At 64.3% G+C, this 56,726-nt stretch carries 53 protein-coding genes, 1 tRNA gene and 1 pseudogene (2 of these 55 running past the window's edge); 36 read left to right on the top strand and 19 right to left on the bottom strand.

Going from position 1 to position 56,726, the window contains the following annotated elements:
• Positions 1–33, top strand: partial view of an iron donor protein CyaY gene (gene cyaY / locus IFU00_20845; protein ID MBD8544730.1) — the 3' portion only. The gene continues 297 nt to the left of window position 1, outside the view; the window shows 33 of its 330 coding nt (coding positions 298–330); its start codon lies off the left edge, out of view; the stop codon is at positions 31–33.
• A 63-nt stretch (positions 34–96) separates the two neighbouring features.
• Here cyaY and IFU00_20840 read toward each other — a convergent pair whose 3' ends face one another.
• A complete protein-coding gene (locus IFU00_20840) occupies positions 97–2,430 on the bottom strand; it encodes a penicillin-binding protein 1A (protein MBD8544729.1) in 2,334 nt (777 codons plus the stop codon).
• Positions 2,431–2,749: 319 nt separating this feature from the next.
• Between IFU00_20840 and IFU00_20835 the strand changes: the two genes are divergently transcribed.
• The 8 genes from IFU00_20835 (at position 2,750) to IFU00_20800 (ending at position 12,679) form a co-directional block, all read left to right on the top strand.
• Positions 2,750–3,814, top strand: a complete 1,065-nt coding sequence (locus tag IFU00_20835; protein ID MBD8544728.1) for a pilus assembly protein PilM — start codon at positions 2,750–2,752, stop codon at positions 3,812–3,814.
• Positions 3,814–4,431, top strand: coding sequence for a PilN domain-containing protein (locus IFU00_20830; protein MBD8544727.1), 618 nt, complete (start codon positions 3,814–3,816; stop codon positions 4,429–4,431). The genes IFU00_20835 and IFU00_20830 overlap by 1 nt, the downstream gene beginning before the upstream one ends.
• Positions 4,428–5,117: a type 4a pilus biogenesis protein PilO gene (pilO, locus tag IFU00_20825; protein ID MBD8544726.1), complete on the top strand. Its 690-nt coding sequence runs from the start codon at positions 4,428–4,430 to the stop codon at positions 5,115–5,117. The genes IFU00_20830 and pilO overlap by 4 nt, the downstream gene beginning before the upstream one ends.
• Positions 5,117–5,659, top strand: coding sequence for a pilus assembly protein PilP (locus IFU00_20820; protein MBD8544725.1), 543 nt, complete (start codon positions 5,117–5,119; stop codon positions 5,657–5,659). The genes pilO and IFU00_20820 overlap by 1 nt, the downstream gene beginning before the upstream one ends.
• Positions 5,656–7,866: a type IV pilus secretin PilQ gene (gene pilQ, locus IFU00_20815; protein MBD8544724.1), complete on the top strand. Its 2,211-nt coding sequence runs from the start codon at positions 5,656–5,658 to the stop codon at positions 7,864–7,866. The genes IFU00_20820 and pilQ overlap by 4 nt, the downstream gene beginning before the upstream one ends.
• A gap of 40 nt (positions 7,867–7,906) precedes the next feature.
• Positions 7,907–9,817: an Ig-like domain-containing protein gene (locus IFU00_20810; protein MBD8544723.1), complete on the top strand. Its 1,911-nt coding sequence runs from the start codon at positions 7,907–7,909 to the stop codon at positions 9,815–9,817.
• Between the two features lie 64 nt (positions 9,818–9,881).
• Entirely contained in the window at positions 9,882–11,534 is a 1,653-nt protein-coding gene (gene aroB / locus IFU00_20805; GenBank protein ID MBD8544722.1) for a 3-dehydroquinate synthase, read from the top strand.
• Positions 11,535–11,542: 8 nt separating this feature from the next.
• Positions 11,543–12,679 (top strand): deoxyguanosinetriphosphate triphosphohydrolase, encoded by a 1,137-nt coding sequence (locus tag IFU00_20800; GenBank protein MBD8544721.1) that lies wholly within the window; start codon positions 11,543–11,545, stop codon positions 12,677–12,679.
• A 19-nt stretch (positions 12,680–12,698) separates the two neighbouring features.
• Here IFU00_20800 and mutY read toward each other — a convergent pair whose 3' ends face one another.
• The 3 genes from mutY to mutM are packed head-to-tail and all read right to left on the bottom strand — an operon-like array spanning position 12,699 to position 16,615.
• Positions 12,699–13,811 carry an A/G-specific adenine glycosylase gene (gene mutY / locus IFU00_20795; GenBank protein MBD8544720.1) on the bottom strand — a complete coding sequence of 371 codons (1,113 nt, stop codon included), beginning with the start codon at positions 13,809–13,811 and terminating at the stop codon, positions 12,699–12,701.
• Positions 13,808–15,760 carry a dynamin family protein gene (locus tag IFU00_20790; protein ID MBD8544719.1) on the bottom strand — a complete coding sequence of 651 codons (1,953 nt, stop codon included), beginning with the start codon at positions 15,758–15,760 and terminating at the stop codon, positions 13,808–13,810. The genes mutY and IFU00_20790 overlap by 4 nt, the downstream gene beginning before the upstream one ends.
• Positions 15,761–15,781: 21 nt before the next feature.
• On the bottom strand, positions 15,782–16,615 hold the full coding sequence (gene mutM, locus IFU00_20785; protein MBD8544718.1) for a bifunctional DNA-formamidopyrimidine glycosylase/DNA-(apurinic or apyrimidinic site) lyase: 834 nt from the start codon (positions 16,613–16,615) through the stop codon (positions 15,782–15,784).
• 60 nt (positions 16,616–16,675) lie between these two features.
• Here mutM and IFU00_20780 point away from each other — a divergent pair, with 60 nt between their 5' ends.
• The 7 genes from IFU00_20780 (at position 16,676) to pth (ending at position 22,856) form a co-directional block, all read left to right on the top strand.
• The gene (locus IFU00_20780; GenBank protein ID MBD8544717.1) at positions 16,676–18,517 is read left to right on the top strand and encodes a tetratricopeptide repeat protein; all 1,842 of its coding nucleotides are present in this window, start codon (positions 16,676–16,678) and stop codon (positions 18,515–18,517) included.
• A 51-nt stretch (positions 18,518–18,568) separates the two neighbouring features.
• On the top strand, positions 18,569–19,195 hold the full coding sequence (lolB, locus tag IFU00_20775; GenBank protein ID MBD8544716.1) for an outer membrane lipoprotein LolB: 627 nt from the start codon (positions 18,569–18,571) through the stop codon (positions 19,193–19,195).
• Between the two features lie 4 nt (positions 19,196–19,199).
• Positions 19,200–20,093: a 4-(cytidine 5'-diphospho)-2-C-methyl-D-erythritol kinase gene (gene ispE / locus IFU00_20770; protein MBD8544715.1), complete on the top strand. Its 894-nt coding sequence runs from the start codon at positions 19,200–19,202 to the stop codon at positions 20,091–20,093.
• An 83-nt stretch (positions 20,094–20,176) separates the two neighbouring features.
• Positions 20,177–20,253 (top strand) — tRNA-Gln (locus tag IFU00_20765).
• Between the two features lie 145 nt (positions 20,254–20,398).
• Positions 20,399–21,349: a ribose-phosphate pyrophosphokinase gene (locus tag IFU00_20760; protein MBD8544714.1), complete on the top strand. Its 951-nt coding sequence runs from the start codon at positions 20,399–20,401 to the stop codon at positions 21,347–21,349.
• 203 nt (positions 21,350–21,552) lie between these two features.
• Positions 21,553–22,146: a 50S ribosomal protein L25/general stress protein Ctc gene (locus IFU00_20755; GenBank protein ID MBD8544713.1), complete on the top strand. Its 594-nt coding sequence runs from the start codon at positions 21,553–21,555 to the stop codon at positions 22,144–22,146.
• Between the two features lie 125 nt (positions 22,147–22,271).
• On the top strand, positions 22,272–22,856 hold the full coding sequence (gene pth / locus IFU00_20750) for an aminoacyl-tRNA hydrolase (GenBank protein MBD8544712.1): 585 nt from the start codon (positions 22,272–22,274) through the stop codon (positions 22,854–22,856).
• 20 nt (positions 22,857–22,876) lie between these two features.
• On the opposite strand, the gene IFU00_20745 is transcribed toward pth, so the two are convergent.
• Positions 22,877–24,625, bottom strand: a complete 1,749-nt coding sequence (locus IFU00_20745) for a DUF3857 domain-containing transglutaminase family protein (protein MBD8544711.1) — start codon at positions 24,623–24,625, stop codon at positions 22,877–22,879.
• Between the two features lie 106 nt (positions 24,626–24,731).
• Here IFU00_20745 and IFU00_20740 point away from each other — a divergent pair, with 106 nt between their 5' ends.
• The 4 genes from IFU00_20740 (at position 24,732) to IFU00_20725 (ending at position 29,202) form a co-directional block, all read left to right on the top strand.
• Positions 24,732–25,829 carry a patatin-like phospholipase family protein gene (locus IFU00_20740; protein MBD8544710.1) on the top strand — a complete coding sequence of 366 codons (1,098 nt, stop codon included), beginning with the start codon at positions 24,732–24,734 and terminating at the stop codon, positions 25,827–25,829.
• Positions 25,830–25,970: 141 nt separating this feature from the next.
• Positions 25,971–27,062 carry a redox-regulated ATPase YchF gene (gene ychF / locus IFU00_20735; GenBank protein MBD8544709.1) on the top strand — a complete coding sequence of 364 codons (1,092 nt, stop codon included), beginning with the start codon at positions 25,971–25,973 and terminating at the stop codon, positions 27,060–27,062.
• A 60-nt stretch (positions 27,063–27,122) separates the two neighbouring features.
• Complete coding sequence (locus tag IFU00_20730; protein ID MBD8544708.1) at positions 27,123–27,968, top strand: MOSC N-terminal beta barrel domain-containing protein; 846 nt, start codon at positions 27,123–27,125, stop codon at positions 27,966–27,968.
• 115 nt (positions 27,969–28,083) lie between these two features.
• Positions 28,084–29,202 carry a sensor domain-containing diguanylate cyclase gene (locus IFU00_20725; protein MBD8544707.1) on the top strand — a complete coding sequence of 373 codons (1,119 nt, stop codon included), beginning with the start codon at positions 28,084–28,086 and terminating at the stop codon, positions 29,200–29,202.
• Positions 29,203–29,205: 3 nt separating this feature from the next.
• Here IFU00_20725 and IFU00_20720 read toward each other — a convergent pair whose 3' ends face one another.
• Complete coding sequence (locus IFU00_20720; GenBank protein MBD8544706.1) at positions 29,206–31,185, bottom strand: cation:proton antiporter; 1,980 nt, start codon at positions 31,183–31,185, stop codon at positions 29,206–29,208.
• A gap of 109 nt (positions 31,186–31,294) precedes the next feature.
• Between IFU00_20720 and IFU00_20715 the strand changes: the two genes are divergently transcribed.
• The 10 genes from IFU00_20715 (at position 31,295) to IFU00_20670 (ending at position 39,631) form a co-directional block, all read left to right on the top strand.
• Entirely contained in the window at positions 31,295–32,317 is a 1,023-nt protein-coding gene (locus IFU00_20715) for a KpsF/GutQ family sugar-phosphate isomerase (GenBank protein ID MBD8544705.1), read from the top strand.
• Positions 32,317–32,853: an HAD family hydrolase gene (locus IFU00_20710; GenBank protein MBD8544704.1), complete on the top strand. Its 537-nt coding sequence runs from the start codon at positions 32,317–32,319 to the stop codon at positions 32,851–32,853. Before IFU00_20715 ends, IFU00_20710 begins: the two co-directional genes overlap by 1 nt.
• A 5-nt stretch (positions 32,854–32,858) precedes the next feature.
• Positions 32,859–33,464: an LPS export ABC transporter periplasmic protein LptC gene (gene lptC / locus IFU00_20705; protein MBD8544703.1), complete on the top strand. Its 606-nt coding sequence runs from the start codon at positions 32,859–32,861 to the stop codon at positions 33,462–33,464.
• A 45-nt stretch (positions 33,465–33,509) separates the two neighbouring features.
• Entirely contained in the window at positions 33,510–34,058 is a 549-nt protein-coding gene (gene lptA, locus IFU00_20700; GenBank protein ID MBD8544702.1) for a lipopolysaccharide transport periplasmic protein LptA, read from the top strand.
• Positions 34,055–34,810, top strand: coding sequence for an LPS export ABC transporter ATP-binding protein (gene lptB / locus IFU00_20695; protein ID MBD8544701.1), 756 nt, complete (start codon positions 34,055–34,057; stop codon positions 34,808–34,810). The genes lptA and lptB overlap by 4 nt, the downstream gene beginning before the upstream one ends.
• A 14-nt stretch (positions 34,811–34,824) precedes the next feature.
• A complete protein-coding gene (locus IFU00_20690; protein ID MBD8544700.1) occupies positions 34,825–36,309 on the top strand; it encodes an RNA polymerase factor sigma-54 in 1,485 nt (494 codons plus the stop codon).
• Positions 36,310–36,383: 74 nt separating this feature from the next.
• Positions 36,384–36,740 carry a ribosome-associated translation inhibitor RaiA gene (gene raiA, locus IFU00_20685; GenBank protein ID MBD8544699.1) on the top strand — a complete coding sequence of 119 codons (357 nt, stop codon included), beginning with the start codon at positions 36,384–36,386 and terminating at the stop codon, positions 36,738–36,740.
• A 98-nt stretch (positions 36,741–36,838) separates the two neighbouring features.
• Complete coding sequence (locus IFU00_20680; GenBank protein MBD8544698.1) at positions 36,839–37,915, top strand: enoyl-CoA hydratase/isomerase family protein; 1,077 nt, start codon at positions 36,839–36,841, stop codon at positions 37,913–37,915.
• An 85-nt stretch (positions 37,916–38,000) separates the two neighbouring features.
• The gene (locus tag IFU00_20675) at positions 38,001–39,071 is read left to right on the top strand and encodes a hypothetical protein (GenBank protein MBD8544697.1); all 1,071 of its coding nucleotides are present in this window, start codon (positions 38,001–38,003) and stop codon (positions 39,069–39,071) included.
• Positions 39,072–39,157: 86 nt separating this feature from the next.
• A complete protein-coding gene (locus tag IFU00_20670; protein ID MBD8544696.1) occupies positions 39,158–39,631 on the top strand; it encodes a DUF1579 domain-containing protein in 474 nt (157 codons plus the stop codon).
• Positions 39,632–39,656: 25 nt separating this feature from the next.
• Here IFU00_20670 and rapZ read toward each other — a convergent pair whose 3' ends face one another.
• The 6 genes from rapZ to ilvA form a co-directional block, all read right to left on the bottom strand.
• Positions 39,657–40,535, bottom strand: coding sequence for an RNase adapter RapZ (gene rapZ, locus IFU00_20665; protein MBD8544695.1), 879 nt, complete (start codon positions 40,533–40,535; stop codon positions 39,657–39,659).
• Between the two features lie 57 nt (positions 40,536–40,592).
• Positions 40,593–41,528 (bottom strand): HPr kinase/phosphorylase, encoded by a 936-nt coding sequence (locus IFU00_20660; GenBank protein MBD8544694.1) that lies wholly within the window; start codon positions 41,526–41,528, stop codon positions 40,593–40,595.
• 67 nt (positions 41,529–41,595) lie between these two features.
• Entirely contained in the window at positions 41,596–42,078 is a 483-nt protein-coding gene (locus IFU00_20655; protein ID MBD8544693.1) for a PTS sugar transporter subunit IIA, read from the bottom strand.
• Between the two features lie 99 nt (positions 42,079–42,177).
• Positions 42,178–42,435, bottom strand: a complete 258-nt coding sequence (locus IFU00_20650) for a hypothetical protein (GenBank protein MBD8544692.1) — start codon at positions 42,433–42,435, stop codon at positions 42,178–42,180.
• A 19-nt stretch (positions 42,436–42,454) separates the two neighbouring features.
• Entirely contained in the window at positions 42,455–43,291 is an 837-nt protein-coding gene (gene queF, locus IFU00_20645) for an NADPH-dependent 7-cyano-7-deazaguanine reductase QueF (protein MBD8544691.1), read from the bottom strand.
• 12 nt (positions 43,292–43,303) lie between these two features.
• Positions 43,304–44,842, bottom strand: a complete 1,539-nt coding sequence (gene ilvA, locus IFU00_20640; protein MBD8544690.1) for a threonine ammonia-lyase, biosynthetic — start codon at positions 44,840–44,842, stop codon at positions 43,304–43,306.
• Positions 44,843–45,025: 183 nt separating this feature from the next.
• Here ilvA and IFU00_20635 point away from each other — a divergent pair, with 183 nt between their 5' ends.
• From IFU00_20635 to IFU00_20610, 6 genes are all read left to right on the top strand, one after another.
• Positions 45,026–45,529 carry a DedA family protein gene (locus IFU00_20635; GenBank protein ID MBD8544689.1) on the top strand — a complete coding sequence of 168 codons (504 nt, stop codon included), beginning with the start codon at positions 45,026–45,028 and terminating at the stop codon, positions 45,527–45,529.
• A gap of 17 nt (positions 45,530–45,546) precedes the next feature.
• Positions 45,547–45,855, top strand: coding sequence for a DUF1272 domain-containing protein (locus IFU00_20630; GenBank protein MBD8544688.1), 309 nt, complete (start codon positions 45,547–45,549; stop codon positions 45,853–45,855).
• A gap of 31 nt (positions 45,856–45,886) precedes the next feature.
• Entirely contained in the window at positions 45,887–46,459 is a 573-nt protein-coding gene (locus IFU00_20625; protein MBD8544687.1) for a flavin reductase family protein, read from the top strand.
• A gap of 219 nt (positions 46,460–46,678) precedes the next feature.
• The gene (locus IFU00_20620) at positions 46,679–50,692 is read left to right on the top strand and encodes a DUF3683 domain-containing protein (GenBank protein ID MBD8544686.1); all 4,014 of its coding nucleotides are present in this window, start codon (positions 46,679–46,681) and stop codon (positions 50,690–50,692) included.
• The gene (locus tag IFU00_20615) at positions 50,689–51,120 is read left to right on the top strand and encodes an HIT family protein (GenBank protein ID MBD8544685.1); all 432 of its coding nucleotides are present in this window, start codon (positions 50,689–50,691) and stop codon (positions 51,118–51,120) included. The genes IFU00_20620 and IFU00_20615 overlap by 4 nt, the downstream gene beginning before the upstream one ends.
• A gap of 13 nt (positions 51,121–51,133) precedes the next feature.
• A complete protein-coding gene (locus IFU00_20610) occupies positions 51,134–51,574 on the top strand; it encodes a DUF971 domain-containing protein (GenBank protein ID MBD8544684.1) in 441 nt (146 codons plus the stop codon).
• Between the two features lie 14 nt (positions 51,575–51,588).
• Here the strand turns inward: IFU00_20610 and IFU00_20605 are convergent, their stop codons facing one another.
• From IFU00_20605 to IFU00_20575, 7 genes and pseudogenes are all read right to left on the bottom strand, one after another.
• On the bottom strand, positions 51,589–51,696 hold the full coding sequence (locus IFU00_20605; protein MBD8544683.1) for a PAAR domain-containing protein: 108 nt from the start codon (positions 51,694–51,696) through the stop codon (positions 51,589–51,591).
• Between the two features lie 331 nt (positions 51,697–52,027).
• Positions 52,028–52,234, bottom strand: coding sequence for a cold-shock protein (locus IFU00_20600; GenBank protein ID MBD8544682.1), 207 nt, complete (start codon positions 52,232–52,234; stop codon positions 52,028–52,030).
• 193 nt (positions 52,235–52,427) lie between these two features.
• Positions 52,428–53,831: a hypothetical protein gene (locus IFU00_20595; protein MBD8544681.1), complete on the bottom strand. Its 1,404-nt coding sequence runs from the start codon at positions 53,829–53,831 to the stop codon at positions 52,428–52,430.
• 38 nt (positions 53,832–53,869) lie between these two features.
• Positions 53,870–54,274: pseudogene (locus IFU00_20590) on the bottom strand (hypothetical protein).
• 135 nt (positions 54,275–54,409) lie between these two features.
• Positions 54,410–55,072: a C39 family peptidase gene (locus tag IFU00_20585; protein MBD8544680.1), complete on the bottom strand. Its 663-nt coding sequence runs from the start codon at positions 55,070–55,072 to the stop codon at positions 54,410–54,412.
• Positions 55,073–55,095: 23 nt separating this feature from the next.
• Entirely contained in the window at positions 55,096–55,497 is a 402-nt protein-coding gene (locus IFU00_20580) for a hypothetical protein (protein MBD8544679.1), read from the bottom strand.
• Positions 55,498–55,597: 100 nt separating this feature from the next.
• On the bottom strand, positions 55,598–56,726 hold the 3' portion of the coding sequence (locus IFU00_20575; protein MBD8544678.1) for a hypothetical protein. It continues 1,121 nt past the right edge of the window; only the last 1,129 of its 2,250 coding nucleotides appear in the window; the start codon falls outside the window, past its right edge — the gene reads right to left on this strand; it ends in the stop codon at positions 55,598–55,600.

Genomic DNA, 56,726 nt, shown 5'->3' with positions numbered 1-56,726 from the left:
GAGCAGGGCGGGGCGCCGGTCAACCTGGTGTAACGCGATCTCGCACTAAAAACAAAGGCGGCCTTTGGCCGCCTTTGTCGTTTCATGCCCGGGTGATCAGAACAACTCGTTCCTCACCGCGTCACGTTCCTGCTGTTGCTGCGCCGGCGGCGGCTGGCCGACGTCGAGCGCTTCGACACCGCTGCCCGGCGGCGTCTCGGCGTAGTAGTACTCGGACCCGTACTGCACCAGGCCCGCGGGCACCTCGCGTTCGACCATCGGCTGGTCTTTCAGCGCCTTTTGCATGTAGCCGATCCAGATCGGCAGGGCCAGGCCGCCGCCGGTCTCGCGCGCACCCAGGTTGCGCGGCTTGTCGTAGCCCATCCAGGCAATGCCCACCAGCTTTGGCTGGTAGCCGGCAAACCAGGCGTCGATCGAGTCGTTGGTGGTACCGGTCTTGCCGGCCAGGTCGGTGCGCTTCAGGGCCATCGCCTTGTTCGCGGTGCCGTGGCGGACCACGTCCTTGAGCATGCTGTCCATCAGGAAGGCGTTGCGCGCATCGATCACGCGGTTCGCTTCATCGCCCGCACGCGCCGGCCGCGCTTCGGACAGCACCTTGCCATCGCTGTCGGTGACCTTAGAGATCAGGTACGGGCTGACGCGGTAGCCGCCGTTGGCAAACACCGCGTAGGCGCCGGCCATCTGCAGCGGATTGGTCGCGCCGGCGCCCAGTGCCAGCGTCAGGTAGGCCGGATTGCGCTCTGGCTCGAAGCCAAAGCGGGCCGCGTATTCCTGGCCGTAGCGCGCGCCGATCTTGTTCAGGATGCGGATCGAGATCATGTTCTTCGACTGCTGCAGACCGCGGCGCATCGTCATCGGGCCATCGTACTTGCTGTCGTAGTTCTTCGGTTCCCACGCCTGGCCCCCCGTCTGGCCGGCATCGAAACTGATCGGCGCATCGTTGATGATGGTGGCTGGCGACAGCCCGCGCTCGAGCGAGGCCGAATAGATGAACGGCTTGAACGACGAGCCGGGCTGGCGCCACGCTTGCGTCACGTGGTTGAACTTGTTGCGGTTGAAGTCGAAGCCGCCCACCAGCGCGCGGATTGCACCGTCTTCGGTATTGGCCGCCACAAAGGCCGATTCCACTTCGGGCATCTGCGTGATCAGCCACTTCGATTCGTCATCCTGCATCACGCGGATCACGGCGCCGCGGCGCACGCGCCGGTTCGGCGCAGCTTTGTCGGACAGCCAGGCTTTCGCGAACGCCAGACCCGAACCCGACAGCGTGATCGTCTCGCCCGAGGCGATCGCTGCCTGGACCTGCGTGCTCGACGCTTGCAGCACGACGGCCGCGATGATGTTGTCGCTGTCCGGATGCTCGGCCAGCTCGGCTTCGATCGCTTCGTCGGCCGCCGCTTTACCCGATGGCAGGTCGATGAACGATTCCGGGCCACGATAGGCACGGCGGCGTTCATAGTCCATCACGCCGCGGCGCAGCGCCAGGTAGGCAGCGTCCTGGTCAGCCTTGGTAATGGTGGTAAATACGTTCAGGCCGCGCGTGTAGGTGTCTTCCTTGAACTGTTCATAGACCAGCTGGCGCGCCATTTCAGCCACGTACTCGGCGTGCACGCCGAAGGCGGCGCTGTCGGTCTTGATCTTGAGTGGCTCGACCTTGGCCTGGGCAAACTGCGCGTCGCTGATATAGCCCAGCTGGTGCATGCGCACCAGGATGTACTGCTGGCGCGTCTTGGCGCGGGTCGGATTGACCACGGGGTTATAGGCCGACGGCGCTTTCGGCAGGCCGGCCAGCATGGCCGCTTCGGCCACGGTGATGTCGCGCAGGTCCTTGCCGAAGTAGATCTGGGCCGCCGACTGGAAGCCGAAGGCGCGCTGGCCCAGGTAGATCTGGTTCATGTACAGCTCGAGGATCTGGTCCTTGGACAGGTTCTTCTCGATCTTCCAGGCCAGCATCGCTTCATACGCCTTGCGCTTGAAGGTCTGTTCCGACGACAGGAAGAAGTTGCGCGCTACCTGCTGGGTGATGGTCGATGCGCCCTGGCGCGCGCCGCCGGTGGCGTTGCGGAAGGCCGCGCGCATGATGCCCAGGTAATCGATGCCGCTGTGTTCATAGAAGCGGTCGTCTTCGATCGACAGCACGGCCTTCTTCATGACATCGGGGATGTCCTTGAAATGAACCAGCGTGCGGCGCTCTTCGCCGAATTCGCCGATCAGGACGTTATCGGCCGTAAAGATCCGCAGTGGCATCTTGGGCCGGTAATCGGTGATCGTGTCCAGCGCCGGCAGGTTCGGGTACGCCATGGCCAGAGCGAACACGAGCACGAGTACGCCAATCGCACCCAGACCGAACAGGCTGGCGAATGCGATGAGGATCAGGCGCTTGGGGCTGAACTTCGAGGAGGAAGAAGGTGCTGCCTGTTTCTCTTTCATGCTGACTTTCGCTTTGTTGATCCGCCTCATTATAAGACAGCAGTTTGGCACCCGATACTGGCCCGAGCTTAATCGAACCACAGAGCAATATTTAGCTGGCAACGAATCGGCAAAGTGTGGTGCGCATGCCCCGCATTCTGATGTTCCCGAGTAGAAATATCTTGTCCCGCATCATCCTTTATTGCTACGATCCGAGACGGTGCTTTCACGTAAGTATCGGATTTTTATAAGAAAATAACAGGTGTTTGGTTAACGACAACGACCCTTGCAAGGGCGTCTACAGCCAGATTCTGCCCCAATCGGTGTCAAGGAGTGTTTGGTGATCAATCTGGGTTCCTTGTTTGGAAAGTCGAGTCCGCCAATGATCGGGCTCGATATCAGCACGTCCGGCGTTCGTCTGGTCGAGCTGGCCGACGCCGGCAAGGGACTCGTGCGTCTCGAGCGCTATGCGACCGAATCGCTGCCGCGCGGTGCCGTGGTCGATGGCAATATCGAAAACATGGACCAGGTGGCCGACGCCGTGCGCCGGGTCTGGAAAAAGAGCGGCACGCGCGCCAAACACGTCGCGCTGGGCATGCCGCCGGCCGCCGTGATCACCAAGAAAATCATCCTGCCGGCCGGTTTGTCGGAAGACCAGCTCGAAGTGCAGGTCGAATCCGAAGCCAGCCAGTACATCCCGTTCGCCCTCGATGAAGTCAGCCTCGACTTCGACGTGATCGGCCCGGCGCTCAACTCGGCGGACGACATGGAAGTGATGCTGGCTGCCGCGCGCCGCGAAAAAGTCGAGGACCGCATCGCCATCGCCGAAGGTGCCGGCCTGCTGGCCACCGTGATGGACATCGAATCGTACGCCGCGCGCAGTGCGCTGGAAAACGCCGCCGGCCTGATGCGCGACCAGATCGTCGCGCTGTTCCAGATCGGCGCCCAGGCCACCCACGTGTCGGTGCTGTTCAATGGCGAAGCAGTCTACGAGCGCGAGCAGCCGTTCGGCGGCAACACGCTCACGCAGGACATCGTGCGCGCCTACGGCATGGCGTTCGAAGAAGCCGAAACGCGCAAGAAGGCAGGCGACCTGCCGGAAAACTACCGCGCCGACCTGCTCGCGCCGTTTCTGGAAAACGCGGCGCTGGAAGTCACGCGCGCGATCCAGTTCTTCTACACGTCGACGCCGTACACCCGGATCGACCGCATCTACCTGGCCGGCGGCTGCGCGCTGCTGCCGGGCATCATGGACATCGTGACCGGCCGCACCCGCATCGCCACCAGCCTGGCTTCGCCGTTCGACAATATGGCGTTCGGCCCCGGCGTGCGTGAGCACCAGCTGCGCCAGGAAGCGCCGGCCTACCTGGTCGCGTGTGGCCTGGCGCTGCGGAGGTTTGGCTGATGATCCGCATTAACCTGTTGCCTCACCGCGAGGCAAAACGCAAGCAGAAGCAATCGGCGTTCGTGGCGCTGATGGCGCTTGGCGGCCTGGTCGGCGCCGGCATCGTGCTGCTGGTGGGCGGCTACAACGCCAGCCAGATTTCGGTCCAGAACGAGCGCAACGAGGTGCTCAAGCAGGCCAGCGCCGAGCTCGACAAGAAAATCGGCGAGATCACGACGCTCAAGGAAGAAATCGCCGCCCTGCAGGCACGCCAGCAGGCGGTCGAAGATCTGCAGGGCGACCGCAACCAGCCGGTCTACCTGCTCGACGAACTGGTGCGCCAGACGCCCGACGGCGTGCACCTCAAGACCGTCAAGCAGGATGGCCAGCGCGTGATCCTGACCGGCGCCGCCCAGTCGCAGGAGCGCGTCGCCGAATTGCTGCGCAACCTGTCGAGCCAGTCGGCATGGCTGGAAAAACCCGACCTGACCGAAGTGCGCGCCGCGACCATCACCCAGAGCAAGAGCGCGCGCAAGGTGGTCGAATTCACGCTGGCCGTGTCGATCAAGCGCGCCCGCAACAGCGATGCGCTTGACGACGGCGCCGCGACCAAGCCTGGCGCGCCGGGGAAATCATGAACATCGATATCAAGGCGCTGTTCGCCCAGTTCGCGGCGCAATTCGAAGACCTTCAAGGCCGTCAGCCTGGCCAGTGGCCGCTCGCGCCGCGTCTGTTGTGCGCGGCAGGCGTGGTGGCGCTGGTGGTCGGCCTGGGTTACTACTTCTACTGGAGCGACCAGTTCGCCCAGCAGGAAACGCTCGCGCAGGAAGAAGTGCGGCTGCGCGGCGAGTACGAAACCAAGATGGCGCAGGCGATCAACCTCGAGGCGCTCAAGGCGCAGAAGGCGCAGGTCGACCAGTACGTGGTGCGCCTGGAGAAGCAGTTGCCGAGCAAGTCGGAAATGGCCGCGCTGCTGTCGGACATCAACCAGGCCGGCGTGGGCCGCGGCCTGCAGTTCGAGCTGTTCAAGCCGGGCCAGGAAGTGGTGCGCGACTACTACGCCGAGCTGCCGATCAGCATCAAGGTGAGCGGGCAATACCACGACATGGGCGCGTTTGCCGCCGACATGGCGAACCTGCCCCGCATCGTCACGCTCAACAACCTGTCGCTGGCGAGCGTCAAGGAAGGCAACCTCGAGATGGAGGCGATCGCCAAGACCTTCCGCTATCTCGACCAGGAAGAATTGATCGCCCAGCGCGCCGCGCGCGCGGCCGAGAAGAAAGCTGCCAAAGGCAAAGGCAAGGGTAAAGGCAAAGGCAAGTGATGATACGAGCTCACGTGATTGCGCTGCTCGCCACGGCAGCCTTGCTGGCCGGTTGCGGCGATGGCGGCGTCGGTGAAACCCGCGCCTGGATGAAACAGGTCGAGGGCCGCACCGTCTCGAAGGTCAAGCCGCTGCCGGAGCCAAAGACGTTCCAGCCGCATGGCTACGTGCCGGGCGAAGCGCTCGACCCGTTCGATCAGACCAAGCTGCTGGGTGAACTGGCGCGCATGGCGCAGTCCAGCCCCAACGCCAACCAGCCTGACCTGAACCGCCCGAAAGAGCCGCTCGAGCACTTCCCGCTCGACACGATGCGTATGGTCGGCACGATGAAAAAAGGCGGCGTGAGCTACGCGCTGGTGCAGATCGACCGGGCGCTGTACCGCGTCCGGCCCGGCCAGCGGATGGGACAGAACTATGGCCGCGTCACCCGCGTGAGTGACGAGGCGATCGAAATCAGGGAATCGGTGCAGGACGCCACCGGCGATTGGGTGGAACGACTAGCCAACATCGAGCTGCAGCACAACCAGGAGAGCAGTAAATGACCCCCAATGTCCAGATTCGCTTCGCCATGCCGGCCTGGCTGGCGCGCGCTGCTACCGCACTCGTGCTGTTGACGTGCGCCGGCGCCGCACTGGCCCAGGGCAATGCGATCGAATCGATCACGGCCAACCAGCAAGGCAGCAACGTGGTCATCAACGTGACCATGCGCGATGCGCCAAGCCGCGCGCCGATCGGTTTTGCGATCACCAATCCGGCGCGCATCGCGCTCGACTTCGGCGCGACCGCGAACGCCACCGGCAAGAACATGCAAGAGCTGAACCTCGGCGACGTGCGCAGCCTGAACCTGGTGCAGGCCGGCGAGCGCACCCGCATGGTGGTCAACCTGGCGCGCGCGCTGAACTACGCGACCGCGATCGACGGCAAGTCGATCATCGTGACCGTCGAAGGCACGGGCGGCGTGGCGCGCGCGGTCAACGCCAGCGGCCTGCCGGTCGCCACCAGCGCCGCACCAGTTGCTGCGGCGCCCGCAGCGCGGCCGCAACTGCGCGACCTCGATTTCAAGCGCGGCGCCAACGGCGCTGGTCGCGTCGTGGTTGACCTGCCAAACAACCAGGTCGCCGTCGATGTGCGCCAGACCGGCACCGGCGTGACGGTCGACTTCATCGGCGCGCGCCTGCCCGAATCGCTGCGCCGTCGCCTGGACGTGACCGACTTCGGCACGCCGGTCACGCGCGTGGCCACCAGCGCCCAGGGCGACAACGTGCGCATGACGATCGAGGCGCAGGGCGCCTGGGAGCAGTCGGTGTTCCAGAGCGACTCGCAGCTGGTGGTCGAAGTGCGCCCGGTCGTGGAAGACCCGAACCGCAACAGCCCCGGCTCGAGCAACAACCCGCAGGGCTACCGCGGCGAAAAACTCTCGTTCGATTTCCAGAACGTCGAAGTGCGCGCCGCGCTGCAGGCCGTGGCCGACATCTCGGGCCTGAACATCATCGCCAGCGATTCGGTGGCGGGCTTTCTGACGCTGCGCCTGAAGGACGTGCCATGGGACCAGGCGCTGGACGTGATCCTGACCGCCAAGGGCCTGGACATGCGCAAGAACGGCACCGTGCTGTGGATCGCGCCGAAGGAAGAACTGCTGACCAAGGAAAAGCTCGAACTCGAGCAGCGCGCCCAGATCGCCGAACTGGAGCCGCTGCGCTCCGAGATCTTCCAGCTCAATTACCAGAAAGCCGAATCGTTCCGTAATGTGTTCGGCCTGGACCAGAATGGCGTCGGCGCCGGCGCTGCCGGCGATGCGGGCCGCAACCGCGTGCTGTCCCGGCGCGGCAGCGCGATCATCGATCCGCGCACCAATCAGCTGTTCGTGACCGATATCGCAGCGAAGATCGAAGACATCCGCAAGCTGATCCAGAAAACCGACGTCGCCTCGAAGCAGGTCCTGATCGAAGCGCGCCTGGTGGAAGCCAATGACGGCTTCTCGCGCAACCTCGGCGCCAAGCTGGGCTTTGCCGACATGCGCACGATGCGCGGCGGCGATTCGGGCTGGCAGGTCAATGGCAACGAACGCATCGCCATCGGCGGCAACCTGGTCGGCGTGGGCCAGACCACCGGCCAGGTGGCCAACAGCGCCGACAGCTTCAACAACACGACGATGGTCAACCTGCCGGCGGCCGGCATCGGCGGCATTCCGGCGTCGTCGCTGGCGTTCTCGCTGTTCTCGTCGGCGGCCAACCGCTTCCTGAACCTGGAACTGTCGGCGCTGGAAGCGGACGGCAAGGGCAAGATCATCTCGAGCCCGCGCGTGGTCACCGAAGACAAGCAGGTCGCACTGATCGAGCAGGGCGTCGAGCTGCCTTACGAAAACAGCACCAGCAGCGGCGCCACCGCGATCGAATTCAAGAAGGCCAATCTGCGCCTGGAAGTCACGCCGCAGATCACGCCGGACGGCAACGTGGTACTGGAAGTGGACGTGAGCAAGGATTCGAAGGGCGAAGACACCCGCGCGGGCTTTGCCATCAATACCCAGCACGTCAAGACCAAGGTGATGGTCGAAAACGGCGGCACCGTGGTACTGGGCGGAATTTACCAGCAGACCGAGCGCACCAACGAGAGCAAGGTGCCGTTCCTGGGCGACGTGCCGCTGCTGGGCTATCTGTTCAAGACCACCGCACGCGAAAGCAGCAAGACCGAACTGCTGGTCTTCATTACCCCGAAGATCGTGAACGACAACGTGGCGGGCGCACGCTAATTCTTGTTTCATCAACGACCGATAACAACAACGAACCGATATGAAAAATCAGAAAATCACCTACGGCAGTCTGGCACTGCTCCTGGCTGCAGCCCTCAGTGCGTGCGGTGGCGGCGGCGGCAGCCCGGGCACCGTTGGCGGCGGCACCGCGCCGACCACACCGACCACACCGACCACGCCTGCCAGCCCGACCGTCGGTGTCAGCCTCGTCAATGCCAGTGGTCAGGCCAGCAATGCCTTGAGCGGCGCCACGCCATTGACGGTGCGCGCTGTGGTGCGCGATGCGGCCAACCAGCCGGTGCCGAATGCGCTGGTGACGTTCACTACCGATGCCGACCTGGCCGTATTTGCGCCGGGCGCGGGCACTGCACTGGCCGATGCGAGCGGCACGGCCACCATCACGCTGCGCAGCGCCAGCCTGGCTGCCGGTGGCGCCGGTCGCGTGACTGCGAGCGCGAGCGTGGCCGGTGTTACCGTAACGGGTGATGCCGCGTACTCGGTCAACGCCACTTCGCTGGCGTTCAGCGCCCTGACCCTGGCCCCGACCAGCATCGATGCCTATGGTTCGACGGTGATCTCGGTCGATCTGCTGGCCAATGGCATCAAGTACACCAGCCAGCAGGTCAATGTCCGCTTCAGCTCGGCGTGCGTCACATCCGGCAAGGCGACCCTGGCGGCGACCGTCGCCACCAACAATGGTACTGCCCAGACCGTCTACCGCGACCAGGGTTGCGGCAATAACGACATCATTACTGCGACCGCCGACGGTGTCGCCACGGCGGCCTCGGCAGCACTGGCCATCGCGCCGCCGAGCGCTGCTTCGGTCCAGTTCGTTGAAGCGCTGCCGACCGACAAATCGATCGTGATCCGTGGCCAGGGTGGCATCAATCGCACCGAGACCGCCACGCTGCGCTTCCGCGTGTTCGACGTGTTCGATCGGCCGCTGGCCGGTCGTCGCGTCGATTTCAGCATCGTGCCAAGCGGCGCCGTGGCCCTGAACAAGGCCACCGACAGCACTGACCAGAATGGCGAAGTGATCACCACGGTCAATTCGCTGGACGTGCCGACCACCTTCCGCGTCCAGGCCGTGTTGCCAGGCACTGCGAACGCCAGCCGCCCGGATATTTCGACGACCTCCGATTCGATCGTCGTGACCACAGGCCTGCCGGTGCAGCGCGCCTTCTCGCTCAGCGTCAGCCAGGGCAATGTGGACGGCTGGTCGTTTGACAGCGGTCCGACTACCCCGGCTGCCACTGTCAATGTGCTGTTGGCCGATAACTTTGGCAATCCTGTCGCGGATGGCACGCCGATCGTGTTCCAGACCAACCTCGGCGCCATCGGGTCGTCGAGCAAAGGCGGCTGCAATACGGTCAATGGCGGCTGCTCGGTTGCTTTCCGTACCCAGAATCCCCGCGTCGCCGCGCCCGGCACGCCGGTCACGCCGTGCAATTCCGGAGCCGGTTCGACCGCCGACACCACGCGGGCTGGTGTTGCCACGATCTGCGCCAGCACGACCGACGGTCTGAACACCCAGTTTGCCAAGACCACGATCACGTTCAGCGATGAATCGGTGGCTGCTGTGTACGTCAACGGCGCCGCCAGCCCCAGCACCGTGTTCCCGATCAGCCTTGGCAATGCCAGCGCAAACGAATCGAAGGTGTTCTCGGTCCAGCTGGTTGATCGGAATGGCAACGCGCTGCCTGCTGGCACCACCATCGCAGTCAGTGGTGCAGTCAACGCGAGCAGCGTCGAAGTGGCGCCCGAAACCGTGCCGAGCATCTTTGCTGCGCCTGGCAACGGTCCACAGGGATCGAATCACCGCATCACGGTGGCCGCCACCGGTGCCAAGCCGTGTACCGCCGCCAGTGTGGCCAACTTCAGCGTGCGTGCAACCACACCGCGCGGTGCAGTCACCTCGATCCCGTTCACACTCAACTTCACCTGCCCGTAAAATTGGCGGAATGAGAGGCGGCCAGTCTATACTGGCCGTCTTTTTCATCTCAACGGGTCTGGTTGTGCCACATCCCAAGAACAACAATATCTTCCTTGTTGGCCTGATGGGGGCAGGGAAGACCACGATCGGTCGATTGCTTGCTCGCAAGCTCAATCGCCGCTTCGTCGACGCCGATCATGAGATCGAAGCGCGCACCGGCGCCACCATTCCATGGATCTTCGAGATCGAGGGCGAAGCCTGCTTTCGCCGGCGCGAAGCCGACGTGATCCGCGACCTGTCGGCGCAGCAGGGCCTGGTGCTGGCCACCGGCGGGGGCGCCGTGCTCAATCCGGTCAGCCGCGCCTTGCTGGCCGAGCGCGGCACCGTGATCTACCTGCGCGCGTCGATCGGCAGCATCCTGCAGCGCACCGCGCACGACAAGAACCGCCCGCTGCTGCAGACCGCCGACCCGCGCGGCAAACTCGAGCAACTCTGGACCGAACGCGATCCGCTGTACCGCGAGATCGCCGACCTCGTCATCGATACCGGCAGGCCTAACGTACAATCGATGGTTCAAACCATATTGGACCAGCTGGCCGCGCAGGAGAACGCCCGCGCGCGCAAGCATGCAAGGACAGCAATGAACGAACAGGCACACATCACCCTCAACGTCGAACTTGGCGAGCGCAGCTACCCGATCGAGATCGGCGCCGGCCTGCTGGACGACGCCGCGCTGCTGGCGCGCCACATCGGCGGCCACAAGGTCGCGATCGTCACCAACACCACGGTTGCCCCACTGTACCTCGACAAGGTCGCGGGCCACCTGCGCGCGGCGGGCCGCGACGTGCTCGAGATTATTTTGCCGGACGGCGAAGAGCACAAGAACTGGCAGTCGCTGAACCTCGTCTACGACGCGCTGCTGCAGAACAAATGCGACCGCAAGACCACGCTGGTGGCGCTGGGCGGCGGCGTGATCGGCGACCTGACCGGCTTTGCCGCATCGAGCTACATGCGCGGCGTGCCGTTCGTGCAGATCCCGACCACGCTCCTGGCTCAGGTTGATTCATCGGTGGGCGGCAAGACCGGCATCAATCACCCGCTCGGCAAGAACATGATCGGCGCGTTCTACCAGCCGCGCGCCGTGATTGCCGACACCGCCACGCTCGACACGCTGCCGGCGCGCGAGCTGTCGGCGGGCCTGGCCGAAGTGATCAAGCATGGCGCGATCCTCGACGCCGATTTCTTCGACTGGATCGAAGCGAACATCGAGCCACTGATCGCGCGCGATCGCCAGGCCATCGGCTACGCGATCGCCCGCTCGTGCGAAATCAAATCCGACGTCGTGCGCAAGGACGAGCGCGAAGGCGGCCTGCGCGCGGTGCTCAACTTCGGCCATACCTTCGGCCACGCGATCGAGAATGGCCTCGGCTACGGCGCCTGGCTGCACGGCGAAGCGGTCGGCTGCGGCATGGTGATGGCGGCCGACATGTCGGCGCGCCTGGGCCTGATCGAGCCGGCCGCCGTGGAGCGCGTGCGCGCGCTGGTGCGCGCCGCCGGCCTGCCGGCCGTGGCGCCGGATCTCGGCGAAGCGCGCTGGATCGAGCTGATGGAAGTCGACAAGAAGAACGAGGGCGGCGAAATCCGCTTCATTCTGCTCAAACCGCTGGGCAGCCCGTCGATCACGACCGCGCCGCTGGACGTACTGCGCTCGACGCTCGCGGCCTGCAGCGCATGAGTAGCCTGATGCGCGACTTCGACGCGGGCCTGGCCCCGTACGCGGCGCATTCGGCCCAGTCGCGCGGGCGCACGCACGCCGAGCCGGGCCCCGGTTCGCGCAGCGAGTACCAGCGCGATCGCGACCGCATCATCCACTCGACCGCGTTTCGCCGCCTTGAGTACAAGACGCAGGTCTTTATCAACCACGAAGGCGACCTGTTTCGCACGCGCCTGACCCACAGCATCGAAGTGGCCCAGATCGGCCGCACGCTGGCGCGCAGCCTGCGCCTGAACGAAGACCTGGTCGAGGCCACGGCGCTGGCGCACGATCTTGGCCACACGCCGTTCGGCCACGTGGGCCAGGATGTGCTCAACGAATGCATGAAGGACTTTGGCGGCTTCGAGCACAACCTGCAAAGCCTGCGCGTGGTCGACCATCTCGAAGAACACTACGGCGCCTTCGATGGCCTGAACCTGACGTTCGAGACGCGCGAGGGCATCCTCAAGCACTGCTCGCTGAACAATGCGCGCCAGCTGGGCGACCTGGGCCAGCGCTTCATCGAGCGCAGCCAGCCCAGCCTCGAAGCGCAACTGACCAATCTGGCCGACGAGATCGCGTACAACAACCACGATATCGACGACGGCCTGCGTTCGGGCCTGCTCACGATGGCGCAGATGGAAGAAGTCGAACTGTTCGCGCGCCTGCATCGCGAGGTCGAGGCGCGCTATCCGGGCTTGCCCGGCCGGCGCGCCCTGTACGAGACGATCCGCCTGATGATCACGGCGATGACGGCCGACCTGGTCGACACGTCAGCGCGCCTGATTGCCGAAGCGGCGCCAGCGACCATCGACGACGTGCGCGCGGCGCCGCCGCTGATCCGCTTCTCGGACGCGATGCGCGCCGAGACCGTGGCGCTGAAACGCTTCTTGTACGCGAACCTGTACCGCCATTTCCAGGTCAACCGAATGCGCGTGAAGGCCAGCCGCATCGTGCGCGAGCTGTTTGAGGCTTTCCTTGCTGATCCCGTGCTGCTGCCGGGCGACTACCAGGTGCAGGGCGATCCGCACAAGCAGGCGCGCAAGATCGCCGATTACATCGCGGGCATGACCGATCGCTATGCGATCCGTGAGCACCGGCGCATTTTCTCGCTCGATCACTTCTAGGGCTGCGCGGCGCCGATGATCAATCGAACAGATTCGGCGTCGCCAGATCCAGCAACAACTTCTTGACCGGCGCTGGCAACGGCGCATCACCAATCGCGTCGAGCTTCCACCACACATGCCCGGCGCCATGCTGGCCACGCGCAGCCAGCGTCACGGCGAACGGCGCGATGTGCAGCTTGTAGTGCGTAAACCCGTGCATTAACGGCGTGAGCGCGCGCACTTCGTCAATCGTGCCGAAGGCGCTGCTGGCGGCGGCGATGTCCGCCGTGCAGACCGGATCGGCATCGCCATCCATCGCGACATGGCCGCCCACTTCCGGCAGCGACAAGAGGCCGCCCCAGATGCCCGTTTGCGGGCGCTGTTCGAGCAGCACTTCACCGCGGTCGATCAGCACCAGCATCGCGGTGCGTTTTTCGGGCGTCGTCTTCTTCGGTTTGCGCACCGGCAGTTCGGCCGTGCGGCCGGTGGCGAAGGCCACACAGCGCGCCTGCAGCGGGCAGCGGCCGCAGTCGGGGCGCGAGCGCGTGCACAGCGTGGCGCCCAGGTCCATCAGGCCCTGCGTGTACGACTCGATGCCGCCATCTTCCGGCAGCAGCGCTTCGGCGCGGCGCCACAGTGCGTCCTCGACCGGCTTGATGCCGGGGTAGGCATCGATCCCGAACACGCGCGCGAAGACGCGCTTGACGTTGCCATCCATGATCGCGGCGCGCACGCCGCCCGAGAAGGCGGCGATGGCAGCAGCAGTGGAACGGCCGATGCCGGGCAGGTCGGCCAGCAGCGCCGGGTCGCTCGGGAACACGCCGTCGTAGTCCGCCACGACGCGCTTGGCGCAGGCGTGCAGATTGCGCGCGCGGGTGTAGTAACCCAGGCCGCTCCAGTGGGCCATCACGTCTTCCGCCGGGGCTTCGGCCAGCGCGTGCACGGTCGGGAAGCGTTCCAGGAAGCGCTCGTAGTAACCCAGCACCGCGGCGACCTGCGTCTGCTGCAGCATGATTTCGGAGAGCCACACGCGATACGCGTCGGTGGTGTTTTGCCATGGCAGGGTGTGGCGGCCATGGCTGCGCTGCCAGTCGATCACGGCCCGGGAAAAGGTCGGATCGGCCAGTTGGTCGAACTCGGTCAGTCGCTTCATGCAGTCGTGTAGTGGGCGTCGGCGCTGATGGCCGTCGCGGAGTTGGGTAGGTTGTCGGACAAGGTGGCGGTCACGCCGGCGGCCAGCGAACCAAGGCGCGTGCGCGTGACGTCGAGTTCGGCCTGGCCGCTCTCGAAGGCACCGATTTTCTGTTCCAGGCTGTCGCTGGCTTCGTGGATGCGTTTTACCGTTGCCTGGCGCTGGCGCAGGTTGTCGCGGTGCTGGCGGATCTGCGCTTCGAGCGGCGCGTTGGCCACTTTCAGCCATGCTTCGATGTCGGCGTTCGCAGCGCGGTACACGCGGCGCACGCGCGAAGCGATCGAATCGAAGAAGCGCTCGAGCAGCGTGGCGCGGCTGTTCATCCACAAGGTGGCGGTGCCAAACTGGCGCGAAAAGAGTTCTTCGATGGCGTCGATCTCGTCGCGGTGGCGCGCCAGCGACAGGGTCGGCGGCAGGCCCAGGCTCATGCCATGCTCGGCGGCGAACTTGCGGTGCATTGCGTCCATCATCGACGTGATTTCGGTGAGCTTGGCGTCGGCGTCGGCCAGGCCGGCGCGGGCGCCGTCGAAGTAGTTGCGCACCGGCGCGCGCATGCCGGTGGCAAAGCGCACCGCGCTCATCGCCACGCGCACGGTCTCGGTCCGGTCCTGCAGCACGTCCATGCCCAGCAGCGTGTACAGCTCGGTCGACAGGCGCGTGAACACGGCGCGCGTGCCCTGCAGCTTGAACAGGCCGGCGTCGAATTCCTTCTTCTCGGCCTCGACCCGGCGCACCATGTGCGCGATCACTCCCTGGTTCTTGCCGCGCAGGCTGCGCAGTTCCTGCAACTGCTCGACCAGCTCGCGCAGGCGCGTGGCCACCAGCATCTGCTGGCTGGCCACCAGCGCATCGAGATCGGCGTGCAGCTGGCGCTCGACGATCGCGCGTCGTGCCGGAATCAGTTCATGGAACAGCGCTGCTTCGAGCGCGCCCAGGCGGCTGCGCTCGAACAGGGCCATGTCGCCGCCGATACGACCGACCAGCGCCTTGTGCGCCGATACCGGATACACCTGGCTGGCCGACAAACCCAGCTGGCGCGCCACGTCGTGCTGCTGGCGCGCGATGTCAGCATCGACGGCCTCTGGCGACTTGAGCTCGTCCCACATGGCGTCGATCTTGTTGAGCACGGCCAGGCGCCCCGGGCCGGCACCGATATGCGTGCGCCAGACTTCGATGTCGCTCTTGGTCACGCCCGTCTCGGCGGCCAGCACGAACAGCACCGCGTGGGCGTTCGGGATCAGGTTCAGCGTCAGTTCGGGCTCGGTGCCGATGGCGTTCAGGCCCGGCGTATCGAGAATCACCAGGCCCTGCTTGAGCAGCGGGTGCGGCAGGTTGATGATCGCGTGACGCCAGCGCGGAATCTCGATCGTGCCGTCCGGGTCGAGACTGGCCGCCAGGTCGGGATCGTCGGCATCGTACAGGCCGTAGCGCTGCGCTTCGACGGTCGAGACGCGCCGGGTCTGGCTGACCTGGCGCAGCGTGTCGTGCATGGCCGCCGGCGAATCGAGATCGAGCGGAAACACGGTCCAGGCGGCAGGATCGTCGCGGTAGTCGCCGGTGGACAGGTGGCCGGCGCGGGTGTCGATCGGCAGCAGGCGCAGGCAGGGCGGCAGGCTCGCATCCCACAGCAGTTCGGTAGGGCACATGGTGGTGCGGCCGGCGCTGGATGGCAGGATGCGCTGGCCGTAGTCGGCGAAGAACAGTGCGTTGATCAGCTCGGTTTTACCGCGCGAGAATTCAGCCACGAAGGCGACCGACAGGCGGTCGTCACGCAGACGCCCCAGCGCGCGCGCCAGCAACTGCTCGCCGGCCGCATCGATCAGCCCGGCGTCGCGCAGTGCGCTGCCGTAGCCGGTGAGGGAGGCGGCGACCCGGGCGCGCCAGGCGCCGTACTGTTGTAAATCCTGCATCGTGTTTGCTCGTAGGGATGACTAGCGCTGGCACTGGGCGCAGTAGAACGTCGAACGTTGCCCTTGCTTGATCTGGCGTACCGGCAGCGCGCATTGGCGACAGGGCACGCCAGCACGATCATAGACGAAATATGTCTGCTGGAAATATCCAGATTGGCCATTTACGGCAATAAAGTCACGCAGCGTGCTGCCGCCCTGGACGATCGCTTCAGCCAGGATGACGCGGATCGCTTCGGCCAGCCGGTCGTAGCGCGCACGGCTGATGCGCGAGGCCGCCGTCTTCGGGTTGATGCCGGCGCGGAACAGGCTTTCGCACGCGTAGATATTGCCCACGCCAACAACGATGTCGCCAGCCAGCAGCACCTGCTTGATCGGGGCGCTGCGGCGGCGGGTTTCGCGAAACAGCAGGGCGCCGTCGAAACCCTCGTCGAGCGGCTCCACACCCAGGCCGCGCAGCAGCACATACTCGGCCAGCGGCCCGTCTTCGTTGGCGTGCCACAGCACGGCGCCGAAGCGGCGCGGGTCGTTCAGGCGCAGCACTTGCCGGCCCTCGGGGCCGTTCACGACCAGATCGAAGTGATCGTGCGTGCGCGGCTCGATACCCGGAGGCAGCACGCGCAGGTGACCCGACATGCCAAGGTGGATGATCAGGGTGCCGTGCTCAAAATTGATTAAAAGATATTTGCCGCGCCGGCCGATATGCAGGATGCGGCGGCCTTCCAGCAACGCGGACAGGCCGGGCGGGAAGGGCCAGCGCAACCCTTCGCGACGGCAAATGACGTGCTCGACGATGCGGCCTTCGAGATGGGGCGCGACGCCGCGCCGGGTAACTTCGACTTCTGGGAGTTCAGGCATGCCTAAGGGGATTCGTGTAGAGTCAGTTGACGGCGCAGCGCATGCGCGGCAGGTCTGCGCATGAGCGTAGAATCAAACTCACTTTGGACTTCTGGACTTGCTTTGAAAAACGCTTTCGCCATTGTAACCCTCTCCGGTCTGTTGACGGCATGTGCTGCCGCGCCGCAACAGCAATCCGTCGCTGCCGATGTTCAGGCCTCGTCCACGCCCGCCGCCGAGCCCTTGCTCGATGACGAAGCGCAGGCCGCCAGGCAAAAAGCCGAGGAAGAAGCCCGCCTGCCGAAGGTCGAAATGACCCCGGTCATGCTCGACCAGTTACTTAAGGCCGAATTTGCGTTTCGCAATGGCGACTGGCAAGGCCCGTACCTTACGGTGCTGAGCCTGGCCCAGCAGACGCGCGATCCGCGCCTGGCCCGCCGCGCTGCCGAGATGGCGGTCGCTGCCAAGCAGGCCGACGACACGCTCGCCGCGGTGCGTCTGTGGTACCGGCTCGATCCCGAGTCGGATGAAGCGACCCAGTATTTCGTCGGCATGGTGGTCACGTCCGAAAAGATCGCCGAGCTCGAGCCCGTATTCGAAGAGCGCCTGCGCGAAGCGCCGGTGGCCCGGCGCGGCATCCTGATGTTCCAGGTCCAGCAGTTGCTGGGCCGGGCCAAGGACAAGGACGCCGCGCTCGCCATGCTCGAGCGCCTGATCGAGCCGTACGACAAGATGATGGAAGCGCGCATCGTGCGCTCCCAGATCGCGCTGGTGCGCGGTGACAAGGCACTGGCGCGCACTTACGCGCAGTCGGCGCTGACCGCCAAGCCCGACGCCGAGATCGCCCTCTTGATGCTGGCGCAGGTCACCGACGACGAAGCGCAGGTGGTGGCCATGATGGAGAAATTCCTCAAGAGCTATCCAAAGGCCAACGACGTGCGCGCCGCCTATGCGCGCGTACTGGTCAACCGCAAGGATTATCCGGCGGCGCGGCGCGAGTTCGAGTCGTTGCTCAAGGTGCAGCCCGACAATGCCGCGACGCTGTACGCGCTGGGCATCCTGGCCACGCAAACGGACGATGCCCGTGGCGCTGAAACCTATTTCACGCGCTTCGTGGACGTGCTCGGCCGCAATCCGAACGACGAACGCGATCCGTCGCGCGCACTCCTGATCCTGTCGCAACTGGCCGAAGAACGGGGCGACCTGGCCGGCGCGCTGCTGTGGCTGAACAAGGTGCCCGACAACACCGACGAACAAACCCGTTTCAACGCGCAATTGCGCCGTGCGCATTTGACGAACAAGGGCGGCGACCTGACTGCTGCGCGTGCGCTGCTGGCCGAGGTCAAGCCGACCGAGCCGGCGCGCCAGGCCCAGTTGATGGCGGCCGACGCGCAACTGCTGCGTCAGGCGAATCAGTTGCCGGAAGCGTATGCGGTGATGGAAGCAGCGGCGCAGCGTTTCCCGAAGAATCCCGATCTGCTGTACGACTTCGCGCTGCTGGCCGAAAAAATGGGCAAGGTCGATGTGATGGAGGCGCAACTGCGCGAAGTGATGGCGCAGGCGCCCGATAATCACCACGCCTACAATGCGCTCGGCTACTCGCTGGCCGAACGCAATGTGCGCCTGCAGGAAGCCTACGGGCTGATCGCGAAGGCGCTCGAGATGGCGCCGGACGATCCGTTCATCATGGACAGCATGGGCTGGATTCACTACCGCATGGGCAATTTGAACGAAGCCGAAAAGTTCCTGCGCCGCGCGTATGGTGTGCGCAAGGATGCTGAAATCGGTATTCACCTGGGTGAAGTGCTGTGGCAAAAGGGCGATAAGTCGGCTGCCCAGGCACTCTGGCGCGACGCCCGCGCCAAGGACCCGCAGAACGAGGCCCTGCGCGAGACGCTGGCCCGCCTTGGCCTGTCCTTGTGAAATAATCCACTTCCGTTCAATTGATTTGCTGCGATTTTTTGCTGCCCCATGATGCTGCTTACCCGACGCCTTGCCATTCTCGCCCTTGCCGCCACGGTCCTGACCGGTTGCGCGACAAGCACCGCCAACCTGTCCACCGCCACGGTCGGCGCGTACCGCGAAACCATTGATCTGGCAGGGCGCCTGTCGGTGAACTATCAAAAGGATGGCCGGCCTGAATCCATCAGTGGCAGTTTCAATTGGGAACAGCGCCCGGGCACGATCGACGTCACCCTGATGTCGCCGCTGGGCCAGACAGTTGCTGCGATCAATGTCACGCCAGGCTCGGCCACGCTCACGCAGGCCGGCCAGGCGCCGCGCACGGCCGCCGACATCGATAGCCTGACCCAGCAGACGCTGGGCTGGCCACTGCCCGTGTCGGGCTTGCGCGACTGGCTGCAGGGGTACGCGGTCGATGCACAGGGGCAGCGTTTTCGCGCTTCGCCGGCCAGCAACAGCGTGACAACGAAGGATGGCTGGCGCCTGCGCTTCATCGACTGGCAAGCGGCCGGGGCTGGTGACGCAGCGGCTGGTGCTGCTGCGGCTGCTCCGGTGCCGCGCCTGATTCAGGCCGAGCGCGCCGCGTCGGGCGACATCCAGGATCTGGCGATCCGCATCGTCGTCAATCCGGCGGCCTGATTCCATGCGTTCCCTGCACGATTGCCCGGCCCCGGCCAAGCTCAACCTGTTTTTGCACGTCATCGGCCGGCGCGCCGATGGCTACCACCTGCTGCAAAGCGTATTCCAGCTGATCGACCGCGCCGACCGTCTGCACTTCGACCTGCGCGACGACGAGCGCATCGTGCGCACGACCGACGTGCCCGGCGTGCCGCATGACCAGGACCTGATCGTGCGCGCGCTGCGCCTGTTGCAGGCAGAATACGCACGCCGCCATGGACGTCTGCCGCCGGGCATCGATGTGGCGGTTGAGAAGATCCTGCCGATGGGGGGCGGGCTGGGTGGTGGTTCGTCCGATGCCGCCACGGCGCTGATGGCCGCGAACCACCTGTGGCAGGCGGGCCTCACACGTGAAGAATTGATGGCGCTGGGCTTGCCACTGGGCGCCGATATCCCGTTCTTCCTGTTTGGCGAGACGGCGTTTGCCGAAGGGGTGGGGGAGACCTTGCAGGCCGTAGAGGGCCCCGATTGCTGGTACGTCGTGCTCGAGCCCGGTGTCGCCGTGCCAACACCTGCCATTTTTTCTGCGGCAGATTTGACAAGAGACGCAAAGCCGGTCAGAATAGCGGACTTTTCCAGCCACACCAATTCAGGCAGCATGGTGGGGTTTGGTAAAAATGATTTGCAGAACGTGGCGATGCGCCTGTTCCCGCCGGTAGCCGAAGCGGTTGAATGGTTGAGCAGCTACGGTGATGCCAGGATGACTGGCTCAGGGGCATGCGTGTTTTGCGCAGTCTCCAGCGAAGACGCTGCCGACCAGGTGTTGGCGCAGGTGCCGCAGAAGTATGCGGCATGGAAAGCGAAGTCGTTGAAGACACACCCGCTGAAAAAATCGCTCTTGCAAATCAGTGAGTTGTAGAATAAAATTTTGCCTGTCGCGACGCTGAGCAGCACAGAAAGATGTGCAGCACAATGTGAAGCGGCAAGCACTACAGGTCGTGTAGGGGAATCGCCAAGTTGGTTAAGGCACCGGATTTTGATTCCGGCATTCCAAGGTTCGAATCCTTGTTCCCCTGCCAAAGTTTTCTTGTTCTGTCGATGCCGATGCGTCCAGCAAGAGAATCGCGATGCGGTGCCAAGCACCACATCAGCATGTTAATCAGCCGGTATAGCCGGCTGATTGTTTTTCTACTGTATTAACGCTTCTTACCTTTTGGGACTCCCATGGCTTACGAAAACCTGATGGTTTTTACCGGCAATGCCAATCCGGCGCTAGCAGAAGGGGTCGCAAAAAGCCTCGGTATTCCACTCGGCAAGGCTGTCGTCTCGAAGTTTTCTGACGGCGAAGTCATGGTCGAAATCAATGAGAACGTGCGCGGCAAGGATGTCTTCGTCCTGCAGTCGACCTGCGCACCGACCAACGACAGCCTGATGGAAATCATCCTGATGGTCGACGCTCTCAAGCGCGCCTCGGCTGGCCGTATCACTGCAGCGATTCCTTACTTCGGTTATGCCCGTCAAGATCGTCGCCCGCGTTCGGCGCGCGTTGCGATCTCGGCCAAGGTCGTGGCAAACATGCTGGAAAAAGCCGGCGTCGAGCGCGTCCTGATCATGGACCTGCACGCTGACCAGATCCAGGGTTTCTTCGATATCCCGGTTGACAATATCTACGCATCGCCAATCCTGCTGAGCGATCTGCAAAAGCGCAACTACGACGACCTGCTGGTCGTCTCGCCGGACGTCGGCGGTGTGGTCCGCGCCCGTGCCCTGGCCAAGCGCCTGGGCTGCGACCTGGCGATCATCGACAAGCGTCGCCCGAAGGCGAACGTGTCCGAAGTGATGAACATCATCGGTGAAGTCGAAGGCCGCAACTGCGTGATCATGGATGACATGGTCGACACCGCAGGCACGCTGTGCAAGGCTGCCGAAGTGCTCAAGGAGCGCGGCGCCAAGAAGGTGGTTGCTTACTGTACGCACCCGGTGCTGTCCGGCCCGGCGATCGAACGCATCGCGAACTCGCCGCTGGACGAACTGGTCGTCACCGACACGATCCCGCTCAGCGCCGCCGGCGCCGCTTGCGGCAAGATCCGCCAGCTGACCTGCGCACCGCTGCTGGCCGAGACCTTCAAGCGGATCGTCAAGGGTGACTCGGTGATTTCGCTGTTCGTCGACTAAGCTTCATCGACGTTGTATTCCACGGCGCGCCTGGCTGATTAGCCGGCGCGCCGTTGTAGCATCCAGGATTTCCGTATCTTTTGAGCGCGTAACAATGCGCTCTTTCCTGACTGCCCCTGGTCGCGGGGGGGGTCGCCACTTGGCTACCGGGCTGTTGATCGTTTTCTTCGGCATTCGGGCCTGTTTTATTTTTGGAGTATCACATGAAAGTAGTCGCATTCAACCGCACTCTGCAGGGGACCGGAGCGAGCCGCCGCCTGCGTAAAGCTGGTCAAACGCCAGGCATCATCTACGGTGGCGCAGGTACGCCTGAGCTGATCGCCCTGGACGGCAACGCCCTGTGGCACGCGCTGAAAAAAGAAGCGTTCCACGGTTCGGTTCTGGACCTGGAAATCGACGGCAAGACCCAGCAAGTCCTGCTGCGTGACTTCCAGATGCACGCGTTCAAGCAACTGGTCCTGCACGCTGACTTCCAGCGCGTCGATTCGTCGAAGCCAGTGCACACCAAAGTCGCTTTCCACTTCGTCAACGCCGAGAACTCGCCAGCCGTCAAGCTGAACAGCGCTGTCATCTCGCACGTCCTGAACGAGCTGGAAGTGTCGTGCCTGCCAGGCAAACTGCCAGAGTTCATCGAAGTCGACCTGGCAAACCTGGAAGCCGGTAACTCGATCCACACCGACGACCTGGTCCTGCCAGAAGGCGTCACCGCACTGACCCATGGCCAGAACCTGACCATCGTCACCGCAACCATCCCACGCGGCGCAGTCACCGCTGAAGAGACCCCAGCTGCCGAGTAATCGCAGCTGACGCGTCGCTCCGGCGACGCATCGCACAGAAACCCGCCGCGGCTTGCCCGGCGGGTTTTTATTTTTTGATTTGCACGTTTCGGCGATAATCGCCTTTTCTCGACAGAATCTCACGCATGTCCATTCGACTGATCGTTGGCCTCGGCAATCCCGGCCCCGAGTACGAACAAACCCGCCACAATGCCGGCTTCTGGCTCGTGGACAACCTGGCCAATGGCTTGCCCGGCTGCCGTCTGCAGCGCGAATCGCGTTTTAATGCGCTGGTCGCCAAGACATCCATTGCCGGCAACGACGTCTGGCTGCTCGAGCCGCAGACCTATATGAACCGCTCCGGCCAGTCGGTCGGCGGCCTGGCGCGGTTTTATAAAATCAATCCGGACGAAGTGCTGGTCGTGCACGACGAACTCGACCTGCCACCGGGCGTCGCCAAGCTCAAGAAGGGCGGTTCGTCTGGCGGGCACAACGGCCTGAAGGACATCACGGCGGCGCTGGGTACCCAGGATTACTGGCGCCTGCGCCTGGGCATCGGCCACCCGCGCACGATGAACCTGCAGCAGGTGGTGGCTGACTTCGTCCTGCACCGCCCGCGCCGCGAAGAGCAGAGCCTGATCGAAGAATCGATCGACAAGAGCCTGCACATCATTCCACTCGTCTGCGAAGGCAAGTTCGACACGGCCACGATGCGGTTGCACACCGCCTGACAGGCGGTGCTTCGCCGTTTTCAGCCGCGCTTGAACACGACCTGTGAGCGCAGGTCGCGCACCATGCGCTCGAGCGCGGGTCGCATGCGCCGGTAGTCGTCGGGCGTGCAGGTTGCCGCCGTGTGGCGAAACTTGAGCTGGCGCTGCACCGTTACCAGCGCGCCGCGCCGCGCATAGCGCGAGTGGTAGGCAAAGTTGGCGTCGTCCACGTGCACGGCGCGGGGCAAGGCCTTCACACGCGAGCGCGTCGGCAGATGAAAGCGCAATTCGTCCTCGGCATCGATCGCAGGGCACACGAAGTCCTGGTGCCGCTCGGGTACCTGCGCGAACGCGAACACGGCCTCGCCCAGGCTACCCTTCAGATCGTAGCTAGTGGCCAGCCGCGCCGAGCCCGGTGGTTGCGTGAAACCGTTGCTGGCGCCGCGCGACGATATTGCGGCATCGCCGCCCGGGACGTTTCGGTACGGTTCTGCCAGAGCGCCGCTGCCGGTGCGCGTGACCGTAAAGCGGCTGCTGCCATCGGACTGGATGGTGAACTGCGTGAGCGTGTGGCTACGCGCCTGCTGGAAGAAGGGGAGCATCGCGAACTCGCCCGAGCGCGTCAGCACTGCCGGTTTGCCGAGTAAAGCCGCCGGCAAGAAGCCGCCCGCCACGCTGTCGGCCGTCGAATCGAGATACAGCTGCAGCGACGGCACGTAGACGATCGCGTGATTGAGCACGCCCAGCGTCGGCGCGGCCGGCAACCGGTAGGCGTTGCCGTTGTTGACGAGGGCAACGGTGCTGTCGATGCCGGCGCTGGCCAGCAGTGCGACTAGCAGTATCGCGTGATCCTTGGCGTCGCCGTAGCGGTTCGCCAGCACCGTGGCCGCCGCATGCGGCATGACGCCGCCGGGGCCGAGGTGCATGTCCACGTAGCGCACGTTGCGGCGCACCCAGTCGGATAACGCGATCGCACGCGCACGGGGCTCGACCACATCACCGGTCACGCGTGCTGCGAGCGCCATCACCGTGTCGTCGGGCAGTGCGCTTGCGGCCGTGCGGTCCTGGTAGGCGCGGGCAAGTGCGGCGTAATCGGCGAAAGTGGAGACGGCGAGCCGCTTGCCGTAATCAAGATAACTGACCGAGTCGGTCTCTGGCCGCGCACCGTCGCCATCGAGATAGCGCCACGCGTAGCGGCGCTTGCCGGCTGCCGGCGCAGGCAGGTTGGTAACCGTCATGGGCAAAAAACCGATGGCGTCGGCCTGCAGAACCATCGCGGCCGGCATGTCATAGACCAGCCGGAAGTCGCGCTGGCGCTGGAGGCGGGCACTGGACAGGTCTTCGAAGTGGCCGGGAAACAGCGGCGTGTGGCGCCGCACGACGTAGCGCACGGCCACCCGGTCGCCGACGTTAACGTCAGGAAACATGACAATCTTCAGGCGTGTGTCCCGGAACATCGGAGCGTCGACCGACGCGGCTTGTTGCTGGTCGCGAATCTGGTGCGGCTGCACGGCGAGCCGGCGCCCGTCGGCCTTTTCGGTATATGCCTCGACGGCGATGATGTCCTCGAGCGCCTGGTTGTAGCCGATCTCGTACCGGGCGTGCTCAGGCAGGGCAATGCGCTCAGCAATAGTCTGGGTTTGCTCGACCGTGAGCAGGTAAGCGCCACTGGGTTCGACGACAAAGTGTCGTACGTGGCGCTCGACGCCCGTATCACGCGCGCATGCCGGCTGCAGCCCCAGTAATGGCCACAGAAGCAGACACAGCATGACGACAAAGCGCAGCATCATCTCGATCTCCCGACGCACGACCTACCCATGGTACGGGGTGGCACCGGTGCAGGATTGATGTCGCGCAAGCGGCTGCTGTCGGCCGGACTTCTGCGATAATTTCACGATGAGAGCGCTTACCTTCCAGGCCGGCCCCCTTGCCATGGCCCAGATCGCCGCGCATGGCTTGCGCGCGCAGGACATTGCCATCGTGCCTGCCGCGGCGGGCGGCCCCAAGGGCCTGATCTTCGCCTCGCTCGATGCGTGGCTGTTCGGCGAGTGGTTGCCGACGGCGCCGCGCGAACGAACCCTGATCGGCGCCTCCATCGGCGCCTGGCGCATGGCGGCCGCGTGCCAGAAGGATCCGGCAAAGGCGTTTGCCCGCCTGGCCGACCTCTACACCGGCCAGCGTTACACGCGCCTGAAACCCAGTGCGCAAGAGATCGACGAGGTCGTGCAAGCCCTGCTGGCCGAGCTGGTGAGCGGGCACGAAGACGACATCATCGGACATCCCCATCACCGCCTGCACATCCTGGCTGACCGTGGCCTGCGTTCGCTGGCCGCGCCGGTCGGCCGCCACGCCGAACTGCGCGGCTTCGCCTCGGCAGCGCTGCACAATGCCGGCTCACGGGCGTGGCTGGGGCGCTTGATGGAGAGGGTGGTCATCCATGATGCGCGCAGCCAGGCGCCATGGTTGCGCGAGCCGTTCGACCGTTTCACGACGCATTTTTCGGCATTGACGCGCGCGAATCTGGCCTCTGGCCTGCTGGCCTCGGGCACGCTGCCGTTGATCATGAAGGCGGTGACGGACATCGCCGAGACGCCTCCCGGCAGCTACTGGGATGGCGGCATCATCGACTACCACCTGGCCTTGCCGTATGCGCGCGCGGCTGGCGCGGACAAAAGCGAACTGGTGCTGTATCCGCATTTCACCGATCACATCGTGCCAGGCTGGCTCGACAAGAGCATGCCATGGCGACGCGCCGCGCGCGGCCCCAACCGCAGCTGGCTGGAGAATGTGCTGCTGGTGACGCCTTCCGCAGAATTCCTGCGCTCACTGCCGCGCGGCAAATTGCCGGACCGGACCGACTTTACGTCATTCGGCCTCGACCACGACGAGCGCATCCGCGTCTGGCGCCGCGCGATCGGGGAGGGCGAGCGCCTGCGCGATGAGCTGGCCGAATTCGCGCTGCGGCCCGACCTGGCGCGCATCCAGCCAATCTAGCTTGTCTTTGAGGCAATCGGCGCGTTGCAGCAGGGGCGCGGTGCGCCTTTTTTTTCAGCAGAAAAGCCGGTCCGGGTTACAATGCAGGGTTTAGGGCGGTTCATTGATCGCTCGCTTTTTACCGAATCTGAAAGATTTCTCATGACTCTCAAATGCGGCATCGTCGGCTTGCCAAACGTCGGCAAGTCCACCCTGTTCAACGCGCTGACCAAGGCCGGTATCCCGGCTGAAAATTATCCGTTCTGCACCATCGAACCGAACGTCGGCGTCGTCGAAGTGCCGGATCCACGTATGGATGCGCTGTCGGCCATCGTCAAGCCTGAGCGCATGGTCAATGCCATCGTCGAATTCGTCGACATCGCCGGCCTGGTTGCCGGTGCGTCGAAGGGCGAGGGCCTGGGCAACCAGTTCCTGTCGCACATCCGCGAAACCGACGCCATCATCAACGTCGTGCGCTGCTTCCAGGACGATAACGTGATCCACGTGGCCGGCAAGGTCAGCCCGCTGGACGACATCGAAGTCATCCAGACCGAGCTGGCGCTGGCCGACATGACCGCCGTCGAAAAAGCGATCCACCGCGAAGGCAAGAAAGCGCGCTCGGGTGACAAGGATGCCGCCAAGCTGGTCGCCGTCTGCGAACGCCTGATGCCGCACCTGGACCAGGGCAAACCAGTGCGCACCATGGGCCTGGACGCCGACGAAATGGAAATGATCAAGACGCTGCACCTGATCACGGCCAAGCCGGCGATGTTCGTGGCCAACGTGTCCGACACAGGCTTCACCAACAACCCGCTGCTGGACCTGCTGACCGCGTACGCGAAAGAGCAGAATGCCCCGATCGTCGCCATCAGCGCCGCGATTGAGTCCGAAATCGCCGAGATGGACGATGCCGACAAGGCCGACTTCCTGTCCGACATGGGCATGGAAGAGCCGGGCCTGGACCGCCTGATCCGCGCCGCCTACAAGCTGCTCGGCCTGCAGACGTACTTCACCGCGGGCGTGAAGGAAGTGCGCGCCTGGACCATCCACGTGGGCGACACCGCGCCACAGGCGGCCGGCGTGATCCACACCGACTTCGAACGTGGCTTCATCCGCGCGCAGACGATCGCGTATGACGACTTTTTGGCGTACAAGGGCGAGGCCGGTGCGAAAGAAGCGGGCAAGATGCGCGCTGAAGGCAAGGAATATGTGGTCAAGGATGGCGATGTGTTGAACTTCCTGTTCAACGTCTGATCTGATTATCGCGAAAGGGCCCTCCGGGGCCCTTTTTTGACGCCGTCCTATTTCGACCACATGGCCACCGTTACCGAACTCGTTATCTACCCGATCAAATCCTGCGCCGGCCTGTCTGTCCCCGAGGCCCGTCTTGCTCTCGACGGCCTCTTCGCAAACGGCGTGCACGACCGCGAATGGATGCTCGTCATGCCCGACGGCCTGTTCCTGACCCAGCGCGAAGTGCCGCGCATGGCCACGGTCACGCCGCGCATCGACGCCACAGCGTTGATCGTCAACGCCCCCGGTATGCCGCCCCTGCACCTGCCGCTGGCACATGACGCCGCCGCGCCCACCATCGAGGTCCTGCTGTGGGAAGACCGCCTCCCCGCCGCCGATTGCGGTGACGCGGCCGCCAATTGGTTCACCACCGCCCTCAACGCCCCATGCCGCCTGGTGCGCTTTCGCCCCGACGTGCACCGCCCGACCAGCACCAAATGGACAAACGGTGTCCCGGCCGCCACCCGGTTTTCGGACGGCTACCCGATCCTGCTGATCGGCCAGGCGTCGCTCGACGACATCAACACAAAACTCGTGCAGGCCGGTCGCGACAAGCTGCCGATGAACCGCTTCCGCCCGAACGTCGTCGTCGATGGCATCGCCGCGTTCGAGGAAGATTTCGTCGCGGCCTTCCACGGCGACGGAATGACGCTGCGCCCCGTCAAGCCCTGCGCGCGCTGCCCAATCCCGGCCGTCGACCAGGCCACCGGCATTCCCGGCCCTGATCCGCTCGACATCCTGCAAGCCTGGCGCGCCAACCCGCGCATGGATGGCGCCGTCACGGTGGGCATGAACGTGATCGTGCAGGATGGGATTGGCCAGACGCTGCGCGTCGGCCAGCCACTGAACGCCGAACTGGCTTTCTAAACAGACCACGCCACTGTCGCAAAATCGCCTAACGGCCTGCGTGATCAGGCGGTTTTTCGTATCCAAGCCCAGGAGGATGGCGTAATGTTACGGTTATTGCTGAAAGGAATTCTTCATGCACGAGCCGAGCGTGTCGTCGCGGGAACTGATGGCGGAAAACGAGACCTTGCGCGCACGCATGGCGTATCTGCTCGAACAGGCCGAGCGTAATCACGCGATCATGTGCCGCCACCAGGCATTCGACCTGCAGATCGTCGGTGCCAGCAGTTTCCCTGACCTGGTCGGCACGATTTTTACCACGCTGCCGGTGATCTCGGACCTCGATATCGTCACGCTGTCGCTGATCGACCAGAACGCCGATATCTACACGGTCATGCATCGCCTGGGCGTCGATTTCGAAACGCTGCCCAACCTGATCTTCTGCGAGCATGCGGTCGAACTTGGCTTTGACATGGCACCGGAATCTCCGCTGCGGCCCATCCTGGGCGCCTATGCGCCGGGCCAGCACCGTGCGATGTTCCCGCAGCCGCCAGCCAACCTGCGCAGCGTGGCGCTGGTGCCTTTGATGCGCAACAAGCGCCTGATCGGCAGCCTGAACCTGGGCAGCGCCGACGCAAGCCGGTTCACGCCGGCGCTGGGCACCGATTTCGTCGAGCACATGGGCTCGATCATCGCGATCTGCCTCGAGAACGTGATCAGCAACGAGATGCTCAAGTACATCGGCCTGACCGATTCGCTCACCGGCGCCTACAACCGGCGCTACATGGACCGGCGCCTGGCCGAAGAAATCGCGCGTGCGCGGCGCCAGGGCTACCGCCTGTCCTGCATGTACATCGACATCGACCACTTCAAGCGCGTCAACGATACGGTCGGCCATCAGGGCGGGGACGACGTGCTGCGCGAGGTGTGCACCCGCATCAAGGCCGAACTGCGGATGTCCGATACGCTGTGCCGCTTCGGCGGCGAGGAATTTGTCGTGGTGCTGATCGACGCCGACCTGGAAAACGCCAGCATCGTCGCCAACCGCATCCGTACTAGCGTGGCCGGCTTGCCGGTGGACCTGAGCACGGGCGAGCAGGTGAGCGTGACGGTGTCGATCGGCGTGGCGGCGCTGACTGATTTCGAGCGCGATCATGCCATCGAAGGCGTCGCGCAAGAGCTGATCGCGTCGGCCGACGCGGCGCTGTACCAGGCCAAGGCCGCGGGCCGCAACCAGGTCGTCACGGCTGCCTGATGGCTACAGCAGCCGCTCCTCGGCGCGGCTGACCGCTTCGCTGTCCCCGCGCAGCACCACAACATCGCCCGCCGCCAGCAGCACGGCCGGGCCGGGCGCGATATTCTGGCCGCCGCGTCGCAAGGCGGTTACCTCCACCGCCACGTCGGCCAGCTGCAACGCGTCCAGCGACAGGCCGATTGCACCCGCCTGCGCATGCAGGCGCACAGAATGCAGCTTCACCTGACCATGTTCGAGATCCGCACCGCTGTCGTCCGCGCCGTGGAAGTAGCCGCGCAGCGTGGCGTAGCGGCCCTTGCGCGCGGCCTGCACGCGGTGCACCACGCGGCGCAGTGGTACGCCGAGCGTCACCAGCGCGTGCGAGGCGAGCATCAGGCTGCTCTCAAGGGCTTCCGGCACCACCTCGGTCGCACCGGCCGCCTTGAGCACATCCATGTCGCCGTCGTCGTGGCTGCGCACGATCACGGGCAGGGCGGGCGCCAGTTCGTGCACCAGGTGCAGCACCTTGAGCGCCTGGCGCGTGTCGGCGAACGTGATCACCAGCGCGCTGGCGCGGTGTACGCCGGCCGCGATCAGGCTTTCGCGGCGCGCCGCATCGCCGTACGAGACCGAGGCGCCGGCCGCCTGCGCCTTCTGCACGCGCTCCGGATCCAGGTCGAGCGCGTACCACGGCAAGGCCTCTTCTTTCAGCAGCGTGGCCAGGCTCTGGCCACTGCGCCCGAAGCCGGCGATGATCACGTGCTTCTGGGTAGTCATGGTGCGCGTGGCCAGCTGCGTCAGCTGCAGCGATTGCATCATCCACTCGTTGGCCGCGACCTTCATCACGATCCGGTCCATGTAGCCGATGATGAAGGGTGCCAGCAGCATCGACAGCACCATCGAGGCCAGCACCAGCTGCATCACGAACGGATCGATCAGCTTCGAGCCCGATGCATGGCTGAGCAGCACGAAGCTGAATTCGCCGGCCTGCGCCAGCGCGAGACCCGTGCGCAGCGCGGTGCCCAGCGGCGCGCCGAATGCGCGCGCCATCAGCACAATGAGGCCGGCCTTGAGCAGCACCACGAGCGCCAGCAGCAGCGTGACCTGCCACCAGTACTGGCTCACCAGGCGCAGGTCGAGCAGCATGCCGATCGTGATGAAGAACAGGCCAAGCAGCACGTCGCGAAACGGCTTGATGTCTTCTTCCACCTGGTGCTTGTAGGGCGTCTCGGAAATGAGCATGCCGGCGACGAACGCGCCGAGCGCCAGCGACAGGCCGGCCTGCTCGGTGATCCAGGCCGAACCCAGTGTCACGAGCAGCAGGTTGAGCATGAACAGCTCCTGCGAACGGCGCTTGGCCACGATCGTGAACCACCGCCCCATCAGCTTCTGGCCAAAGAACAGCAGCAGCGCTAGCACCAGGCCTGCCTTCAGTGCGGCCAGGCCCAGCGTGATGGCCATGTCTTCCGGATCGCGCGCCAGCGCCGGGATCATGATCAGGAGCGGCACCACCGCCAGGTCCTGGAACAGCAGGATGCCGATGATGCGCCGTCCGTGTTCGCTCTCGAGCTCCAGGCGCTCGGTGAGCAGCTTGACGACGATCGCGGTGGACGACATGGCCAGCGCGCCGCCCAGCGCGAATGCGGCCTGCCACGCCAGCGTCAGGTGGGGCATCAGGTAGGCCGCCAGCAGGCCGATGCCCATGGCCGCAGCGACCGTCGTTACGACTTGGCCGAGCCCCAGTCCGAACACGATGCGCCGCATCGAGCGCAGCTGGCCGAGCGAGAATTCGAGCCCGATCGAGAACATCAAAAAGACGATGCCGAATTCGCCCAGCGCGTGGGTGGTGGGGCTGTCTTCGGCCAGGGCCAGGGCATGGGGGCCGATCAGGACACCGACGGCCAAGTAGCCGAGCATCGGCGGCAGCTGCAGGGTGCGAAAGGCCACCACGCCGAGGACGGCGCAGCCAAGCAGCAACAGGGTAAGTTCGAGACCAGAATGCATGGGGTGAAGCGGGCGGTGGTTGTGGTGGCGATGCGCCGCGAGGCGTGCTTGTCATCGAATGTTACGACTGGCAAGTTTTTTGCTTTCGCAATTCGTTTATACTTCTGGAATGAGTGTAACTGATGACCAAATAATGCTGAAAAGTTTTGACGAAACCCTGGCGCAGCGCGTGCTGGAACTGGGTCGCCAGACCCTTGCGATCGAGGCCGATGCCATCGTTGCGTTGCACGCGCGCCTGGGCGACGACAGCAGCTTCGTCGACGCCGCGCAACTGATCTACGCCGGCACCGGCCGCGTGGTCGTTTCGGGGATGGGCAAGTCGGGGCACATCGGCCGCAAGATCGCCGCCACGCTGTCGTCCACCGGTACGCCGGCGTTCTTCATGCACCCGGGCGAAGCGGCGCACGGCGACCTGGGCATGGTTACCGCGAATGACATCCTGATCGCCATTTCCAATTCGGGCGAATCGTCCGAACTGCTCGATATCCTGCCGGCCGTGAAGCGCCTGGGCGCGCGCGTGATCGCCATGACCGGCAAGCCGGCTTCGCGCCTGGCCAGGCTGGCCGATGTCCACCTGAACATCGCGGTAGCCAAAGAAGCCTGCACGCTCAACCTGGCGCCGACCACCAGCACCACCGTCACGCTGGCCATGGGCGATGCGCTGGCCGTGGCGCTGCTCGACGTGCGCGGTTTTCGCGAGCATGATTTCGCGCTGTCGCATCCGGGCGGCGCGCTGGGCCGGCGCCTGCTGACGCACGTGCGCGATGTGATGCGCACCGGTGACGCCATCCCGTCGGTGGGCCTGGATGTCCCGCTGGTCAAGGCGCTGCTCGAGATCAGCCAGAAGGGCATGGGTATGACCGCCGTGGTCGATGCTGCTGGCCGGCCGCTGGGCGTGTTCACCGACGGCGACTTGCGCCGCGTGATCGAGCGCATGCACGATTTTTCGAATGTGCTGATTCGCGACGTCATGCACGCCAATCCGCGCAGCGTGCGCCCCGAGCAACTGGCGGTCGACGCGGTCGCCGTGATGGAAGAATTCCGCATCAACCAGATGCTCGTGATCGATGAGGCGGGCCAGCTGGTCGGCGCGCTGCACATCCACGACCTGACCCGCGCAAAGGTAATCTGATGAACACTCCTGTATTGGCCCACATCGAGCGCGCCGCGCGCATCAAGGTCATGATCTTCGACGTCGACGGTGTGCTCACCGACGGCAGCCTGACCTACGGCCCCGATGGCGAAGTCACCAAGACCTTCAATGTGCTCGACGGCCTGGGCATCCAGATGCTCAATAAATCCGGTGTGCAGACCGCGATCATCAGTGCGCGCCTGTCGCCGATCGTCGTCCGGCGCGCCGCCGACCTGGGCATCTCGCATGTCTACCAGGGCAACCACGACAAGCGCATCGGCTTTGCCAATCTGCTCGAGGCCACCGGCTTTACCGCCGACCAATGCGGCTACATCGGCGACGACGTGATCGACCTGCCGCTGTTCGCACGCGTCGGCTTTGCCGTTGCCGTGCCGTCCGGCCATCCGGACGTGCAGCACCGCGCGCATTACGTGACCAAGAACGGTGGCGGACGTGGCGCGGTGCGCGAGATCTGCGACCTCGTCATGCGCGCGCAGGGCACCTATGACCAGGCGCTCGCGCCGTATTTCGCCTGACCGCCATGGCCACGATCGCCTCCAACAAACGCACCGCGCATCGCTGGAATCTGCTGGCGATGATCGTGATTGGCGTGTTCTTCGCCTTCGGCAGCTTCTGGCTGCTGCAGCTGATGCAGGCGACCGACATCGATGCGCAGCTGGGCGGCCCACCCGACGAGCCGGATTACATCGTCGAGAATTTCTCGTTCGTGCGGATGACGCCCAACGGCCAGCCGAGCTACGTGGTGTCGGGCAAGCGCCTGGCGCATATCCCGCTGGGCGACGTGTCGAATGTCGAGCAGCCGCTGATGCGCGGCGTCGAGCCGGGCCGTCCACCGATGACGGTGGTGGCCAAGAACGCGCGCATCTTCCACGAAGAACACCGCGTCGAACTGTTCGGCGACGTCGATCTGCAGCGCCCGAAGACGCCCGCCAGCGAAGCACTGCGCGTGCGCACGCAGGCCATGACCGTGTTGCCCGACGAAGAAATCGTCAAGACCGACCAGCCGATCGACATGGAGCTTGGCGCGTCCAGCCTCAGGGCCACCGGCATGATGGCCAACAACGCGACCATGCAGATGCAATTGTCAGGCCGCGGCCGTATCGTCTATCCGCCACGCCAGCGCTGAAGGCCATCAGCCATGCGCGCGTGCTAACCCAGGACCAGCACCACAATGAAAAAACTCTTTGCTGCCGCTTTCTTGTCACTCCTTTCCTTGACCGCCATGGCCGAAAAGGCCGACTCGCTCAAGCAGGCGGCGCTCGAATACGATAACGGCGACCTCGATGGCGTCGCGGGCGTGCGCACCTTCACCGGCAACGTGATCCTGACCCGTGGCACGCTGCTGGTCAAGGCCGAACGCGCCGTGGTCAGGGAGACGCCCGAAGGCTATATGAGCGTGACGCTCACCGCGGCCAACGGCAAGCCCGCCACGTTCCGCCAGAAGCGCGACGGCGGCCCGAACCTGTGGGTCGAAGGCCAGGCCGAACGCATCGAATACGACGAACGTTCGGAGCTGGTGCGCCTGTACTCGAACGCCATCGTCAAGGAACTCGAAAACGACCGGATGACCAACCAGATGACCGGCCCGTTCATCTCGTACGACAACCGCAAGGAAGTCGTCGCCGTGCGCAATGACGTCAGCGGCGAGAGCAAGGTTGGCGGCGGGCGCGGCACGCTGATCCTGGCGCCCAAGCGTGCGCCGGCCGGAGGCACGCAATGACGGAACTGAACGATCGCAGCACGCTGGTCGTCAAGGGCCTGCAGAAAAGCTATGGCAAGCGCCTGGTCGTGCGCGACGTGTCGCTGGATGTCGAATGCGGCGAAGTGGTGGGGTTGCTGGGCCCGAACGGCGCCGGCAAGACTACTTCGTTCTACATGATCGTCGGCCTGGTGCCGTCGGACGCCGGCTCGATCAGCATCAACGGCACCGACATCACCAGCCTGCCGATCCATCGCCGCGCGGTGCTTGGCCTATCGTACCTGCCGCAGGAAGCCTCGGTGTTTCGCAAGCTGACGGTGGAAGAGAACATCCGCGCCGTGCTCGAACTGCAGAAGGTCAACGGCAAGTCCCTGACCAAAACCGAGATCAGCGACCGCCTCGATACCCTGCTGGCCGACCTGCAGATCGAGAAGCTGCGCGAGAATCCGGCACTGTCGCTGTCGGGCGGCGAGCGGCGCCGCGTGGAGATCGCGCGCGCTCTGGCGACCAACCCGCGCTTCGTCCTGCTCGACGAACCGTTTGCCGGCGTCGATCCGATCGCCGTGATCGAGATCCAGCGCATCGTGCGCTTCCTCAAGGAGCGCAAGATCGGCGTCCTGATCACCGACCACAACGTCCGCGAGACGCTCGGCATCTGCGACCGCGCCTACATCATCAATCAGGGCGCCGTGCTCGCATCCGGCCGTCCCGACGATATCATCGCCGACGAGTCGGTGCGCCGCGTGTACCTTGGTGAACATTTCCGCATGTAAGCCATACTCAATTGATGAAACAGTCCCTTCAGCTCCGCACTTCGCAGCACCTGGCGCTCACGCCACAGCTGCAGCAATCGATCCGGTTGCTGCAGCTGTCGACGCTCGAACTGCATCAGGAGATCGAGCAGATACTGGGCGATAACCCGCTGCTCGAAAGGCTCGACGACCCGCTCGATCATTCGGTGCGCCTGCTGGCCGATGGGGCCATCAACAATGCGCCGGCACCTGGCGAGGCGCCGCCGGCGCCAGGCCAGCAGGCCGAAGGCGAGGGCAGCGCGCCGGCCGAGGGCGAGGGCGCTGAAGGCGGTGCGGTCGATGGCGACCGGCCCGACAACGAGTGGAGCGAAGGCAGCGGAACGTCGTCCGGCAGCGCCAGCAGCGACGACGAAGACGGCCGCCCGCAGCTGGAGGCGTGCGCGATCACGCTGCGCGAACACCTGATGGAACAGGTGCGCGAAACGCTGCTGTCAACGCGCGACCGCGCGCTGGCCGAACTGGTGATCGACGCGCTCGACGACAACGGCTACCTGGAAGAACCGCTCGACGACATCCACGCACGCCTGCCCGAAGAACTCGAGGTCGACCTCGACGAACTGCGCTGCGCGCTGGCGATGGTGCAGAGCATGGACCCGGTGGGCGTGGGCGCGCGCAGCGCGGCCGAATGCCTGGCGCTGCAGATCCGGCGCATGCCGGGCGTGCCGATGGTCACGCGCCGCATGGCCCTGAAGATCGTCGAAGGGTACCTGACCTGGTTCGCGCAGCGCGAATACAGCAAGCTGAAAAAAGCGCTCGATTGCGACGACGAAGACCTGCGCGAAGTGCAGGCCGTGGTCCGCCAGTGCAATCCGCATCCGGGCGCCGCGTTCGCGTCGAACGTGTCAGATTACGTGGTGCCGGACGTGATCGTGCGGCGCGCCAAGAATGGCTGGGCCGTCACGCTGAACCAGGACGTGATGCCGCGCTTGCGCGTGAACAGCCTGTACGCCACGATGCTCAAGCAGGGCCGCAGCGAGAGCCAGATGGGCGCGCAGATGCAAGAGGCGAAGTGGCTCATCAAGAACATGCGCCAGCGTTTCGACACGATCCTGCGTGTGGCCGAGGCCATTGTCGAACGCCAGCGCAACTTTTTCAGCCATGGCGCGGTTGCCATGCGGCCCCTTGTTTTGCGTGAGATAGCTGATACACTAGGTCTGCATGAGAGCACCATCTCTCGTGTCACAACCCAGAAATACATGCTGACCCCGCACGGCATGTTCGAGTTGAAGTATTTCTTCGGTAGCCACGTTGCCACCGAAGCGGGAGGCGAAGCATCCTCAACGGCAATCCGTGCGCTCATCGCGCAATTGACAGGAGCAGAAGACCCTAAGAATCCATTATCCGACAGCAAGATCGCGGAAATGCTCGGGGAACAAGGCATGGTCATTGCGCGCAGGACGGTCGCAAAATACCGTGAAGCGCTCAAGATCCCCCCCGTCAGTCTCCGCAAAGCCTTGTAACAACGCCGCTCATACAGTCTGTGCCTTCAGCTCCTGTGTGGTGCAAGCGACGTGACATCTTCAAAGGAGTGTGTATGAACCTCACCATCAGTGGTCACCATCTCGAAGTAACCCCTGCCATCCGTGAATACGTTCAGAATAAGCTGGAACGCATTATTCGCCATTTCGATCAAGTCATAGATACCCACGTCTTCCTGGCCGTCGATAACCTCACTGAAAAAGAAAAAAGGCAAAAAGCTGAAATCAATGTCCAGGTGTCGGGCAAGACCCTGCACGTGGCGAGCGTCGCGCAAGACCTGTATGCCGCGATCGACATGTTGATGGATAAACTGGATCGACAAATCCTGAAGCACAAGCAGATGCTCAAAGACCATAACCGCACAGCGATCAAACGCCTGGACGTCGACGAAGCAGACGTCGCTGCCGCCTGATCGAGCGCAGGTCACCACCGCCAGGGGCGTCTTTTCGGGGCGCCCTTTTTGCATCCCGCTGCCAGTAAAATACGTGTTTCCTTTCGATGGATCACGCCATGTCCGAACACGTCCTGACCCGCATTGCCAACCGCACCGGCATCATCACCCTCGACCGGCCCAAGGCGCTCAATTCGCTGTCGCTGGACATGGTGCGCGCACTGACCGCGATCCTGCTCGACTGGCAGCTTGACGCCGCGGTCGATGCGGTCGTGATCACCAGCAGCAGCGAAAAAGCACTGTGCGCAGGCGGCGATATCCGCTTCTTTTACGAGGTCGGCAACGCCTCGCCGCAAGGCGGCAGCGCACTGCTCGAGGATTTCTTCACCGAAGAATACGCGCTGAATCACCTGATCCATTTTTATCCGAAACCGTATATCGCGCTGATGGACGGCGTGGTCATGGGCGGCGGCATGGGCATCGCGCAGGGCGGGCCCGATTGTGGCCTGCGCATCGTGACTGAGCGCACGAAAATGGCGATGCCCGAGGTGAATATCGGCCTGTTCCCCGATGTCGGCGGCAGCCACTTTTTGTCGCACGCGCCGGGGCAACTAGGGATGTTCCTGGGCCTGACCGGCTTGACGATCGGCGCGGCCGACGCGCTGTACGTGGGCCTGGCCGACGTGTTCGTGCCGGGCGCCGACCTGCCGGCCTTGCAGGCGCTGATCGAAGCGACGCCGGGCGCGGATCTGCCGGCGGCGATCCGCGCGTTCGCCAGCCAGCATGCCGGCGAGAGTCAATTGCAGGCCAACCGCGCGCGCATCGATGCGCACTTTGGCGCGGACTCGGTGGCGGCGATCATGGCGTCGCTCGAGGGTGACGACACGCAGTTCGCGCAGAAGGCATTGAATGCGATGCGTCAGCGCTCGCCGTTGATGATGTGCGTGACGCGCGAGCTGCTGCTGCGCGGCGCGTCGCTCGATGTCGCCGACTGTCTGCGCCTGGAGCGCTCGCTCGTGCGCCGCAACTTCGAGCATGGCGAGGTGCTCGAAGGCGTGCGCGCGCTCGTCATCGACAAGGACAATGCGCCGCAATGGAATCCGCCGTCGCTCGATCTCGTGACCGATGCGATGGTGGCGCACTTCTTCACGCCGGTGTGGCCGGCGCATGCGCATCCGCTGCGCCATCTCGCGTAAGCGGTTTCATGCATATCCGTTTGCGCGTGACTTTTCGTGCAGGCGGTGCAACCATCGTGGCTTCATGAACTGATGAGGACCCCCGATGCGCATGACCGCCTTGCTGCTGTCGATGACGTTGTGCGGCAGCGCCGCTGCGCAGGCCTGGCAGCCTGATTTCGATGCGAGCGCATTCAAGGGGCCGGCCTCCGGGCCTGCCAACGAGGTGCTGGTGCTGGGCTCGCCCCATCTGTCGCAATTGCCGAAAACCTTCCAGGCCACCAGCCTGACGCTGCTGAACGAGCGTCTGGCGGCGTGGAAGCCGCAGGCGATTGCGATCGAGGCGGTATCCGGGCCGCAGTGCGACTTCATGCGCCGTTATATGGCCCGCTACAAGGACTCGATCGATTCCTATTGCTGGGATCCCGCACCGGCGCGGCTGGCCACCGGGCTGGATGTCGCGGCAGCGACCGAGGCCGCCGAGGCCTTGCTGGCAACCTGGCCCGCTGCGCCCACGCCCGCAGAACGTCGACGCCTTGCTGCGTTGTTCCTCGCTGGCGGCGAGCGCGCATCGGCGCTGGTGCAGTGGTTGCGCCTGCCCGAGGCCGAGCGTCGCGCCGGTGACGGCCTGGACGCCACATTGGTCGGCGTGCTCGCGAAGCTGGAAATCAAACGCGACGAAAGCCTGATGATCGGTGCGCGCCTGGCCGTCCGGCTCGGCCTTGAACGCCTGTACGCGATGGATGACCATACCGCCGACAGCGCGACGGGAGACCAGAAGGCGTTTGGCGATGCGCTGATGACCGCATGGGACAACCCGGCCTCGAAGCAGCGCAGCGCAGCGGACAAGGCGCAGGAGGGCTCGCTGGGCAGTGCCGAAGGCGTGCTGGCCATGTACCAGGCCAGAAATGCACCTGGCCAGGGGGCTCTGGTGTACCGCAGCGACTTCGGCGCGGCGCTCAACGAGCCGTCAGTGCAACGCTTCGGCCGTCAGTACGTGGGTTACTGGGAAACGCGCAACCTGCGCATGGCGGCCAATATCCGGGACGTGCTGGGATTGATGCCGGGCCAGCGCATGCTGGTCATCGTCGGCGCGTCGCACAAGGGGTATCTGGAATCGTATCTGCATCAGATGCATGATGTGCGGATCGTGGATGCGGGGCCGGTACTGAAGTGACGAGGCACCATATTGATGTCGGTGGCCACGAGTGTGCGGGCCGACGGACCACCTGTTATTCAAGGAGTGGCATGGCACTGGAACTGATGAGTTCAGCACCGACTGACTTCGATTTCGTTATTGGGGATTGGGTTGTCAGGCATCGGCGGCTCAAGGAACGCCTGGCAAACTGCAATGAATGGGTTGAGTTTGATGGTGAGATGTCGACCCAAAAAATTCTGGGTGGCTTCGGCAACCTTGAAGACAACGTCTTGCGCCTGAATGACGAGGTCTTTCGCGCTATCGCGTTACGCTCCTACGATCAGAACACGAAGAAATGGTCGATCTGGTGGCTTGACGGTCGTCTTCCGAGTCAGATCGACGTTCCGGTGGTAGGCGAATTCATTGATGGCGTTGGTACGTTCTTCGCCAACGATACTTTCCAGGAAATCCCGATTATCGTCAGATTCATCTGGCGCCAGATCGATCAAAACTTGCTGCAGTGGGACCAGGCTTTTTCTGCCGATGCGGGAAATACATGGGAAACCAACTGGACGATGGAATTTCGTCGTCAGCGTTAAACGTGTGGCAGGGCAGGCAGCAAGCCTACGCCGCCGGATGCTTCGGCTGCTCGCGATGCCTGACAATCACGCGCTCGGTCGTGCCGAAGTGCGCGCCCAGGTGTTCGGCCATGTACACCGAACGATGCTGTCCGCCCGTGCAGCCGATCGCCACCGTCAGGTAGCTGCGGTTGTCGGTCTTGAACGATGGCAGCCACTTGGCGACGAAGCCCTGGATGTCGGACAGCATCTCGAGCGCGCTCGGTTGCGCGTCGAGGAAGGCGATCACGGGTGCATCCTTGCCGGTGAGCGGGCGCAGCGCCACATCGTAGTAAGGATTGGGGATCGCGCGCACGTCGAACACGAAGTCGGCGTCGAGCGGCACGCCGACCTTGAAGGCGAACGACTCGAAGAACAGCGTCAGCGGCGCATGGTCGATCTCGGCGAGTTCCTTGATCCAGCCGCGCAGTTTGTTGGACGAGAGCTCGGACGTGTCGATCACGTGGCCCAGGTTCTCGATCGACGACAGGCGCTCGCGTTCTTCGGCGATGCACTCGATCAGGGTCCGGCGCGATGCCGGGTTTTCGCCCGGACGCAGTTCGTGCGACAGCGGATGGCTGCGGCGCGTCTCGGAAAAACGCGCCACGAGCGAATGGGTGCTCGCTGTCAGGAATATGACCTTGACTGAGTGGCCGTCCTCGCGCAGGCGCCGCACGCTCACTGGCAGTTCGGCCAGCGATTCGGCGCTGCGCGCATCGACTGCGACGGCGATCTTGCCGCCGCCGCTTTCGCTGACGGTATTGACGAGGGCCGTCAGCAGGGCCGGCGGCAGGTTGTCGACGCAGTAGTAACCGGCGTCTTCCAGGACATTCAGGGCCACGGATTTGCCGGAGCCGGAAATTCCGGTGATGAGGACGATGTGCATGGGGCGATGATACCGCAAGCGCCGGTCAGCCGTACACCCGCGGCCGCGGGCACCGGGTCAATCGGCGCTCATGGCCTGGCGCTGGCGCTCCATGAATTCCTGCAGCGTGTCGATGCCGCGCAGTTGCAGGATCGTGTTGCGCACGGCGGCTTCGAGCAGCACGGCGATGTTGCGGCCGGCCGCCACCGGGATGACAACCTTGCGGATCGGCAGGCCCAGCACGTCTTCGGTCGGGAAATGGAAGGGCAGGCGCTCGACTTCTTCATCGGCCGCGCCGCGTTTGACCAGGTGGACGATCAGCTTCAGGCGCATCTTGCGGCGCACCGCCGTCTCGCCGAAGATCGCCTTGATGTCCAGCAGGCCCAGGCCACGCACCTCGAGCAGGTTTTGCAGCAGCGGCGGGCAGCGGCCCTCGATCATGTTCGGTGCGATGCGCGAAAATTCCACCGCATCGTCGGCCACCAGGCCGTGCGAACGCGAAATCAGTTCCAGGCCCAGTTCACTTTTGCCTAAGCCGGATTCACCGGTGATCAAGACGCCCACGCCCAGCACGTCCATGAACACGCCATGCATGATCACGCGCTGGGCCAGTTTTTTGGACAGATACACGCGCAGGAAGTCGATCACCTGCGCTGCCGGCAGCGGCGTCGAAAATAGCGGAATGTTCTGCTCGTCGCAGATCGCGAGGATGTCGGGCGGCGTTTCCAGCCCCTGCGCGATGATCAGCGCCGGCGGCCCGCCGCCGATCAGTTCGCCAATCACGTGGGTGCGCGAATTGGCTTTCAGGCGGTGGTAGTAATTGAGTTCCTGGTGCCCGAAGACCTGGATGCGGCCCGGGTGGATCAGGTTCAGGTGGCCTACCTGGTCGGCGGCCGACGCGGCGTCGCCGGCGATCTGGCGTTCGCCGCCGGGAAAGCCCGCGAACCAGCCGAGCTGCAGGCTGTCGCGGTTATCGTCGTACAGCCGTTGAATGGTCAGCGGGGACTGCAGCATGGGCATCGTCTTCGTCACAAAAAAAGGCGCGCGACATGATTGCCGCGCGTTCGCAGTGACGTGAAGTTTAACCCAGAGCTTGCAGGCTGGGTTGCCAGTTGATAATGCGCTCGTGGACGGCCTTCGGATCGGGGTCGGTCGCCAGCGCAGTGCGGATGGCTTCGTCCGAGAACAGCTCGGCGATTTCGGACAGGATCTCGAGGTGCTGCTGCGTGACGTGGTCCGGAATCAGCAGGAAGAACAACAGGCTCACCGGCTGGCCGTCGGGCGACTCGAACGGAATCGGTTCCTTCAGGCGCACGAACGCGGCCAGAGGCGCCTTCAGGCTCTTGCTGCCCTTGATGCGGCCATGGGGGACGGCCACGCCGTGGCCGAGGCCGGTAGAGCCGAGACGCTCACGTGCGAACAGGTTGTCGGACACAATCGAACGGGCAATACCGCAATTGTTCTCGAAGATCAGGCCGGCTTGCTCGAAGGCGCGCTTTTTGCTCGACACTTCAATGTCGAGTTGGACGTTTTCGAGAGAAAGGATTTTGCTTAAATTGGTCATAACGTGAGGTGCGTGGCACAAGTGCGCAGCACAAGTGGCGTGCTTGCGAGCACGGATTATAGGCCTGTTTTATGGCCGGGACACTCGAAATCGCGAGCGTCAGGCCAGTTGGCGGGACGGTCGCACGATACCCGTCGAAACAGGGCAGCAGCGGCGTTGATTCAGGTTAACGCCACCACGCAATTTTTTTAACAAATCGCAGAACGCAGCCGGTAAATACATGCTTGCGCTGAGATTGGCCGATTTTTGCACGAGTTCTGCTGAAAAAACAAGCAGCTTCAGTACTGCACCACGCCGGGCGTGATGCCAGGCCGGCGCACGGCTGTCGCCAAAAACGTACAGGTGTGCGAGTCGCATCCTGTCAGAAATGCGATATTTACTGGCGCGCGCCACGCAGATTAGGCGGTTTGCCGGTGGAGAAGTTGGCGCGCCACGGGTTGATATCCAGGCCGCCGCGCCGCGTGTAGCGAGCGTACACGGCCAGTTTGGTAGGCTTGCACTGGCGCAGCACGTCCATGAAGATGCGCTCGACACACTGTTCATGAAACTCGTTGTGTTCACGGAAGCCGATCAGGTACTTCAGCAAGCCTTCCTGGTCGATCTGCGGGCCGACATAGCGGATCTGCACGGTGCCCCAGTCCGGCTGGCCGGTGACCAGGCAGTTCGACTTGAGCAGGTGCGACACCAGCGTTTCTTCGACTTGCCCGTTCTCGTGGTCTGCGCTGAGCAGTTCCGGGGATGGCGAATAGCCGTCGATCTCGACATCGAGACGATCCAGCAGCACGCCGTCGAGTTCGCCCATCTTGATGCCACCGAACGCGTCCGGGCTGGTCAGCGTGACGTGGACCGGCGCACCGAAGCCGTCCGACAGATCGTCGCGCAGCAGGGCCAGCAAGGCTTCCGGACCGGCCAGGCGGGTCTGGTTGAACGAATTCAGGTACAGCTTGAACGATTTCGATTCGACGATGTTCGGCGAATCGGCCGGGACCGTGATCGTCGCAATCGCCACCTGCGGCTTGCCGCGCATGTTCAGCCACGACAGTTCGTAGGCGTTCCAGATGTCGACACCGAAGAACGGCATGGTGCCGGCATCCGCAAACAGGCCGAGCTCATCGCGCTTTTGCTGGCGCGCGATCGGGAACAGCAGCTCGGGCGCGTACTGGCTCTGGTAGGCGGAGGATTTGCCGAGGGGCGATTGGTCAGGTGTATTCATGGAGATGGGGCGTCAGGCGCCCAAGAACAATTTATAGACGGGATTGCTGCTTTCGTCCCAGTAACGGTAACCGAGCGATGCCAGGAATTGCCGGAACTCGGCCATTTCGGTCGGCGGCACTTGCAGCCCCACGAGAATGCGGCCCACATCGCCGCCCTGGTTGCGGTAGTGAAACAGCGAGATATTCCAGTTCGGCGCCATGCTGTCCAGGAAGCGCATCAGCGCGCCCGGCCGTTCAGGGAACTCGAAACGATACAGCAATTCATCGTGGGCCAGCGAACTTTTGCCGCCCACCAGATGGCGGATATGCAGCTTGGCCAGCTCGTCGCCGGTCAGGTCAAGCGTCTTGTAGCCATGCTCTTCGAACGTGCGCGCCAGCAGTCCGGATTCGCTGCGGCTGCCCACCTGCACGCCAACGAACACATGGGCTTCGCTGGCATCGCTGATGCGGTAATTGAATTCGGTCACGTTGCGTGGCCCGACCAGGCCGCAGAAGCGGCGGAAGCTCCCGCGCTGCTCGGGCACGGTCACGGCAAACACGGCTTCGCGCGACTCGCCCAGTTCGGCGCGCTCGGCAACGAAGCGCAGGCGGTCGAAGTTCATGTTGGCGCCGCAGGCCACGGCCACCAGCGTTTCACCCTTGACCGGCTCGCGGTCCATCTGCGAGCGCTCGATGTATGCCTTGGCGCCGGCGATGGCCAGCGCGCCGGCCGGCTCGAGAATGCTGCGCGTGTCCTGGAACACGTCCTGGATCGCGGCGCAGATCGCGTCGGTGTCGACCAGGATGATCTCGTCGACCACCATCTGGGCGACGCGGAAGGTTTCTTCGCCCACCAGGCGCACCGCGGTGCCGTCGGAAAACAGGCCGACATCGTTCAGCGTGACACGGTGGCCGGCCTTCAGGCTGCGCGCCATCGCGTCCGAATCGAGCGTCTGCACGCCGATGATCTTGATGTCAGGGCGAATTTCCTTGACGTAGGCGCCGATGCCCGCGATCAGGCCGCCGCCGCCGATGGCGACGAAGATCGCGTGGATCGGGCCGGAATGCTGGCGCAGGATTTCCATGCCGATCGTGCCCTGGCCGGCGATCACGTCCGGATCGTCGAACGGGTGCACGAAGGTCATGCGCTGTTCTTTTTCCAGCAGCAGGGCGTGGTTGTAGGCGTCGGTGTACGAGTCGCCGTGCAGCACGATCTCGACGCTGGCGCCGCCGCGCGCCTTGACGGCGTCGATCTTGACGCCCGGCGTGGTCGTGGGCATCACGATCAGCGCGCGGCAGCCGAGACGACAGGCCGACAGGGCCACGCCCTGGGCATGGTTGCCGGCCGAGGCACAGATCACGCCGCGGGCGCGCTGCTCGGGCGTCAGGTTGGCCATCTTGTTGTAGGCGCCGCGCAGCTTGAAGCTGAACACGCTCTGCATGTCCTCGCGCTTGAAATAGATGCGGTTACCCATGCGAGCGGACAGCGTGGGCGCCAGATCGAGGGGCGTTTGTTCGGCGACGTCATAGACGCGCGCGGTCAGGATTTTTTTGAGATAGTCGGTAGTCATGGTCGAAACACAAGGGTCAGGCCAATGCGGCTGGCGGGACGGACGACGCAAACTGTTCCGCTAGGGTGGGTGACCGTGGCGCGCAGTACGATACGGCGCGCTGGGTGACAGGCGATCGTATCGTGTCGTGACGAAAGTTCCGGACCATTATAATGGACGCCTATTTCCCTCGCCTAAGCTCGCATGATCGAAACCGCTGTCCAATGGCTGCTTGACCTCGTTGCGGCGCCGACGGTTGGGCTGACCTCCGTCTTCATCATCAGTTTTATTTCCGCCACGCTGCTGCCGCTCGGTTCCGAGCCGGCCGTGTTTGCGGTGATCAAGGCCAATCCCGCGCTGTTCTGGCCGGCGATCCTGGTCGCGACCATTGGTAATACGCTGGGCGGCGCGGTCGATTACTTCCTTGGCTACCGCGCCAAGGTGGCGTTTGCCAAAGAGCGCCAGAGCCGCTGGTTCGGCTGGCTCAAGCGTTATGGCGCCAAGACCATGTTGTTGTCGTGGCTGCCGGGGGTGGGCGATCCGCTGTGCACGCTCGCCGGCTGGCTGCACCTGCCATTCTGGCCGAGCCTGATGTATATGGCGATCGGCAAGTTCGCGCGCTACCTGACCATGACGCTGGCGCTGCTGTACGTGCCGGACAGTTTCTGGAAGTCGCTCGGCGACATGCTGACGCGTATTACGGGCTAAGACCCAAGGAGTTTGCCATGCTTGAACTGCGTCCCACCTGCGAACACTGCAATGTCGCGCTGCCACCTTCGTCGGAACAGGCGCGCATCTGCTCGTACGAATGCACGTTTTGCGCCACCTGTGTCGATACCATTTTGCTGAACGTGTGCCCGATCTGCGGCGGCGGCTTCGCACCGCGGCCGATCCGGCCCGCACATGACCACAAGAATGGCAATTACCTGGCCAACGACCCGGCCGGCACGACGGTGAAACACCGCCCCATCGATCCGGCCGCGCACGCCGCGTTCGCCGCGCCGCTCAAGGACATCCCGCCGGCGCAGCGCTGACTGCCTGAGCCGTCAATTCAAGGACTCCGGCATGACCGACCGCGTTCCCGTACCCCTCGCCAAAGCCTACCGCCTGATGAACCATGGGCCGACGGTTTTGGTATCGACGCGCCACGGCGACGCCGTCAATGTGATGGCGGCCGCCTGGTCGATGCCGCTCGACTTCGATCCGCCCAAGGTGGCGGTGGTGATCGACAAGAACACACTCACCCGCAGCATGATCGAGGCATCCGGCGAATTCGCGCTGAACGTGCCATCGCGCGAGCTGGCGCGCCTGACCCTGCAGGTGGGTTCGACGTCGGGCCGCGATCTGGACAAATTCGCGGCGTTCGGCGCCTGCGCCTGGACCGGCGAACGGGTCGGCGCGCCGCTGCTCGACGGCTGCCTGGCCTGGCTCGAGTGCCGCGTACTCCCCGAACCGCACATCCAGGACACGTATGACCTGTTCCTGGGCGAGGTCGTGGCGGCCTGGGCGGATCCGGCGGTGTTTGCCGATGGGCACTGGAATATGGCGGCAGGTGGCAAGAAGAGCATCCATTATGTGGCTGGTGGGCATTTCTTCGAAACCGGTGAGGCGTTCGAGGTGCCGGACATGACGCGATAACGGTGCAAACCAGGCCGGACGACATATGTCATTCGCGGCGTCGTGCTTGATAAATACCGTGTGCCCGCGCCTGTGGGTGAATAATGTTTGCATATCCGACACAGTATGAATATTTTGTTGCGTCGGACGCAACGGCGGATGGGGCCGCCCCAAGCGTGGTGCAACGCAATACGATAGAATGAACGTCCTTCGGGCCTGTCCGACTGTCGACGAGTATTCATGAACGCCCCCGCACACATCCATACCCTGCTAGCCGATAACGCCCCCGCGCGCCTGCGCGAGATTCCGTACAACTACACCTCGTTCTCGGATCGCGAAATCGTGATCCGGCTGCTCGGTGAGTCGTCGTGGGAGTTGCTTGACAGCTTGCGCGGCGCCCGCCAGACCGGCCGCTCGGCGCGCATGCTGTACGAGGTGCTGGGCGACATCTGGGTCGTGCGGCGCAATCCGTACCTGCAGGACGACATGCTGGACAACCCGAAGCGCCGGGCCAACCTGATCGAGGCGCTGCACCACCGCCTGGCTGAAGTCGACAAGCGCCGCACCACGGTCGACGCCCAGGATGACGGCGACCCGGCCGTGGCCGCAACGCGCAGCCGCGCCGTCGAGCAGTTGCTGGCGGCCGCGCGCCGCGCGGTCGACGACTTCGGTCGCGAATTCTCCGAGACGTACGACCTGCGCAAGCGCGCGTTGAAGGTGCTGGGCGCCTACACCGACAAGCGCAATATCCGCTTCGACGGCATGCACCGCATCTCGCACGTGACCGACGCCACCGACTGGCGCGTCGAGTACCCGTTCCTGGTGCTGGTGCCCGACACCGAAGACGAAATGGCCGGCCTGGTCAAGGGCTGCATCGAACTGGGTCTGACGATCATCCCGCGCGGCGGCGGCACCGGCTACACGGGCGGCGCGATTCCGCTCACGCCCATGTCGGCCGTGATCAACACCGAAAAACTGATCGGGATCGGCGAAGTCGAAATGACCGCGATGCCGGGCCTGGACCGCGAGTACGCGACCATCCACACCTATGCAGGCGTGGTCACGCAGCGCGTGTCGCAGGCGGCCGAGAAGGCCGGCTTCGTGTTCGCGGTCGATCCGACGTCGGCGCACGCATCCTGCGTGGGCGGCAATATCGCGATGAACGCGGGCGGCAAGAAGGCCGTGTTGTGGGGCACTGCGCTCGACAACCTGGCCTCGTGGCGCATGGTCGACCCCAACGGCGACTGGCTCGATGTCACGCGCATTGCCCACAACCTGGGCAAGATCCACGATGCGCCGCAGGCTGAATTCTTGCTGGAATGGACGCACCCGTCGGTCAAGGGCGCACCGAAAGGCGCGCCGTTCCGCACCGAGACCTTGATCATCGACGGCAAGCGCTTTCGCAAGGAAGGCCTGGGCAAGGACGTTACCGACAAATTCCTTTCCGGCCTGCCGGGCATCCAGAAAGAGGGCACCGATGGCCTGATCACGTCGGGCCGCTGGATCCTGCACAAGATGCCGAAGTTCACGCGTACCGTGGCCCTCGAATTCTTTGGCCAGGCGCGCGATGCGATTCCGTCGATCGTCGAGATCACGAATTACCTCAACGGCTTGCCGAAGAACGGCGACCCGGCGTTTTCCACGCTGCGCCTGGCCGGCCTGGAACACCTGGACGAGCGCTATCTGCGCGCGGTCGGTTATGCCACCAAGTCCAAACGCGGCGTGCTGCCGAAGATGGCGCTGTTCGGCGACATCGTCGGCGACGACGAAAACGCGGTGGCGCTGGCTGCCTCCGAAGTCGTGCGCATCGCGAATACCCGCGTGGGCGAAGGCTTTGTCGCCGTCAGCCCCGAAGCGCGCAAGAAATTCTGGCTCGACCGCGCCCGCACGGCGGCCATCGCGCGCCACACCAACGCCTTCAAGATCAATGAAGACGTGGTCATTCCGCTGCCGCGCATGGGCGAATACACCGACGGCATCGAGCGCATCAACGTCGAGTTGTCGATCAAGAACAAGCTGCAGCTGGCTGACGGCCTGCGCAACTACCTGGCGAGCGACCATCTGCCGCTGGCCAAGAGCGATGACGCCAGCAGCGGCGAAGGCGTCGAGCGCGACGAAATCATGGGCGACCGCCCGCTGCAGGCGCGCGCGCTGGTCGACCTGGTGACCAAGCGCTGGACCTTCATCCTGGCCAATCTGGACCTGCCGCTGGCGGACGTGCGCGAGGGGCTCGAATCGCTCGGGCTCGACCATCTGTCGGCCGCCTTCGATGCGCGCCTGGCGATCCAGCCCGATGCACGCCTGTTCGACCTGGTGCAGGACCACACGGTGCGCATCTCCTGGAAGCAGGAGCTTCGTTCCCCGCTGCGCCAGATCTTCAACGGCAGCGCCTACACCTGCATCCTCGACGAGAGCACGGCGATCCACAAGCGCATCCTGCGCTCGCGCGTGTTCGTCGCACTGCACATGCACGCCGGCGACGGCAACGTCCACACCAACCTGCCGGTGAACTCGGACGACTACGACATGCTGCAGGATGCGCACAAGGCGGTCGAGCGCATCATGAAGCTGGCACGCTCGCTCGATGGCGTGATCTCGGGCGAACACGGGATCGGCATCACCAAGCTCGAATTCCTGAAGGACGAAGAAATCCAGGAATTCCGCGACTATAAGATCCGCGTCGATCCGGAAGGGCGCTTCAACAAGGGCAAGCTGCTCAATCTGGAAGGCGCCCACGCCGACCTGCGCAACGCCTATACGCCGTCGTTCGGCCTGATGGGCCACGAGTCGCTGATCATGCAGCAAAGCGATATCGGCGAGATCGCCCACAGCATCAAGGACTGCCTGCGCTGCGGCAAGTGCAAGCCCGTCTGCACGACCCACGTGCCGCAGGCGAACCTGCTGTATTCGCCACGCGACAAGATCCTGGCCACGTCGGCGCTGATCGAAGCGTTCCTGTACGAAGAGCAGACCCGCCGCGGTGTCTCGATCCGGCACTGGGAAGAGTTCGAGGACGTCTCGGACCACTGTACCGTGTGCCACAAGTGCGTCACGCCATGCCCGGTGAATATCGACTTCGGCGATGTGTCGATGAATATGCGTAACCTGCTGCGCAAGATGGACAAGCGCAGCTTCAAGCCGGCCAACCGCGCGGCGATGTTCTTCCTGAACGCGACCGATCCGACCACCATCAATGCCACGCGCAAGGTGATGGTCGACTTCGGCTTCAAGGCGCAGCGCTTCGGTAACCGCATGCTCAAGGGCTTTGCCAAGCCGCAGCTGGCTGCGCCCGCGCCGACCACCGGCAAGGCGCCCGTGCGCGAGCAGGTCATCCACTTCATCAACAAGAAGATGCCGGGGAACCTGCCCAAGAAAACGGCGCGCGCGCTGCTGGACATCGAAGACGACAAGATCGTCCCGATCATCCGCAATCCCAAGAAGACCAATGCCGACACCGAGGCCGTGTTCTACTTCCCTGGCTGCGGATCCGAGCGCCTGTTCTCGCAGGTGGGCCTGGCCACCCAGGCGATGCTGTGGGAAGTGGGCGTGCAGACCGTGCTGCCACCGGGTTACCTGTGCTGCGGTTATCCGCAGCGCGGCGCCGGCCAGTTCGACAAGGCCGAGAAGATGGTGACGGACAACCGTGTGCTGTTCCACCGGATGGCCAACACGCTCAACTACCTGGACATCAAGACGGTGCTGGTCTCGTGCGGCACCTGCTACGACCAGTTGGCAACGTACCAGTTCGAGAAGATCTTCCCGGGCTGCCGCATCATGGACATCCATGAATACCTGCTCGAAAAAGGCGTCAAGCTCGAAGGCGTGAACGGCACCCGCTACATGTACCACGAGCCGTGCCACACGCCGATGAAGCTGCAGGATTCGATCAAGACGGTCAACGCGCTGGTGTCGACGGTGGACAACGTGAAGATCGAGAAGAACGATCGCTGCTGCGGCGAGTCGGGCACGTTTGCCGTCTCGCGGCCGGACATCGCGACCCAGGTCCGCTCGCGCAAGGAAGGCGAGATGGTCAAGGGCGCAGACAAGCTGCGTGAAGATGGCTTCAAGGGCGACGTCAAGATCCTGACCAGCTGCCCGTCGTGCCTGCAGGGCCTGAGCCGCTACAACGACGATTCGGGCACCACGGCCGACTACATCGTCGTCGAAATCGCCAAGCACCTGCTGGGCGAGAACTGGCTGCCCGAGTACGTCGCACGCGCCAATGCGGGCGGCATCGAGCGGGTGCTGGTATGACGGCGCTGCGCGAACCGGGGTGCGAGCTGTGCGACCTGTCGCTGCCCGCCGCATGGGCCGGCGAGAAGTTCAGCGTCATCGTCGTCGACGACGCCAATTATCCCGGCTTTTGCCGCGTGATCTGGCACGACCATGTGCGCGAAATGAGTGATCTGTCGGCGGATGACCGCTTCTTGATCAACGACGCCGTGTTCCAGGTGGAGACGGCGGTGCGCGAGGTGATGCAGCCATTGAAGGTCAATGTGGCCAGCCTCGGCAACGTGGTGCCGCACCTGCACTGGCACATCATCCCGCGCTACGCCGACGATGCGCATTTCCCGGCGCCCGTATGGGCGCAGGCGGTGCGCGCGACAGAACCTGCTATCCTCGCGGCGCGTCGTGCGCTGCACGACCAATTGGGCGCTGCCATCGCGCGCCGTTTTTCCTGACATAGAGAGTGTTATGCCCCATCCAACTGAATTGACTGTCCACCAGAAATCGCGCGTGCTCGACGTCGCCTACGACGACGGCAGCGCCTTTTCGCTCCCGTTCGAATATCTGCGCGTGTATTCGCCATCGGCCGAAGTGAAGGGCCACGGCCCGGGCCAGGAAGTGCTGCAACTTGGCAAGCGCGAAGTCGGCATCGCCGACGTCGAGCAGGTCGGCAACTACGCGATCAAGCCAACCTTTTCGGACGGCCACGATACCGGCATCTTCAGCTGGGATTATCTGTATGAGCTGGGCCGCAGCCAGGAATCGCTGTGGAAGCAGTACGTGGCGCGCCTGCAGGCGGCCGGCTACGACGAACAGAGCGGCCGCGCGCCGGTGACGCAGTTCGCAGAAGTGGCGGCGGCGAAGTCGGGCGGCGGTGGCTGCGGCTCGGGTAGCTGCGGCTGCAAGTGATTTAACGCACGGCGTCAGTCGCGGCCGCTGTCGGTGGCCGTCGACATCAGGCAGGCGCCACAGCTGGTGGCATGTCCGTCAAAAGCCACCGGGACGCCGTTGATCGTCACGGCAGCGAACAGCCGGGGTCAGGTCTGACATTCAGACACGACCTCAGCCTTAACTAGGTCAATAGTGTCCGAACAGCCGGGGTCACAGCCGGGGTCACAGCCGGGGTCAGGTCTGACATTCAGACACGACCTCAGCCTTAACCAGGTCGAATAGTGTCTTGCACAGCATTAGCGTGGCCCGGTGCCAGCCAGGTCCAACTGCCCGACTGTCGAGATCGTGTCCGAATGTCAGACCTGACCCCCGCTTTTTTGACCCCAGCTTTTCGGTCGCCACAAAGACAAAGAGCACATCCGAAGATGTGCTCTTTTGCGTTGCTTGCCCGCCGTAGCGGGCCAGCGGACCTTAAGCTTGCGGCTGGATGTTCGAAGCCTGCTTGCCTTTAGGACCGGTGGTGACGTCGAACGTCACGCGCTGGTTTTCTTGCAGCGACTTGAAGCCGTTGGCGTTGATCGCCGAGAAGTGCGCGAACAGATCTTCGCCGCCGCCGTCAGGCGTGATGAAACCGAAACCTTTTGCGTCATTGAACCACTTAACAATGCCAGTCGCCATTTTTATTCCCTCAAAAATTAATTTTACGTTGATGCCCTGTTTGCGTACCTAGGACAAAAACCAGGGTGACGCCTTACATTGCGAATCTGATTATAGGGCAAACTCTTAAATTGGAAGCAAGATTTTTCAATCGTCTCCGTATTTACCACAAGTCATCCCCCCTGCATGACCGATTTCAGGAATAAATTTCTGGTTAGAAAGTCATCGGCAAACGCAGCGTCAGCGTCACATCCGGCGTGTCACGCGTGACGCCGGCACCGACGGCGATGTTGAGTGAACGTTTCGGGCTCAGGCGGTAGGAGTACCCCAGCAGCAGGGTGCCCAGCTGTGTACGCACCGAGCCGATCGAGGTCGCGCCGTTCTGACGCATGCGTCCGATCGTGCTGTGGTCGTAGCCCAGGCTCAGCGACGCCTTGTCGTTGAGCGCCAGGCCCATCCCGAAGTTAAAGCCCAGCACGGCGCCCGGTTGCAGCGAGCCGAGCGGTTCGCGTTCGCCATTGCGCACCAGGCGCGTCACGTCGTCGCGCTTGAAGTTGTGCACGTAGCTCAGGTTGCCGAAGAAGACGGCCGGATCGGATGGATACAGCCACGTCAGCGTGGCTTGCAGCGAGTGGAAGCCCGAGCCGGTGGGCAGGTCCAGCGGCAGGCCGGTGCCGGTGACGTTCTCGCCGATGCAGCGGCGGTCGCAATCGGTGACCACTTCGAACGGATCGCGGCCAGTGCGGCTCTTGTAGCGCAGGCCGGCAATGTAATAGCCCTTGTCGGCGCCGCCGTTATTGAGCTGGTAGCGGCCGGCGACTTCGACGTCGCCCATGCCCTTGCCGGTCGTATCGAACACGCGCTCGACTGCCGTCCCGGTGAAGATTTCCCGGCTGACGGTAGCGTCGGAGCGGTACACGTACGGCACCTTGACCTCGACTTCCATCCGGTTGCTGATGCCGGTGCGGCCGGTGATCGCAGTGGTGAAGGTGTTGCGTTTGATTTCACGCACGTCCACCAGGCCAATCAGCAGCGCGGGAATCACCGTGTAGCCGACCAGCGCCACGCGGTTGCTCGACGAGTAGCCATATTGCATCGATGGCTCGAGCACATAGGTGCCAGGCGCCGTAAGCACGCCCGGCTGGTCGCCGATCGGTGCGACTTCCGGCGGCCGGTTCGGTTGCTGGCGGGTGTTTTGTGCCTGCGCCGGCGCGGCGGGCTGGGCCGGTGCCGGGGCGGGTACGCCGGGCTGGTCAGGGCGCTGCTGGGGTGGCAGCGGCGCCGGTACGCCCGTGACCGCGGGCGGCAACACGGGCGGCTCGGCCACCGGCGCCTGGCCGCTCATCGAGCCGCCCATGCCGCGCTGCTGCGACAGCAGTACGCCATCGGCCGGCGTCCCCATGCGCTGCAATTGCTCGCGCTGCGCCTGCACTTCCAGCAGCAGGCGATTGACCAGCGCGCGTTGCTGCGCCAGTTCGTCCTTCAACTGCGACAGTTCGCTATGGGATGGCTGTGCGCCATTGTTCGACAGTGGGACACCTTGTTGAGCGAGTGCAGGCGGCGCCAGAAGGGCCGCCGCCAGGCCCGCAGCGCCGAGCCGCGCGACGTGTGGATACATCCAGATTCTCCAGAGTTATTGTTGGTGGTGTTGAACATTCATAGTCCGCCCGGCGAACGTATGACGGCGTCACGGATCGTCGACTGGAAATTGATGTCCTTGATCAGCGACATGCTGTTGACGGTCGACGAAATGGTGGTCGCCGTGCGGATATCCTGGCCGCTGAGCGTGTTCTGGACCAGCGTCGCACCGTTGGGCAGGTTGAGGTCGGCAGCGGCATAGTTATTGCCGCCGATCTGGATCATCCGCGCCGCGCCCAGCGCATCCTGGGTCAGGCGCGCCTGCTCGGCCGTCATGGCCGCCAGATCGGGGATCGCGATATTCGTGCGTGCCATGATTTCGCCGTTGACCGACACGACACGCTCGATACCGAGTGACAGCGCCAGGCCGCCGGCCACTTCGAAGCCGCCACGGGCGGCGTCCAGCGTGGCGGCGGCGACCGGCTTGCCAAGCACCGGTACGACCGGCTCGGTGGCCTGGGCGAACGGCAGGGCGCCCATGAACAGGCTCAGCAGGCTCAGCAGGCCCAGCAGGGCAGTGTGCAAAGGGAAGGTTGGAAAGCGCATGGTGTGTCCCTGTTAAAAATCGCCCGGCCCGAACTTGGGCAGGGTCGCGCTGAGCTGGTCCTGATGCATGCCGGTGCCCAACGGCGCACGCGGCGCGCCGCGCCAGTCTTCCGGTGTATTGAAGGCAACCTGATCCTTGTGGCTGTGGATCACGAACAGGATCTTGTTGCGCCAGATTTCCTGGAACCGTTCCATGCTCACGACGCGGTTGCCGGTGGACGGGTCGCCAATCAGGATGCGGCCGTCTTCGGCGCCCTTGATGACCACGAAATGGTTGAAGCCGCGGTCGGTGATCAGGACGATGGCCGGCAGTTTTTCGGCGATCAGTTTTTCAATGGGCAGCTTGAAGCCGTCGGCACGAAAGCCGCGCGTGGCGAGAAAGCGCTGCATGTCGAGCAGCGAAAAACCTTCTTTGTGAATCTTGGTCTTGTCGCCGCTGGCGTACATCTGCTGGAACACGTCCTGTTCGGGCGTGGGCGTCTGGTAGTGGTGTGACAGCAAGGTGGCCAGCGCGGCGGCGCCGCAGCTGTAGTCATATTGCTGGCGCAGCGTGCGCTGGAATTTGATGTCCTTGAGACTGGTCACCGGCACGTTGACGCGCCCGACGCCGGCCAGGTCCAGCGCCTTCGCACTGTGCGGCGCAAGCAGGGCGCCGCACAGTGCGATGAACAGCATCAAGTGAGAGCCTGGCGTCATGCTCATTGCAATTGCAGGTTGATGACGGTCGCGTTCTGGATCAGGACGTTCGCGCCGGAATTCTGGATCACGACTGGCAAGCCCGAGGAATTGGCGAACGAACCGCCGCTGATCACGTTCATGCCGGTGGTCACGTTGGTGGCCGTGTTGTTGCCGACCGTGCCGCCCAGCGTCGCTTCGGTGGTGATGATGTCGGTGCCGCCGCGCAGGTCGCCCAGGACAGCGGCGTCGGTGGTCTTGCCCCAACCGCTCGCGAGATCGTCGCCAGGGGTTGGCGCCACGTTCACTGTCGACAAGAAGCTCACCACCACCGGCAATCTGGCCAGTTCGGTAACCTGGGCTGCCGCTGGCAGAGCAGCGCCTGCCGTCAGCAAGAGAAATCCAATCTGGTGTAGTTGTTTCATGATGCCTCGCTCGAAAGGACCGCCATGCGGGCAAAGCGCCGCATGGCGGGAGTGCAGGGCGCGCAGCGTGACTGCTGCGTGTCCTGCACCCATTGCCTGATTACTGGCCTGCGCCGCCGACGTTCATGTTCGACTGCACGTTGACGCTTTGCTGGATCAGCGAGGAGAAGCCGTTGTTCTGGCTGATGATCGAGATGCCGGCTGCCGACTGGGCGATGTTGTTCATCGAGTTCGACATGTCGAACGAGCCCGAGCTGACGTTGTTGGTGCCGCCATTGCCGCCCATGCCGGCGCCGCCGAAGCCGCCGGTACCTGCACCAGCCGTCATTTCGCCGCCCGAACCGCCTGCGCCGGACGTGGTTGCACCACCAGCGCCGCCGCTGCCGCCAGCGCCCGAGTTTGCGTCACCCGAGGTGGCCGAGCCGCCCGTGGCCGAACCGCCCGTGGCCGCGCCGCCCGCACCGCTGGCGCCGGTCGAGGCGGTCGCTTCTGCGCCCGAACCGCCCATGCCGCCTGCGCCCGCCGTGCCGCCCTGGCCCGCGCCACCAGCGCCACCGGTGCCGGTCGCACCGTTGCCGCCCATGCCAGCCGTGCCTGCTGCGCCCGAGCCGCCGGCGCCTGCCGTGCCGGTGGCGCCTGCGCCGCCCGTGCCGGCCAGTGCCGCGCCGGCGCCGCCGGTGCCGCCGGTCGAAGCGCCACCTGCTGCGCCGCTACCCGAGGTATTGGACGATGCGGCGCCCGAGCCGCCCGCGCCGCCGGCTGAACCGGCACCGCCTGCACCCGCCATCGAGTCGCCTGCGCCATTGGTGCTGGCGCCGCTGGTTGGGCTGCCGGCCGTGCTGGTGCCACCGGTATTGGTCGATGCGCCGCTGGCGCCGCCGGCTGCTGCCGGATCGCTGCCCGGTGTGCCGCCGGCACCCGTCGTTGCCATGGCATCGCCGATGCTGGCGCCGCCGCCGCTGGCGCCGTTCGAGGCCGTCAGGCTCGAACCGGCCGAGGTGCCACCCATGCCGCCTGCGCCGCCCGAGCCGCCTGCACCGCCTGCGCCGCCCCATGCCGAGCCGGTATTGCCACCCGCGCCGCCTGCGCCACCCGTGGCAGCGCCGGTGCCACCGCCATTGCCGCCAGCCAGCGATCCGGTCGAGCCGCCTGCGCCGCCGGTGGCTGCGCCGCCTTCTGCGCCCGAGCCGCCATTGGCCCCGCCGCCCATTGCACCCGCGCCGCCTGTG

Source organism: Oxalobacteraceae sp. CFBP 8761 (genome assembly GCA_014841595.1).
GTDB lineage: Bacteria > Pseudomonadota > Gammaproteobacteria > Burkholderiales > Burkholderiaceae_D > Telluria.
The sequence above is the reverse complement of the archived record's forward strand: the minus strand, read 5'-3'. Positions and strand labels throughout refer to the sequence as shown.

What these genes read in the sequence shown, in the direction of transcription:
- IFU00_20600 (MBD8544682.1), bottom strand. Translation starts at nt 52,234, where the DNA reads ATGGCGACTGGCATTGTTAAGTGGTTCAATGACGCAAAAGGTTTCGGT.
- IFU00_20625 (MBD8544687.1), top strand. Translation starts at nt 45,887, where the DNA reads ATGACCGACCGCGTTCCCGTACCCCTCGCCAAAGCCTACCGCCTGATG.
- IFU00_20580 (MBD8544679.1), bottom strand. Translation starts at nt 55,497, where the DNA reads ATGAAACAACTACACCAGATTGGATTTCTCTTGCTGACGGCAGGCGCT.
- IFU00_20840 (MBD8544729.1), bottom strand. Translation starts at nt 2,430, where the DNA reads ATGAAAGAGAAACAGGCAGCACCTTCTTCCTCCTCGAAGTTCAGCCCC.
- IFU00_20635 (MBD8544689.1), top strand. Translation starts at nt 45,026, where the DNA reads ATGATCGAAACCGCTGTCCAATGGCTGCTTGACCTCGTTGCGGCGCCG.
- IFU00_20730 (MBD8544708.1), top strand. Translation starts at nt 27,123, where the DNA reads ATGGCCACCGTTACCGAACTCGTTATCTACCCGATCAAATCCTGCGCC.
- lptA (MBD8544702.1), top strand. Translation starts at nt 33,510, where the DNA reads ATGAAAAAACTCTTTGCTGCCGCTTTCTTGTCACTCCTTTCCTTGACC.
- IFU00_20660 (MBD8544694.1), bottom strand. Translation starts at nt 41,528, where the DNA reads ATGCTGCAGTCCCCGCTGACCATTCAACGGCTGTACGACGATAACCGC.
- IFU00_20780 (MBD8544717.1), top strand. Translation starts at nt 16,676, where the DNA reads ATGAGCGTAGAATCAAACTCACTTTGGACTTCTGGACTTGCTTTGAAA.
- queF (MBD8544691.1), bottom strand. Translation starts at nt 43,291, where the DNA reads ATGAATACACCTGACCAATCGCCCCTCGGCAAATCCTCCGCCTACCAG.
- IFU00_20725 (MBD8544707.1), top strand. Translation starts at nt 28,084, where the DNA reads ATGCACGAGCCGAGCGTGTCGTCGCGGGAACTGATGGCGGAAAACGAG.
- pilO (MBD8544726.1), top strand. Translation starts at nt 4,428, where the DNA reads ATGAACATCGATATCAAGGCGCTGTTCGCCCAGTTCGCGGCGCAATTC.
- mutY (MBD8544720.1), bottom strand. Translation starts at nt 13,811, where the DNA reads ATGAAGCGACTGACCGAGTTCGACCAACTGGCCGATCCGACCTTTTCC.
- raiA (MBD8544699.1), top strand. Translation starts at nt 36,384, where the DNA reads ATGAACCTCACCATCAGTGGTCACCATCTCGAAGTAACCCCTGCCATC.
- IFU00_20740 (MBD8544710.1), top strand. Translation starts at nt 24,732, where the DNA reads ATGAGAGCGCTTACCTTCCAGGCCGGCCCCCTTGCCATGGCCCAGATC.
- IFU00_20760 (MBD8544714.1), top strand. Translation starts at nt 20,399, where the DNA reads ATGGCTTACGAAAACCTGATGGTTTTTACCGGCAATGCCAATCCGGCG.
- IFU00_20745 (MBD8544711.1), bottom strand. Translation starts at nt 24,625, where the DNA reads ATGATGCTGCGCTTTGTCGTCATGCTGTGTCTGCTTCTGTGGCCATTA.
- IFU00_20650 (MBD8544692.1), bottom strand. Translation starts at nt 42,435, where the DNA reads ATGCGACTCGCACACCTGTACGTTTTTGGCGACAGCCGTGCGCCGGCC.
- IFU00_20610 (MBD8544684.1), top strand. Translation starts at nt 51,134, where the DNA reads ATGCCCCATCCAACTGAATTGACTGTCCACCAGAAATCGCGCGTGCTC.
- IFU00_20655 (MBD8544693.1), bottom strand. Translation starts at nt 42,078, where the DNA reads ATGACCAATTTAAGCAAAATCCTTTCTCTCGAAAACGTCCAACTCGAC.
- IFU00_20790 (MBD8544719.1), bottom strand. Translation starts at nt 15,760, where the DNA reads ATGCAGGATTTACAACAGTACGGCGCCTGGCGCGCCCGGGTCGCCGCC.
- IFU00_20715 (MBD8544705.1), top strand. Translation starts at nt 31,295, where the DNA reads ATGAGTGTAACTGATGACCAAATAATGCTGAAAAGTTTTGACGAAACC.
- IFU00_20755 (MBD8544713.1), top strand. Translation starts at nt 21,553, where the DNA reads ATGAAAGTAGTCGCATTCAACCGCACTCTGCAGGGGACCGGAGCGAGC.
- IFU00_20620 (MBD8544686.1), top strand. Translation starts at nt 46,679, where the DNA reads ATGAACGCCCCCGCACACATCCATACCCTGCTAGCCGATAACGCCCCC.
- ilvA (MBD8544690.1), bottom strand. Translation starts at nt 44,842, where the DNA reads ATGACTACCGACTATCTCAAAAAAATCCTGACCGCGCGCGTCTATGAC.
- IFU00_20595 (MBD8544681.1), bottom strand. Translation starts at nt 53,831, where the DNA reads ATGTATCCACACGTCGCGCGGCTCGGCGCTGCGGGCCTGGCGGCGGCC.
- lptB (MBD8544701.1), top strand. Translation starts at nt 34,055, where the DNA reads ATGACGGAACTGAACGATCGCAGCACGCTGGTCGTCAAGGGCCTGCAG.
- IFU00_20820 (MBD8544725.1), top strand. Translation starts at nt 5,117, where the DNA reads ATGATACGAGCTCACGTGATTGCGCTGCTCGCCACGGCAGCCTTGCTG.
- pth (MBD8544712.1), top strand. Translation starts at nt 22,272, where the DNA reads ATGTCCATTCGACTGATCGTTGGCCTCGGCAATCCCGGCCCCGAGTAC.
- IFU00_20830 (MBD8544727.1), top strand. Translation starts at nt 3,814, where the DNA reads ATGATCCGCATTAACCTGTTGCCTCACCGCGAGGCAAAACGCAAGCAG.
- IFU00_20585 (MBD8544680.1), bottom strand. Translation starts at nt 55,072, where the DNA reads ATGCTGTTCATCGCACTGTGCGGCGCCCTGCTTGCGCCGCACAGTGCG.
- IFU00_20670 (MBD8544696.1), top strand. Translation starts at nt 39,158, where the DNA reads ATGAGTTCAGCACCGACTGACTTCGATTTCGTTATTGGGGATTGGGTT.
- IFU00_20800 (MBD8544721.1), top strand. Translation starts at nt 11,543, where the DNA reads ATGCGCGACTTCGACGCGGGCCTGGCCCCGTACGCGGCGCATTCGGCC.
- IFU00_20710 (MBD8544704.1), top strand. Translation starts at nt 32,317, where the DNA reads ATGAACACTCCTGTATTGGCCCACATCGAGCGCGCCGCGCGCATCAAG.
- IFU00_20680 (MBD8544698.1), top strand. Translation starts at nt 36,839, where the DNA reads ATGTCCGAACACGTCCTGACCCGCATTGCCAACCGCACCGGCATCATC.
- ychF (MBD8544709.1), top strand. Translation starts at nt 25,971, where the DNA reads ATGACTCTCAAATGCGGCATCGTCGGCTTGCCAAACGTCGGCAAGTCC.
- lptC (MBD8544703.1), top strand. Translation starts at nt 32,859, where the DNA reads ATGGCCACGATCGCCTCCAACAAACGCACCGCGCATCGCTGGAATCTG.
- mutM (MBD8544718.1), bottom strand. Translation starts at nt 16,615, where the DNA reads ATGCCTGAACTCCCAGAAGTCGAAGTTACCCGGCGCGGCGTCGCGCCC.
- IFU00_20720 (MBD8544706.1), bottom strand. Translation starts at nt 31,185, where the DNA reads ATGCATTCTGGTCTCGAACTTACCCTGTTGCTGCTTGGCTGCGCCGTC.
- IFU00_20690 (MBD8544700.1), top strand. Translation starts at nt 34,825, where the DNA reads ATGAAACAGTCCCTTCAGCTCCGCACTTCGCAGCACCTGGCGCTCACG.
- IFU00_20810 (MBD8544723.1), top strand. Translation starts at nt 7,907, where the DNA reads ATGAAAAATCAGAAAATCACCTACGGCAGTCTGGCACTGCTCCTGGCT.
- IFU00_20675 (MBD8544697.1), top strand. Translation starts at nt 38,001, where the DNA reads ATGCGCATGACCGCCTTGCTGCTGTCGATGACGTTGTGCGGCAGCGCC.
- pilQ (MBD8544724.1), top strand. Translation starts at nt 5,656, where the DNA reads ATGACCCCCAATGTCCAGATTCGCTTCGCCATGCCGGCCTGGCTGGCG.
- rapZ (MBD8544695.1), bottom strand. Translation starts at nt 40,535, where the DNA reads ATGCACATCGTCCTCATCACCGGAATTTCCGGCTCCGGCAAATCCGTG.
- lolB (MBD8544716.1), top strand. Translation starts at nt 18,569, where the DNA reads ATGCTGCTTACCCGACGCCTTGCCATTCTCGCCCTTGCCGCCACGGTC.
- IFU00_20615 (MBD8544685.1), top strand. Translation starts at nt 50,689, where the DNA reads ATGACGGCGCTGCGCGAACCGGGGTGCGAGCTGTGCGACCTGTCGCTG.
- IFU00_20630 (MBD8544688.1), top strand. Translation starts at nt 45,547, where the DNA reads ATGCTTGAACTGCGTCCCACCTGCGAACACTGCAATGTCGCGCTGCCA.
- ispE (MBD8544715.1), top strand. Translation starts at nt 19,200, where the DNA reads ATGCGTTCCCTGCACGATTGCCCGGCCCCGGCCAAGCTCAACCTGTTT.